Annotated in this window: 52 protein-coding genes and 1 pseudogene (2 of these 53 only partly in view); 40 read left to right on the forward strand and 13 right to left on the reverse strand. The window is 61.0% G+C overall.

Annotated features, from left to right (window positions below; translation table 11 throughout):
• Nucleotides 1–220, reverse strand: partial view of a DUF2934 domain-containing protein gene (locus ACA062_RS11685; protein WP_497456495.1) — the 5' portion only. The gene continues 50 nt to the left of window position 1, outside the view; 220 of the gene's 270 nt are visible here — the first part of the coding sequence; its start codon is at nt 218–220; its stop codon lies beyond the left edge, outside the window.
• Between the two features lie 216 nt (nt 221–436).
• Complete coding sequence (locus ACA062_RS11690; RefSeq protein WP_497456496.1) at nt 437–1294, reverse strand: helix-turn-helix domain-containing protein; 858 nt, start codon at nt 1292–1294, stop codon at nt 437–439.
• A 158-nt stretch (nt 1295–1452) separates the two neighbouring features.
• Here ACA062_RS11690 and ACA062_RS11695 point away from each other — a divergent pair, with 158 nt between their 5' ends.
• On the forward strand, nt 1453–2850 hold the full coding sequence (locus ACA062_RS11695) for an NAD(P)/FAD-dependent oxidoreductase (protein ID WP_497456497.1): 1398 nt from the start codon (nt 1453–1455) through the stop codon (nt 2848–2850).
• Between the two features lie 18 nt (nt 2851–2868).
• Nucleotides 2869–3261: a cupin domain-containing protein gene (locus ACA062_RS11700; RefSeq protein WP_497456498.1), complete on the forward strand. Its 393-nt coding sequence runs from the start codon at nt 2869–2871 to the stop codon at nt 3259–3261.
• Here ACA062_RS11700 and ACA062_RS11705 read toward each other — a convergent pair.
• Both ACA062_RS11705 and ACA062_RS11710 read right to left on the reverse strand, forming a co-directional pair.
• Nucleotides 3239–4522, reverse strand: coding sequence for a nucleotide disphospho-sugar-binding domain-containing protein (locus tag ACA062_RS11705; RefSeq protein WP_497456499.1), 1284 nt, complete (start codon nt 4520–4522; stop codon nt 3239–3241). The genes ACA062_RS11700 and ACA062_RS11705 overlap by 23 nt on opposite strands.
• Before the next feature lie 96 nt (nt 4523–4618).
• Complete coding sequence (locus ACA062_RS11710; protein WP_497456500.1) at nt 4619–5551, reverse strand: GntR family transcriptional regulator; 933 nt, start codon at nt 5549–5551, stop codon at nt 4619–4621.
• A gap of 194 nt (nt 5552–5745) precedes the next feature.
• Between ACA062_RS11710 and ACA062_RS11715 the strand changes: the two genes are divergently transcribed.
• The 11 genes from ACA062_RS11715 to ACA062_RS11765 all read left to right on the forward strand — a co-directional run bounded on the left by ACA062_RS11715 (nt 5746) and on the right by ACA062_RS11765 (nt 16725).
• A complete protein-coding gene (locus tag ACA062_RS11715; RefSeq protein ID WP_497456501.1) occupies nt 5746–6801 on the forward strand; it encodes a polyamine ABC transporter substrate-binding protein in 1056 nt (351 codons plus the stop codon).
• A 97-nt stretch (nt 6802–6898) separates the two neighbouring features.
• Nucleotides 6899–7759: an ABC transporter permease gene (locus tag ACA062_RS11720; RefSeq protein WP_008145697.1), complete on the forward strand. Its 861-nt coding sequence runs from the start codon at nt 6899–6901 to the stop codon at nt 7757–7759.
• On the forward strand, nt 7756–8562 hold the full coding sequence (locus tag ACA062_RS11725; RefSeq protein ID WP_497456502.1) for an ABC transporter permease: 807 nt from the start codon (nt 7756–7758) through the stop codon (nt 8560–8562). Before ACA062_RS11720 ends, ACA062_RS11725 begins: the two co-directional genes overlap by 4 nt.
• A complete protein-coding gene (locus ACA062_RS11730; protein ID WP_497456503.1) occupies nt 8555–9634 on the forward strand; it encodes an ABC transporter ATP-binding protein in 1080 nt (359 codons plus the stop codon). The genes ACA062_RS11725 and ACA062_RS11730 overlap by 8 nt, the downstream gene beginning before the upstream one ends.
• Before the next feature lie 34 nt (nt 9635–9668).
• Complete coding sequence (locus ACA062_RS11735; protein ID WP_497456504.1) at nt 9669–10952, forward strand: nucleotide disphospho-sugar-binding domain-containing protein; 1284 nt, start codon at nt 9669–9671, stop codon at nt 10950–10952.
• Nucleotides 10945–11313 (forward strand): cupin domain-containing protein, encoded by a 369-nt coding sequence (locus ACA062_RS11740; RefSeq protein ID WP_497456505.1) that lies wholly within the window; start codon nt 10945–10947, stop codon nt 11311–11313. Before ACA062_RS11735 ends, ACA062_RS11740 begins: the two co-directional genes overlap by 8 nt.
• Before the next feature lie 25 nt (nt 11314–11338).
• The gene (locus ACA062_RS11745) at nt 11339–11683 is read left to right on the forward strand and encodes a cupin domain-containing protein (RefSeq protein ID WP_140679520.1); all 345 of its coding nucleotides are present in this window, start codon (nt 11339–11341) and stop codon (nt 11681–11683) included.
• 5 nt (nt 11684–11688) lie between these two features.
• Nucleotides 11689–12756: an aminoglycoside phosphotransferase family protein gene (locus ACA062_RS11750; RefSeq protein WP_497456506.1), complete on the forward strand. Its 1068-nt coding sequence runs from the start codon at nt 11689–11691 to the stop codon at nt 12754–12756.
• Nucleotides 12743–14251, forward strand: coding sequence for an aldehyde dehydrogenase family protein (locus tag ACA062_RS11755; protein WP_497456507.1), 1509 nt, complete (start codon nt 12743–12745; stop codon nt 14249–14251). The genes ACA062_RS11750 and ACA062_RS11755 overlap by 14 nt, the downstream gene beginning before the upstream one ends.
• Before the next feature lie 25 nt (nt 14252–14276).
• Nucleotides 14277–15254, forward strand: a complete 978-nt coding sequence (locus tag ACA062_RS11760) for an NTP transferase domain-containing protein (protein ID WP_497456508.1) — start codon at nt 14277–14279, stop codon at nt 15252–15254.
• Nucleotides 15247–16725, forward strand: coding sequence for an aldehyde dehydrogenase family protein (locus ACA062_RS11765; RefSeq protein ID WP_497456509.1), 1479 nt, complete (start codon nt 15247–15249; stop codon nt 16723–16725). Before ACA062_RS11760 ends, ACA062_RS11765 begins: the two co-directional genes overlap by 8 nt.
• Nucleotides 16726–16952: 227 nt before the next feature.
• Here ACA062_RS11765 and ACA062_RS11770 read toward each other — a convergent pair.
• Nucleotides 16953–17102, reverse strand: a pseudogene (locus ACA062_RS11770) (dienelactone hydrolase family protein); the annotation flags it as partial.
• 107 nt (nt 17103–17209) lie between these two features.
• On the opposite strand from ACA062_RS11770, the gene ACA062_RS11775 reads away from it, so the two are divergent.
• From ACA062_RS11775 to ACA062_RS11790, 4 genes are all read left to right on the forward strand, one after another.
• A complete protein-coding gene (locus ACA062_RS11775) occupies nt 17210–17932 on the forward strand; it encodes a GntR family transcriptional regulator (protein ID WP_497456510.1) in 723 nt (240 codons plus the stop codon).
• A complete protein-coding gene (locus ACA062_RS11780) occupies nt 17929–18717 on the forward strand; it encodes an SDR family oxidoreductase (RefSeq protein WP_497457403.1) in 789 nt (262 codons plus the stop codon). Before ACA062_RS11775 ends, ACA062_RS11780 begins: the two co-directional genes overlap by 4 nt.
• Before the next feature lie 93 nt (nt 18718–18810).
• Nucleotides 18811–19743 carry a 3,5-dioxohexanoate:acetyl-CoA acetone transferase gene (gene kce / locus ACA062_RS11785; protein ID WP_497456511.1) on the forward strand — a complete coding sequence of 311 codons (933 nt, stop codon included), beginning with the start codon at nt 18811–18813 and terminating at the stop codon, nt 19741–19743.
• 158 nt (nt 19744–19901) lie between these two features.
• Nucleotides 19902–21242, forward strand: coding sequence for an MFS transporter (locus tag ACA062_RS11790; RefSeq protein WP_497456512.1), 1341 nt, complete (start codon nt 19902–19904; stop codon nt 21240–21242).
• A 377-nt stretch (nt 21243–21619) separates the two neighbouring features.
• On the opposite strand, the gene ACA062_RS11795 is transcribed toward ACA062_RS11790, so the two are convergent.
• Nucleotides 21620–21979, reverse strand: a complete 360-nt coding sequence (locus ACA062_RS11795) for a DUF6124 family protein (RefSeq protein ID WP_497456513.1) — start codon at nt 21977–21979, stop codon at nt 21620–21622.
• Between the two features lie 414 nt (nt 21980–22393).
• On the opposite strand from ACA062_RS11795, the gene ACA062_RS11800 reads away from it, so the two are divergent.
• Both ACA062_RS11800 and ACA062_RS11805 read left to right on the forward strand, forming a co-directional pair.
• Nucleotides 22394–22960, forward strand: coding sequence for a P-loop NTPase family protein (locus ACA062_RS11800; RefSeq protein ID WP_497456514.1), 567 nt, complete (start codon nt 22394–22396; stop codon nt 22958–22960).
• A gap of 111 nt (nt 22961–23071) precedes the next feature.
• Nucleotides 23072–23260: a type II toxin-antitoxin system HicB family antitoxin gene (locus ACA062_RS11805; protein ID WP_497456515.1), complete on the forward strand. Its 189-nt coding sequence runs from the start codon at nt 23072–23074 to the stop codon at nt 23258–23260.
• Between the two features lie 55 nt (nt 23261–23315).
• Here ACA062_RS11805 and ACA062_RS11810 read toward each other — a convergent pair whose 3' ends face one another.
• Nucleotides 23316–23912, reverse strand: a complete 597-nt coding sequence (locus ACA062_RS11810) for a cupin domain-containing protein (RefSeq protein WP_497457404.1) — start codon at nt 23910–23912, stop codon at nt 23316–23318.
• Between the two features lie 118 nt (nt 23913–24030).
• Complete coding sequence (locus ACA062_RS11815; protein WP_497456516.1) at nt 24031–25992, reverse strand: oxidoreductase; 1962 nt, start codon at nt 25990–25992, stop codon at nt 24031–24033.
• Between the two features lie 177 nt (nt 25993–26169).
• Here ACA062_RS11815 and ACA062_RS11820 point away from each other — a divergent pair, with 177 nt between their 5' ends.
• The 12 genes from ACA062_RS11820 to ACA062_RS11875 all read left to right on the forward strand — a co-directional run bounded on the left by ACA062_RS11820 (nt 26170) and on the right by ACA062_RS11875 (nt 42105).
• Nucleotides 26170–26994, forward strand: a complete 825-nt coding sequence (locus ACA062_RS11820; protein ID WP_497456517.1) for a class II aldolase/adducin family protein — start codon at nt 26170–26172, stop codon at nt 26992–26994.
• Nucleotides 26995–27233: 239 nt separating this feature from the next.
• Nucleotides 27234–27881 carry a TetR family transcriptional regulator C-terminal domain-containing protein gene (locus ACA062_RS11825; protein ID WP_497456518.1) on the forward strand — a complete coding sequence of 216 codons (648 nt, stop codon included), beginning with the start codon at nt 27234–27236 and terminating at the stop codon, nt 27879–27881.
• A gap of 93 nt (nt 27882–27974) precedes the next feature.
• Nucleotides 27975–28688: a response regulator gene (locus ACA062_RS11830; protein ID WP_138965632.1), complete on the forward strand. Its 714-nt coding sequence runs from the start codon at nt 27975–27977 to the stop codon at nt 28686–28688.
• Between the two features lie 5 nt (nt 28689–28693).
• Nucleotides 28694–29464: a substrate-binding periplasmic protein gene (locus ACA062_RS11835; RefSeq protein WP_497456519.1), complete on the forward strand. Its 771-nt coding sequence runs from the start codon at nt 28694–28696 to the stop codon at nt 29462–29464.
• Nucleotides 29461–31737 carry an ATP-binding protein gene (locus ACA062_RS11840; RefSeq protein ID WP_497456520.1) on the forward strand — a complete coding sequence of 759 codons (2277 nt, stop codon included), beginning with the start codon at nt 29461–29463 and terminating at the stop codon, nt 31735–31737. The genes ACA062_RS11835 and ACA062_RS11840 overlap by 4 nt, the downstream gene beginning before the upstream one ends.
• Nucleotides 31738–31948: 211 nt before the next feature.
• Nucleotides 31949–33361, forward strand: coding sequence for an amino acid permease (locus ACA062_RS11845; RefSeq protein ID WP_497456521.1), 1413 nt, complete (start codon nt 31949–31951; stop codon nt 33359–33361).
• 364 nt (nt 33362–33725) lie between these two features.
• Nucleotides 33726–34517, forward strand: coding sequence for an enoyl-CoA hydratase/isomerase family protein (locus ACA062_RS11850; protein WP_497456522.1), 792 nt, complete (start codon nt 33726–33728; stop codon nt 34515–34517).
• Between the two features lie 64 nt (nt 34518–34581).
• Nucleotides 34582–35742, forward strand: a complete 1161-nt coding sequence (locus tag ACA062_RS11855; RefSeq protein WP_497456523.1) for an acyl-CoA dehydrogenase family protein — start codon at nt 34582–34584, stop codon at nt 35740–35742.
• Nucleotides 35743–35760: 18 nt separating this feature from the next.
• Nucleotides 35761–37860: an acetate--CoA ligase family protein gene (locus ACA062_RS11860; protein WP_497456524.1), complete on the forward strand. Its 2100-nt coding sequence runs from the start codon at nt 35761–35763 to the stop codon at nt 37858–37860.
• Nucleotides 37861–37870: 10 nt separating this feature from the next.
• Nucleotides 37871–39484 (forward strand): 5-guanidino-2-oxopentanoate decarboxylase, encoded by a 1614-nt coding sequence (locus tag ACA062_RS11865; RefSeq protein WP_497456525.1) that lies wholly within the window; start codon nt 37871–37873, stop codon nt 39482–39484.
• A gap of 22 nt (nt 39485–39506) precedes the next feature.
• Nucleotides 39507–40697 carry a pyridoxal phosphate-dependent aminotransferase gene (locus ACA062_RS11870; protein WP_138965645.1) on the forward strand — a complete coding sequence of 397 codons (1191 nt, stop codon included), beginning with the start codon at nt 39507–39509 and terminating at the stop codon, nt 40695–40697.
• Entirely contained in the window at nt 40690–42105 is a 1416-nt protein-coding gene (locus ACA062_RS11875) for an aldehyde dehydrogenase family protein (protein WP_497456526.1), read from the forward strand. Before ACA062_RS11870 ends, ACA062_RS11875 begins: the two co-directional genes overlap by 8 nt.
• A 278-nt stretch (nt 42106–42383) precedes the next feature.
• Here the strand turns inward: ACA062_RS11875 and ACA062_RS11880 are convergent, their stop codons facing one another.
• Nucleotides 42384–42824 carry an Rrf2 family transcriptional regulator gene (locus ACA062_RS11880; RefSeq protein WP_497456527.1) on the reverse strand — a complete coding sequence of 147 codons (441 nt, stop codon included), beginning with the start codon at nt 42822–42824 and terminating at the stop codon, nt 42384–42386.
• Between the two features lie 175 nt (nt 42825–42999).
• Between ACA062_RS11880 and ACA062_RS11885 the strand changes: the two genes are divergently transcribed.
• The 6 genes from ACA062_RS11885 (at nt 43000) to ACA062_RS11910 (ending at nt 49968) form a co-directional block, all read left to right on the forward strand.
• On the forward strand, nt 43000–44601 hold the full coding sequence (locus ACA062_RS11885; RefSeq protein ID WP_497456528.1) for an ABC transporter substrate-binding protein: 1602 nt from the start codon (nt 43000–43002) through the stop codon (nt 44599–44601).
• A 68-nt stretch (nt 44602–44669) separates the two neighbouring features.
• The gene (locus ACA062_RS11890) at nt 44670–45629 is read left to right on the forward strand and encodes an ABC transporter permease (RefSeq protein ID WP_497456529.1); all 960 of its coding nucleotides are present in this window, start codon (nt 44670–44672) and stop codon (nt 45627–45629) included.
• A 3-nt stretch (nt 45630–45632) separates the two neighbouring features.
• Nucleotides 45633–46460 carry an ABC transporter permease gene (locus ACA062_RS11895; RefSeq protein WP_128871506.1) on the forward strand — a complete coding sequence of 276 codons (828 nt, stop codon included), beginning with the start codon at nt 45633–45635 and terminating at the stop codon, nt 46458–46460.
• A 2-nt stretch (nt 46461–46462) separates the two neighbouring features.
• A complete protein-coding gene (locus ACA062_RS11900) occupies nt 46463–48124 on the forward strand; it encodes an ABC transporter ATP-binding protein (RefSeq protein WP_497456530.1) in 1662 nt (553 codons plus the stop codon).
• Nucleotides 48125–48133: 9 nt separating this feature from the next.
• The gene (locus ACA062_RS11905) at nt 48134–48853 is read left to right on the forward strand and encodes an NAD(P)H-dependent oxidoreductase (protein WP_497456531.1); all 720 of its coding nucleotides are present in this window, start codon (nt 48134–48136) and stop codon (nt 48851–48853) included.
• A 182-nt stretch (nt 48854–49035) separates the two neighbouring features.
• The gene (locus tag ACA062_RS11910) at nt 49036–49968 is read left to right on the forward strand and encodes a LysR family transcriptional regulator (RefSeq protein ID WP_497456532.1); all 933 of its coding nucleotides are present in this window, start codon (nt 49036–49038) and stop codon (nt 49966–49968) included.
• On the opposite strand, the gene ACA062_RS11915 is transcribed toward ACA062_RS11910, so the two are convergent.
• From ACA062_RS11915 to ACA062_RS11930, 4 genes are all read right to left on the reverse strand, one after another.
• The gene (locus ACA062_RS11915) at nt 49926–50297 is read right to left on the reverse strand and encodes a DUF485 domain-containing protein (RefSeq protein ID WP_497456533.1); all 372 of its coding nucleotides are present in this window, start codon (nt 50295–50297) and stop codon (nt 49926–49928) included. The two genes, ACA062_RS11910 and ACA062_RS11915, sit on opposite strands and share 43 nt — an antisense overlap.
• Nucleotides 50298–50324: 27 nt before the next feature.
• Nucleotides 50325–51980, reverse strand: coding sequence for a sodium:solute symporter family transporter (locus ACA062_RS11920; RefSeq protein ID WP_497456534.1), 1656 nt, complete (start codon nt 51978–51980; stop codon nt 50325–50327).
• Between the two features lie 14 nt (nt 51981–51994).
• Complete coding sequence (locus ACA062_RS11925; protein WP_497456535.1) at nt 51995–53173, reverse strand: M20 aminoacylase family protein; 1179 nt, start codon at nt 53171–53173, stop codon at nt 51995–51997.
• A 341-nt stretch (nt 53174–53514) separates the two neighbouring features.
• Nucleotides 53515–54753 (reverse strand): acyl-CoA dehydrogenase family protein, encoded by a 1239-nt coding sequence (locus tag ACA062_RS11930; protein ID WP_497456536.1) that lies wholly within the window; start codon nt 54751–54753, stop codon nt 53515–53517.
• Between the two features lie 391 nt (nt 54754–55144).
• On the opposite strand from ACA062_RS11930, the gene msuE reads away from it, so the two are divergent.
• The 3 genes in view from msuE to ACA062_RS11945 are tightly spaced (at most 47 nt apart) and all read left to right on the forward strand, a layout consistent with a single transcriptional unit that may run on beyond the window.
• Nucleotides 55145–55708, forward strand: a complete 564-nt coding sequence (gene msuE / locus ACA062_RS11935; protein ID WP_497456537.1) for an FMN reductase — start codon at nt 55145–55147, stop codon at nt 55706–55708.
• A 47-nt stretch (nt 55709–55755) separates the two neighbouring features.
• Nucleotides 55756–56856: a dimethylsulfone monooxygenase SfnG gene (sfnG, locus tag ACA062_RS11940; RefSeq protein ID WP_497456538.1), complete on the forward strand. Its 1101-nt coding sequence runs from the start codon at nt 55756–55758 to the stop codon at nt 56854–56856.
• 16 nt (nt 56857–56872) lie between these two features.
• Nucleotides 56873–57508 carry the 5' portion of an AMP-binding protein gene (locus ACA062_RS11945; protein WP_497456539.1) on the forward strand. Its footprint extends 522 nt past the window's final position, so 636 of the gene's 1158 nt are visible here — the first part of the coding sequence; it begins with the start codon at nt 56873–56875; the stop codon falls past the right edge of the window.

A 57508-nucleotide genomic window follows, 5' to 3' on the forward strand; every position in this document is an offset into this window, starting at 1 on the left:
CGTTAGCTTTTTCGCCACCTTCAGCCTGCTGCGTGGGTTCATCTGAGCCGCTTTCCCATTGGCCAGAGGCGGGTTCAAAAGTGTCGGCAGCAGACGGCTGCCTTTCTTTCTCAAGCTGTTCTTGAGCGAGCCGCCAATAATATTCTTCAGCGCCATCAGGACGAGCATCCCTTTCCCACAATTCATAAGCTCTTTGCCGGATTTTCGATTCGTCAATCATGGTCATTCCTCCTGTGATCGAGCGTTTCTATTTCTCAGAATGCGTGGCAATGTTCCAATAGCTTAGGGGCTACGCCAGGTCGTAAAGGTTCAACCTGATTTAAGCAGATGCGTTGAGGATGAGGCGATAAGACCTGGTAGATGTGGTCAGAATCCATCGTCAAAACCATATAATTCAATGGGTTACGAGATTTTATTTCGCGATCCCTTTTTATTTTCAGTCGTTTTTACCCCTGCGGAGTTGTCCCGTAGGCTTTGCTCCCAGCTTAATAAGCTGCTGCAAATAAGCCTTCGGCGAGCACCCTGTTTTTTGCTTGAAGCAACGGTAGAACGTGGACAGCGAGTTAAAGCCCGAGGCGCTGGCAATCTCGTCAATGCGCGAGGCGTGGCGTTGCGCATTCAAACGTGAAAGGGCTTCATCCAGGCGCAGCTGGTTGAGCAGCGTATAAAACGTTTGCCCCCGAACCTGATTGAGAAAGAACGAGATCTGGTTGCGTGTGTAGCCAGTCGATGCCGCGACATGAGACAGGTCCAGCCGTGGATCGAGGTAGGGCTTGGTCTGTTCGAAGTACTGCTGCAAATCATTGGCAAGCGCCCCGACCTGACGGGCTGATAATCCCAAACGACTGACCGCCTCAGCGCTATAGGCCGGGCGGGTTAACGTTGGGGCGTGGCTGACCAGCATCGCGTGCTCGTTGACTTTAATGATCAGCCCATCCCGTACCGACAGTGCTTCAACAGTGCGGAATGAAACAAGACCCTCGCTGCCATTGAGCGTCACCCGGTACTGCAGGAACGCGGTGTCACCATCGATGCGCAAGCGATCGGTGTATACCTGAAACTCCTCTGATCCCACCGGCATGCTTGCCGCGAGATAGTCACGCAATTGCGAGTACTCGATGGTCCGGTTCTGGAAAAAATCGTTGTACTCGATGGCCGGGTGATAGAGCGCCATCACGGCGTCCAGGTCACGCCGCTTCCATGCCTCGTGATAACGCACCGCAACTTCATGAGTCTGTGTGCTCGAAGGATCCGCCAGGAAGGTTGGGGTGGTGGGTAAATCAGGTACTTCCACGACGAGCTCCAGGGTGCAGATCAGGGCAAAGCCCAGAGTATTCCAGAAGCCGTACTTTTCCGCCCGTGTCCGCTGCGATGTTTGCCTGCCCGTTGTGCCTGTGAAAGCGTCGGTTATTGCTTTAGCGTCAGCCCAGGAATTTTACGGAGCATGAGCGCATGACACTTCCCATCGCGAACCAGTCCCTGGCTGACGCTCGGGCTTATCCTGTTTGGCAGGAATCACGAACGTCAGTGACCGCCGCGCCGAGGCTCACGGGTGAAGTGACGTGTGATATTGCGATTGTGGGCGGCGGATTTGTCGGGCTATGGACGGCGTTGATGGCGCGTCAGCGCTGGCCTGAAGCAACCATCGTAGTGCTTGAGGCCGGGCAGTGCGGTGGCGAGGCGAGTGGGCGCAATGGCGGGTTCTGTGCGCCGAGTATTTCCCACGGTGTTTCCAATGCGCTGAAACGTTGGCCCAAGGAAGCGGAGCAACTGGTGCGATTGGGTCGGGAGAACCTGGTGGCATTTGAGGAGGATCTGCAGCGCTATGGCATGGACGTAGCGTTTGAGCGCTCCGGAAAATTGAATGTCGCGAGTCAGTCCTGGCAGGTTGAAGGGCTAAGGTCGATGCAGCGTAACTACGAGCGCTTTGGCATCGCCTGCGAATTTCTGGATGGCGAGGCGCTCAAGTCGCACCTCGACTCACCGGCCTATGTCGCGGGCGTTTTTGAGCCCAATTATGCGTTGCTGAACCCAGTCAAGATGGTCGCGGAACTGCGGCGCGTGTGCCTTGCGCAAGGTGTGCAGCTGTTCGAGCATTCGCCGGTGACCGCACTGCATCAAGAGCGCAATCATCAGATGCTGGAAACCGGGCTGGGCTCTGTCAAAGCGGTCAAAGTCGCACTCGGCACCAACATCGCGCCGCCGTTGCTGGGGGAGCTGAAGTCCAAGGTCATTCCCATTTATGACTACGCATTAGCGACTCAGCCGCTCGACGATGCTCAGCTGCGCGCCATCGGTTGGGTCGGCCGCTACGGGATTGCCGACAGTGGCAATCAGTTTCATTACCTGCGCAAAACCGAAGACAACCGCATCCTCTGGGGCGGTTACGACGCCATCTATCACTTCGGGAGCCGGCGCGATGAGGCGTTGACGCAACGTCCGGAAAGCTTTGCGACATTGGCTCGGCAATTTCAATCGGCTTTCCCGGCGTTGGCGGACGTCACGTTCAGCCATGCCTGGGGCGGCATCATCGATACCTCCGCGCGCACCACCATGTTCTGCGGCACCTCGTCCAACGGGCGCATTGCCTACGCCCAAGGGTTCACGGGGCAGGGCGTGTCCGCCAGTCGTTTCGCGGCACTGACCATACTCGATTTGCTCGAGGGCAAATCTACCGAGCGCACGAAACTGGCAATGACCTCGACAGCCCCTTTTCCGTTTCCACCCGAGCCCCTGCGTTATGTGGGCGTTTCGCTGGCGCAGCGCTCACTGGCCCGCGAAGACCTTACCGGACACCGCGACTGGCTGCTCAAAGGGTTTGATGCGCTGGGTATCGGTTTTGATTCTTGAACTGGAGTGAGAATGACCATGAGTAAACCTGATCACATCATCGATTTTGCCAACCCTGATTTGCCCATCGTCGAGTTGGAAACCAGCGATCCCGAAGTGGTCGACACTCCGTATCGCAGTCGTAGCTGGCGGCACTTCGTGGCGCCGGAGAAAAAAGCGGTCGCAGGCATCTGGGAAGCGCCAGAGCACCTCGAGCGATGTGAATGCGACTACGACGAACTCTGTCATTTGCTCGAAGGGCACGTTCGCCTGACCGACAGCAATGGCGTCAGCCAGGAGTTCAAGGCCGGCGCCACGTTCGTGGTCGCCGCGGGCTTCAAAGGCACGTGGGAAAACCTGACACCGGTGCGCAAGGTGTTCATGATCCTCAGGGGTGGCGTCGAAACCGCTAGGCGTCAGGCAGCGCCATGATCGCTCGCGCCGCAATGTCCGTGCCGCGAGTAGCCTGCATACTTTCGCTGAACGTATTGAGGCGCTGTTTCATCGACTGATCGGCCAGCAGTTGTTCGAGGGCGGCGGGCAGCGCGGACAGTGGGTCGGCAAAACGCGGCAAGTAGCGGCCGACGCCGACTTCCTCGGCGCGTACGGCATTGTCGTGACCGTCCCAGCAGTAAGGAATGATCAGTGACGGCAAGCCGAAGTACAGCGCTTCGCAGAAACTGTTGTTGCCACCGTGGTGGATGAACAACTGGCACTCCTTGAGCACGGCCGGCTGTGGAAACCAGCTGTCCAGATACACGTTGTCCGGGACGGTGGTGTACATGTCCCGATAAGCGCCAACGTTGATGAGAAAGCGATAGGGCAGGGTTTCGACGGTCCCGATCAGGCGCTTCATCATGTCGGTGTCGGCGGCACCGAGGCTGCCGAAGCTGATGTAGATCAGTGGCGCGTCGTTGTGCCGTGGGAAGTCGGGAACGATGTAAGGCGCCTCGCGGCGTACGCAACCGTCGAGGTACACATAGCGCTGCGGGTCCAGCGGCGATTGGCGTTCATAACGTACCGGCGTCGGCGACAGCAACAGGTTGAGCCACGGTGAATCGTTGAGGAACTGGCCGGGTGGGCAGGGTACCGTGCCGTTGCTCGCGAGGAACTGCGAAAAGCGTTCATGCGCCGGTGCGACGGCTTTGCGGTAATGCTCGGCAAAACGTTCGCGGGCATCCGCGTCGTCCGCCAGGCAGCCCGACAAATACGGCGGTACGGCGGCATCCGGCAGTTCGGTTTCAGCGCAGGAGACCATCCGCACCCACGGGCATCCCGCGTTGGCGATGGCGGGGAACATGACCACGTTGTCGAGGACGATGACGTCCGGCTTAAGGCGCCCGAGCAGCTGTTGCAGCGGTTTTTCCGCTTCAATCGCGGTGTCGATAATGGCTTCCCAGGCCGGCGCTACATAACTGTCGATCTGTGCCAGCGGAGTCTGGTCGAAGTAGGGAATGTTGCGCTCGATAAAACGTTCCCAGTAATGCTGGTGTTCCGCTGCCGACAATGGATTGGCTTGTGGTATCGGGTACTCGTCGAAGCCGTATTCGGCGAAGAGTCCCTGAAAATGTTCGTGGCAGATGAAGACCGGTTTTGCTCCCAGCTCACGCAGCGATTGGGCGATGCCAATGCAGTTCAAGGCCGCGCCGAAACTGGCTTCCGGAAACAAGGCGATAAGTTTTTGTGTGTGCATGGCGAGGACGTCCAAGGCGGGTACAGCCCGCCGTGTTTGAAGAAGACTGGATGCTGTCTTATTTTATAAAAAAAATCATCATGTTTTTTGAGCTGTTCAGCGACGCCCGGACAACTGGCCCTGCGGGATGCCGCGGTTTGCGGTTTGCGGGCGCTGGGCGGCGCTCAGGCGCAGGTGCAGTCGCAGCAGGTCGGCGGCGATCTCCAGCTGTCCGCGCTCGATGTGCGCGATGATTTGCAGATGTTCGCGCAGGGCTTCCTGGAGGCGGTGCACGCTGACCGTCGGAAGCAGGTTCGGCAGGCGCCGAAGGCTCTGATGCTGGAGCAGGGCGTCACCGATAAAACGGTTGCCGCAGCTCTGGCCGAGCAGTTCGTGGAAGCTGATATCCAGTTCGCGAAATTGCTGGATATCGAAATGCTCTACGGGGCTCGAGAGCAAGGTTTGCATAGCGCTTCGCAGTAACGCCAAGCGTTGTGGGTCGGCGTTGAAGTTGGGGTTGAGCAGGGCCTCCGGCTCTAGAATCAAACGGAATTTGAGGCTTTCTTCGAGGGCTGCAAGGCTATTGAGCGACGGGCGAAACAGCCAGGACTGGCCGGGGCCGCGCTCGATGGCCTGGCTTTCACTCAGTTGTTGCAGGGCTTTTTGAGCGGCCGGCCGGCCGATGTCGTAACGACGCATCAATTCGCTGATGCTGATGCTGTCCCCGAGGCGTCCGGCCATGCGGTCGCGCAGCACCGAGGTCGCCAGCTCTTCTTCCTCGGCTTGTGGCAATGCGGCATTGAAGGCCTGGCCGGTCGGCGGTGCAATCAGTCGATAGCCTTTGCCGGCCTCATGACTCAGCAGGTTTTCTTCCAGCAGCACTTTAAGTGCGCCACGAATCAGTGTGCGTGACACCTGGAATGTTCGCGCCAGCGCTTGCTCGGCGACCGGATCGCCGGCCACCAGCCCGGTTTCCTGGGTGTGCTCCAGAATCCGGCGGGCGAGTTCCAGGTGGTTGGTGCGGGGTTTTTTCTCGGGTGTTGTGCTCAAGCGTCTGATCTCTTTTGGTCGCATCGACTCCGGTGCTCATCTTATGCCATGCATCGCAAAACCGTCAGGCGCAAAAAAAACCGTTGACATCCAATCGTGCTGGTCCTAATTTCTAAAAAAAAACATGTGCAATCGTTTCTCTTTACGCCGTACTGCCTTCGAACACAAAAATAATCAATCGTCGGGTGAGTATTATGAGAAAGCTGAAAGGCCTTATGTGTCTGGGATTGAGCGTTTCCCTGGCGATCGCTTCACAGGCTGCAAGTGCAAAAGACATGGTGATTTCGATCTGGGACGGCTACATGGCCCCGGATGCGCTGGACACGTTCAAAGTGGCCAGCGGCGTTGACGTCGACAAGGCGTTGCACGCGACCAACGAAGAAATCATGGGCAAGCTGATGGCGTCTGGCGGTGAAGGCTATGACGTTGTGTTTGTCTCCTCTCCCTTCGCCGAAGTCCTGCACAAGCAAGGTCTGCTGGCCGATATCGATCCCGTCAAAGTCCCCAACCTGAAAAACCTCTACCCCGAAGCGACCCAGCTGGAATATGACCCGGGCAACCATTTCTCGGTGCCATACACCTGGGGCACCACCGGGATCTGCTACCGCTCCGACAAGGTCACGCCGGCGCCGGTGAGCTGGAACGAACTGCTCAACCCGAGTGATGCGCTCAAAGGCAAAGTGACGATGCTCGCCACTGACCGCTGGATGCTCGGCGCCGGGTTCCTGGCCAAGGGCTGGTCGGTCAACGACAACGATCCCAAACAGATCGCCGCCGTCCGCGATCAGTTGATCGCTACCAAGAAACGCATCCTCGCGTTCGACGACACCACCTTCTACTCCAAGCTCGCTTCCGGCGAATCGCTGATGGCGCACGCGTGGGATGGATGGTGCAACTACGGCACCCAGGCCAATGCGGCCATCAAGTTTGTCGTGCCCAAGGAAGGTTCCGACCTTTGGGTGGACACCATGGTCGTGCTCAAAAGCTCGAAGCATCAGGATGAGGCGTTCAAGTTCGTCAACTTCATGCTCGCCAGGGAAAACCACGTCTGGGTGGCTGAAAACATCCTCTACAAAATCCCCAACCAGGCTGCAATGGCCGGTTTGTCCGCTGACCTGCTCAAGCAATACCCCAACTTGACGATCGCCCCGAGCGAGCTGTTGAAGATGGAGCAATTGCGCGATCTGGGCGGCACCACGCAAAAGGCCTACACCCGGGCCGTCACCGAAATCATGGCGGCGCAGAACTAAGCCTCACAAAACGTAAGTCGCACCGAACCGAGGCATGCCCCGCATGTCTCGCCACGCTCGCACGCCGCCTCCGTTCCGGGGCGGGAGGATATGAGTAATGAGTGCTTTGCATGCTGACAGGCGTCTGTCGGCCTGGCTTCTTGCGCCCGGCTTTGGCTGGCTGCTGACCTTTTTGGTGATTCCGTGCCTTCTGGTGCTGGTCTACAGCTTCGTCGAGCGCGGTGCTTATGGCGGTATCGACTGGCTATTTACCTGGGAAAACTACCAGCGCGCGTTCGATCCGCTGTACCTGGGCATCTTGCTCAAATCGGCAAAGATCGCCGGTCTGGCGACTGTGTTTGCGGTGCTGATCGGCTACCCGGCTGCCTACGCAATTGCTCGTGCTCCGCGGCGTCGGCAAGCAGTGTTCCTGTTTCTGGTGATGCTGCCGTTCTGGAGCAACTACCTGATCCGCACCTATGCCTGGATCGTCCTGCTTAATCGCGAAGGCTTGATCAACCGGATGCTGCAGATGTTCGGCTACAGCGGCGAACCGATCAGCTTGCTGTACACCGAAGCGTCGGTGGTGCTGGGGCTGGTCTACAACTACATCCCGTTTGTGATCCTGGCGATTTTCTCTTCGCTGTCACGGATCAACAACGAACTCTGGGACGCGTCGAAAGACCTTGGTGCCTCGGGCTGGATGACCTTTCGCCGAATCATCCTGCCGCTGAGCGTTCCCGGTGTTGCGGCCGGCGCCGTGTTTGTCTTCGTCTTGAGCATCGGCAACTTCATTACTGCCGACCTGTTGGGCGGCAAGCAGGTACAGATGGTCGGCAACCTGATTTACTCGCAATTCCTGACGGCGCGGGACTGGCCGTTCGGCGCTGCGCTGAGCTTCTTCCTGATCGCGATCATGCTGATCCTGTTGTTCGTTCAGGCACTGGTTGCCCGCCGTGCAGAAGGGGGCCGCGCATGAGTCAGTCACGTTCGTTTGGCGGCACGGTGCTCGGCACGCACCTGGGTTTGGTTTACGCCTTCCTTTATGTGCCGATCCTGGTATTGATCCTGCTGTCGTTCAACAAGTCCGGATTACCCACGGCGTGGGGTGGCGTATCGCTGAAGTGGTACGTGGCACTGGCGCATAACTCGGCCATTTTGTCGGCGGCCCTCAACACCTTGATCGTCGCGCTGTCGGCGACATTCATTGCCTGCATACTCGGGACGTTCCTGGCGCTGGGCATCGAATTGAGCCGTAAGGGCAATGACAAGGGGCAGGTGGTCGACACCTTGCTGATGGCGCCGATGATCATTCCCGACATCGTCCTGGCGATTGCACTGCTGAGCTTTTTCAACCTGCTCAAGGTTGGGCTGGGCCTGCACTCGATCATCATCAGCCACGCCGTATTCAACATCGCTTTCGTTTGCGCAGTGGTGCGCACGCGGCTCAAGCACTTCGACTACTCGATTCTCGAGGCCTCGATCGACCTGGGTGCGAACTGGTTCACCACCTTTCGCCGAGTGCTGTTGCCAGCAATTTTCCCCGGCGTGCTGGCGGGTGGATTGCTCTCGTTCACGCTGTCGGTGGACGAATTCATCATCGCCTTTTTCAACTCCGGTTCCGGCCAGGCTTCCACCACGTTGCCCATGCAGATCTACGCCATGATCCGATTTGGCGTCACCCCGGAAATCAACGCTCTGGCGACGCTGGTAATGCTGGTCAGCATCACCGCGCTGCTGGCTTCGCAGCGTCTCAACAAGGCTCCTCGCACTCATGAATAATTCATCTGCGGTACTGATCCTGGACAAGGTCAGCAAGTCTTATGGCAACGGTCTGGCGGTCGATGAGGTGTCGCTGAACATCCGCGAGAACGAGTTCTTTGCGCTGTTGGGTCCATCCGGCTGCGGCAAGACCACGCTGTTGCGCATGCTCGCCGGTTTCGAAACGCCCAGCGCCGGTTGCATTTATCTGGATGGCAAAGACATCTCGCCGCTGCCGGCCAACAAGCGTCCGTTGAACTTGATGTTCCAGTCTTACGCGCTGTTTCCCAACATGACCGTGCGCAAGAACATCGCCTACGGGTTGGAGATGGAGCGTCTGCCCGAGTCGGAGATCCGTCGCCGGGTCGATGAAGTGCTGAGCACCGCGCAGCTCGGTGAACTGGCGGACCGTAAACCGGATCAGCTCTCCGGTGGTCAACGTCAGCGTGTCGCACTGGCGCGGGCGCTGGTTAAACGGCCGCGGGTGTTGCTGCTCGATGAGCCGTTGGGCGCACTCGACAAAAAGCTTCGGGAAAAAATGCAGCTCGAACTCAAACGCCTGCAACTCGAGAGCGGCATCACTTTCATCATCGTCACCCATGATCAGGAAGAAGCGTTGGTGATGTCGGATCGCATGGCCGTGCTCGATGGCGGCAAGGTCTGCCAGTGCGGCAGCCCGACCGAACTCTACGAAAATCCCAACAGCCGGTTTGTCGCTAACTTCATCGGCGTCAGCAACCTGTTCGAAGGCGTGCGTTCGGGCGAGCGCACGGTGCGCGTCAATGGCCAGGAGCTGGCGGTCGAGACCGACACGCCGTTGATTCCTGGGCAAAAGGTTGCCGTCGTCGTTCGTCCGGAACGCTTACAGGTATTGACGGAACAGGACGGCGATTGTGCAAACCAGGTGACCGGCAACATCGTCGAAATCGCCTATCACGGCCTCGACACCAACGTACATGTGCAAACGGCGCTCAGCGACAAGGCCTTGATCGTCCGGGTGCCGTCCTCGCAATTCGAATTTGCTCATTTTGCTATCGGTATGAGCGTCCGGCTCGGCTGGCAGGCTCGCCACGCCCGTGTTCTGACGCGCTGAACAATAAAAAAAGACCAGGCAGGAGTACCGCTCGATGAAACAGAAAGTGATCGCCTTCTTTCCGGAAGCCGCTTATGGCCCGGCGCTGAACTCAGTCGGTATCGCCCAGGCGTGCGAAGCCCTCGGCCACAAAGCTGTATTCCTCACCGATCCCGGCATGAGTGGCGTGTATGCCGGTTATGGTTTTGAAGAACACATGGTCAACATGTCGGCGCCAATGCCGGCCGAAGAAATGGCCCGTTACTGGGTCGATTTCATCAATGGCCACATTCCCAACTTCCGCAAATCCCCGCTGGATCAAATCGACAACTACGTGAAGGAATGCTGGGCCGCCATCGTCGACACCGCGAAGTGGGCGCAAAAGGATCTGCCGGCGGTGCTGGACAAGGTCAAACCGGACCTGATCTGCGTCGACAACGTGATCCTGTTCCCGGCGATCAAGCAATACGGCAAGCCTTGGGTGCGGATCATTTCCTGCTCGGAAAACGAAATCGAAGACCCGGATATCCCGCCGCACCTGTCAGGCATGAGCATCGACGACAAGGCCGGTCATGCACAGTTTCGGCAGCGCTTTGAAGACGTGATCGGGCCGATCCACGAAGACTTCAACCAGTTCCTGCAAGCCCATGGCGAGCAGCCGTATCCGCTCGGCACGTTCTTCGAAGCCTCGCCTTACATGAATCTGTTGCTGTACCCGGACGCGGTCAAGTTCGAGCGCCGCCATCCGTTGCCGGCGGAGCGCTTCCACTACCTGCAAGGGTGCGTGCGTCACGATACGACGTACGAGATTCCCGAGTTCCGCGCCAACAACGACAAACCATTGCTCTACGTCAGTTTTGGCAGCCTCGGTTCCGGCGATGTCGATTTGCTCCAGCGTCTGATCAGTGCCGTCGGCAAGCTGCCTTACCGCGCGTTGTTCAACGTCGGTGAGCACCTCGATGAATACCCGGACCTGCCGGACAACGTGCTGATCTCCAACTGGTTCCCGCAACCGTCGGTGATTGCCCAGGTCGATGCGGTGATCCACCACGGTGGCAACAACAGCTTCACCGAATGCCTGTTTTTCGGTAAACCGGCGATCGTCATGTCCTACGTCTGGGACGGTCACGACAACGCCATGCGTGCCGAAGAAAGCGGTCACGGTTTCAAGCTCGATCGCTACGACTGGAGCGAAGCGCAGTTGGCGGAAAAACTCGCCGCCTGCCTCAACGACGAAGCGATGCGCCAACGTTTGCAGCACACCAGCGTGCAAATGCAATCACGCAAAGGGCCAGCAGACGCGGCCGCCATTCTCGACAAGGTGCTTAACAATGCCTGATCAAAACACGACGGCGGGTTTTACGCCGTACCTCGAAGCCGTCAGCAGTCGCACCGATCTGGTGGACTGGGGCGTGCAGAGCGACGCCGTCGAAGGCGTCTCGCACTCCAGCGGCCGACTGTTGTTCAAAGGCCCGAACAACAGTCCCGAAACCGGGCTTTGGGTCTGCACGCCCGGTCGCTGGCGGCTGTCGATTCCCCGTGACGAGCTGTGCCATTTCATCGCAGGCAATGCCACTTACCGCAATGACGACGGTGAAGTGATCGAAGTTCGTCCCAACACACTGGTGTTGTTCCCGGCTGGCTGGACCGGCGAATGCCACGTCCGGGAAACCCTGCGCAACGTTTACATGCTGGCTTGAGCCTGAATTTTTTTGGAGAGCAACAATGACGACCCCGTTTCTGTACGACCCGCTGAGCATCACTGACGTCAAGGATTGGGGCGTGATCCCGACCATGCTCGAAGGTGAGTCCCATGTCTCTGGCGTGGTGCTGCACAAAGGCCCCGAAGGCCAGTCCGAGTGCGGTGTGTGGATCTGCACGCCGGGCAAATGGTTTTGCCATGTCACCAGCGACGAGTTCTGCCATTTCCTCGAAGGCCGCTGCACTTACGTCCATGAGTCCGGCGAAGTGATCGAGATCAAACCCGACACGGCCGCCTTTTTCCGCAAGGACTGGAAAGGCGTATGCACCGTCCATGAGACGGTGAAAAAGGTCTACATGATCCGGTGAATGCCATGACTGAAACACGTGCGTTATCGCCAACTCGTGAGGACCAGCGCGCAGCCTTTCTGGCGCGTGCCGGCTTCGCCGAGACGCAGCTGGTTGCGTTGCCGGCGGATGCCTCGACCCGGCGCTATTTTCGTTTAAGCGGTGAAGGTTTGCTGCTGATGGACTCGCCACCGCCCAGCGAACCGATCGGTCCGTTTGTCCAGGTTGCCCGTTACTTGCAGGGGTTGGGGCTTTCCGCGCCGGCCCTGGTGCAGGTTGACGAAGAGGCGGGTTTGGCGCTGATCGAAGATTTCGGTCACGACACGTACACTCGGTTGCTCGCGGCCGGGCATCCCGAAGCGGCGCTGTATCGCTTGGCAGTCGATGCGCTGGTGGCGTTGCATCGTGCACCACTGGCGGCAGAAATGGCGCCTTACGATGCCCGACAACTGAATGACGAGTGTGCGCTGCTGATCGACTGGTACATCCCGCTGTTGATTGGCAAGGACGCGGCGCTGGACCTGCGCGAGTCGTTTCTGACGCTATTCGCCGAGGCTTGCGGCGATGTCGCGCAACGTCGCGAAGCCTTGGTGTTGCGTGACTTTCACGTCGACAACCTGATGCTGCTGGAAGGCCGCGAAGGCGTCGCCGCCTGCGGACTGCTGGATTTTCAGGATGCACTGATCGGTGCGGCGGCGTACGACTTGATGTCGTTGCTCGAAGACGCTCGCCGCGACGTGCCGGAAGCATTGCGCGTGGCGCTGCTGACGCACTACCTGATGCAACGTCCGGAGCTCAATGCGCCGCGTTTTCTCGAGGATTACCGGCGGCTGGCCGCCCAGCGTCACGCCAAGGTGCTGGGGATTTTTGTGCGCCTGGCGGGCCGTGATGGCAAGCACGGTTACCTGGCGCACCTGCCGCGTACCCTCGGTTTGTTTGTTCGAGCGCTGGACGCTGAGGCCTTTGCTCCGCTGCGCGATTGGCTCAACCGGCACGTACCGGGTTGGCGCGAGGATCTATCGCCCACGACCTTGGCGACGTTGCGCGAAACCCCTTATCGATTGGTTCAAGGATCATCCCATGGTCACGTTTAACACTGACACTGCCCTGCGTTTCATCAACTCCGAGTACCTGCCCCTGACGAATACCCGCGCCCGCGAAGTGCTTGACCCGGCGACGCTGCAACCTGTCGGGCAGGTCGGCCTATGTGGCGAAGCCGACGTGCAAGCCGCCGTCGATGCCGCCACCACCGCGCAAAAACAATGGCGGTTGATCGACGCCAAAAGCCGTGCGGCGCGCTTGCATCAGTTGGCCAATGCCATTGAGCAAAACGTCGCGTGCAACCGCGAAGTCGCACGGTTGATGACCCTGGAAATGGGCAAGCCGTTTCCCGAAGCCATGGGCGAATTGGCCAACTGCGCGCCGATCTTTCGCTACTACGCGGAAATGGCGCGGGACGATGCGGGCAAGGTCGCCGGCACCACGCAGATCGGCTCGTTCCAGCATGTGCGTTATGAGCCGTATGGCGTCAGCGTGCACATCATGCCGTTCAACTTTCCGATCCTGTTGATGTGCTGGACGGTCGCTGCATCGCTGGCGGCGGGTAACGCCTGCATCGTCAAGCCGGCCGAAGCCACAACCCTTTGCACGCTCAAGTTCATGGAGCATTTCACCTCGCTGTTGCCGGGTCTGATGTCTTGCGTACCGGGCGATGCGGTGACTGCACAGCTGCTGGTGAAGTCGACCGGGACTCACGCCGTGGCTTTTACCGGCAGCGTCGCGGCGGGCAAAGCGGTGGCGGTAGCCTGCGCAGAACAAATGAAACCGTGCGTCATCGAGGCCGGCGGCAGCGATCCACTGATCATCTCCAGGCACGCACCACTGGACGTCGCGGCGGCGGGAGCGGTGACCGCTGCGTTCCACCTGAGCGGGCAGATTTGCACCTCGGCAGAACGCTTCTACGTGGTCGATGAGATCCACGATGAGTTCGTCGAGAAGTTCGCCGAACGTACACGCTCCTTGCGCATTGGCCATGGTCTGGAGCGTACCGAAATCGGGCCGATGGTCAGTGAGGCCGCACGCAACAAGGTCATGCGTCTGGTCGACGACGCCTTGTCCAAGGGCGCGACACTGGTGTGCGGCGGGCGGATTCCACCACAGCACACGGTGGGCTGGTTCTACGAGCCGACCATTCTCACCGGCGTGACTCGCGACATGGCGATTCTCCAGGAAGAGTGCTTCGGCCCCGTCGCGGCGATTTGCCGTGTCAGCGATTTCGACGAAGCGGTGCGTCTGGCCAATGACTCGCCGTTCGGTCTCGGCGCATCGCTGTTCACAACCGATCTTGCCGAAGCTATGGAGGCCGCCGAGCGTCTCGAAGCCGGGATGGTCTGGGTGAACAACCCACTGATCGACAACGACGCGCTGCCGTTTGGTGGCTGGAAGATGTCGGGTCTGGGACGCGAACTCGGGCGTCAGGGCCTTGAAGCGTTCCGTCGCTCGAAAATGGTCATCATCGATCACCAGCCGAAGATTCAGGACTGGTGGTATCCGTATGCCGACGACGTGTTCTATCGCGATCAGGTTTAACGCAGCGGTACTCGGGAGGATCGCAATGAGCGACAACATTTCCTGGTCAACCCTGGCGGTGATTCTCGCGGCCGGGCAGGGCACTCGCATGCGTTCGCAGCTGCCGAAAGTCATGCACCCGGTGGGTAATCGACCGCTGCTTGGCCATGTGCTGGCGGCGGTCGAGGCGGCGGGCATCGAGCAAGTGGCGGTGGTGCTGGGGGCTGGCAGTCGACCGGTTGCCGATTACTTGCAACGGGCTGCGCCCACGGCGCAGCTGTTTACCCAGCACGAACAATTGGGCACGGCGCACGCGTTGCTCGCCGCTCGCGCCGCGTTACAGGCTCATGAGCAGGCCTATGAGCAAGGCTGCGTGTTGGTGCTGTTTGGCGATTCACCATTGATCAGTCCGCAGACATTGTTGCAGCTACGTCAGACGCTGATCGACGGTGCAGCGGTTGCGGTTGCCGGGTTTCACACTGAAAGACCAGGGCCTTATGGGCGACTGCTGGTGGAAGAGGGCCGCTTGCTGGCGATCCGCGAAGCCAAGGACGCCAGCCCGCAAGAATTGGAAGTCAGCTTCTGTAATGGCGGTGTCATGGGCTTGCGTGCCGACACCTGTCTCTGGTTACTGGAACGCATCGGCAACCAAAACGCGCAAGGCGAGTACTACCTCACCGACGCGGTGGCCGTGGCCAACAGCGCCGGGCTGCAAGTGACGGCGGTGGAGGTCGATGAAGACGACGTGCTTGGGGTTAATGATCGCGAGCAATTGCATGCTGCCGAACAGCTTTTCCAGCAGCGTCGACGCCAAGCGGCCATGCAGTCGGGCGTCAGCCTGATGGCGGCGGATACGGTGTTCTTCAGTGCTGATACGCAGCTGGCCAGGGACGTATGCATCGAACCTTGCGTGGTGTTTGGACCGGGGGTGAGCGTGGGCAGCGGGGTGCGGGTCGACGCGTTCATTCGTCTGGAAAATATTCGGCTGGAGCAGCCGCTGAATGAAGGAGTTTGCCATGCGTGATTATCAACGGCTGTACATCGGCGGCGAATGGATCGCGCCGGTACAGCGTGGCGTTTTCGAGACCGTTGACCCAAGCGATGAATCGGTTCTGGCGCAGGTCGCCGCCGCCACGTCGGAAGATATCGACCTGGCTGTCAGCGCCGCACGCAAGGCATTCGACGAAGGAGACTGGCCACGCTGGACAGGCGCGCAGCGGGCACACGTACTGCGGCGAATCGCCGATGGCATCCGGGCGCGTCAGGACGAATTGGCCGCCATCGAAGTACGCGACAACGGCAAGCCTCTGCCGGAAGCGCTGTGGGACATCGCCGACACGGCCGGTTGTTTCGACTTCTATGCAGGCCTCGCCGAAGGTTCGGATCAACACAGCGAGCAGTCAATCGGTTTGACGGATGAACGCTTCAGTTCGTCGGTGATCAAGGAGCCGGTGGGCGTGGTCGCGGCGATCATTCCGTGGAATTTCCCGATGCTGATGGCGTCGTGGAAAGTCGCTCCAGCACTGGCGGCTGGCTGCACCGTGGTGCTCAAGCCTTCGGAACTCACACCGCTGACCGCCCTTGAGCTGGCGGGCATTGCCGATCAGGCAGGCTTGCCGGCCGGGGTATTGAATGTTGTCACTGGACTGGGGCGTGAGGCTGGCGCACCGCTGGCCGAACACCCGGATGTGGACAAGATCGCCTTCACCGGCAGCGTGCCGACCGGGCGCAAGATCATGCAAGCGGCAGCGGCCGAGATCAAAAACATCAGTCTGGAGCTGGGCGGTAAATCACCCTTCGTGATCTTCGCCGACAGTGATCTCGACGCTGCGGTGGAATGGATTCTGTTCGGGATATTCTGGAATCAGGGCCAGGTCTGTTCGGCCACTTCGCGAGTATTGGTGGAGCGCGCGTTATACCCGGCGCTGCTGGAGCGTTTGATCGCTGCCACCGAGCAGATCCAGATAGGCCAAGGCTTTACCGACGGTGTGAAACTCGGGCCGCTGGTCAGCCAGGGGCAACTGGACAAAGTCCTTGAATCTATTGCGGCCGGTCAGCAAGAGGGGGCGCGACTGGTTTCGGGCGGCACTCGTCCGGCCCATCTACATAAGGGTTACTACCTGACCCCGGCGATTTTCGCCGATGTGCCGGAACAGAGTTCGGTGTGGCGCGAGGAGATTTTCGGCCCTGTGGTGTGCCTGCGCGCATTCGACACGGAAGCCGAAGCGATACGCCTGGCCAATGACTCGCCCTTTGGCCTGGCAGCGGCAGTCATGTCGCGTGATATTCCACGCTGCGAACGGGTAGCCCGACGCTTTCGCGCCGGTATCGTCTGGGTCAATTGCTCGCAACCGACCTTCGTGGAAGCACCTTGGGGCGGCTACAAGCAGAGCGGTATTGGCCGCGAGCTGGGTGAGTGGGGCTACAACAACTACCTCGAACCCAAGCAGATCACCCGATACAACGGCGGGGCCTGGGGCTGGTATTTAAGCTGAAGCTGGTGCGCCGTGGCTCATTCCATTCCTTCCACGCCGCGCGTTACTGGCGCGAGCAGACCAAGGCGCGGTGCGCGGCGCTGGATTGCGCGGATCATCGGGACAAAAGGGCCCTTGGGCGTTGTTCGCTACCGTAAATCGGCGGTTGTTCAAACGCTCGCTGATTTGAGAAAACGGGGTTTCCATAAGTATCGCGTCCTTGTTAGTCGAGATGTTCCATTCAGATTGTCTGCGCTGTCCGCCCATTTGCCCATGAGGGTGTTGGACGGTCGTTGTTCGTCGAGCAGTTTTTTTGCCGTTTCGATACCGGCCACAGGCAGACCGGAGGGGTCGAGCAGGCCGATCTGCACCCGAACGCTGGCCGGGTCCCAGTAGATCGGTCCAGTCATGTTGGGTGTCGAGGCTCCTCTCGAAAATAATTTGACATATATGATTTGTGATCACATATTGGACCCATAAGAACGTCCAATGTGAGCCGTTACTCATGACAGATCGCCCCATCCTCCTGCCCACCATGCGTCAGGTTTCCCGCGATACCCTGCAGGATCAGGTCTACCGGCAGATCCGTGAAGCGCTGATGAGCGGTCGCTTCCAGCCAGGCCAGAAACTGACCATCCGCGGTCTTGCCGAGGCGCTGGGTTCCAGCCCGATGCCCGTGCGCGAAGCGCTCAATCGACTCAGCGCAGAGAACGCCTTCGAAGTCACCGAGACCTCCCGTCTGCGTGTGCGCATGATGACCCCCGAACGACTGCGCGAGATCCGCGACGCCCGGGTGGCGCTCGAAGGTCTGTTGGCCGAGAAGGCCGTCATCCTGCTCAACGACGCCGACCTCAAAGACATCAGCCACCTGTGCGACCAGATGCAGCAAGCCGCCGACAGTGTCGATGTGGCCCGTTACCTGTGGACCAACTTTGCCTTCCACCGGCGCATCTATGCGGTGGCCAAAGCTGAGCTGACCATCGCCGCCGTGGAGAATTTCTGGCTGCACATGGGCCCCTGCTTTGCGCTTGTCGCACCGGACAAAGCGCACCTGCAGCGCTCGATGGAAGCGCACAACCGCATCGTCGAGGCCCTGGCCGCGCGTGATGGGGCTGCGGCCCGGGCGGCAGTCACCGACGACATCATGCAGGCGGCCGACTCCCTGGCATGCCTGATCGTCAAGGGCGACCGTTCAAGGTCGCCGGTTTCTGGAGTAAAGAAAGCATGAGCGTACTCAATCGACTGATTCCCTACACCGGCCTGCGGGTGCTGATCTCTGGCGGCGCAGCCGGGATCGGTGAAGTACTGGCAGCGGCTTATATGGAAGCAGGGGCCAAGGTGCATGTGTGTGACGTCAGCGAAGCCGCCATTGCAGCATTCCGCGACCGTTACCCGGACAGCGTTGCCACCCGTGCGGACGTGGGTGACCCGGCGCAGATCGAAGCGGTATTCAAGGTTCAGCGCGAGCAGTTCGGTGGTCTCGATGTCCTGGTCAATAACGCCGGAATCGCCGGGCCGACTGCCGGGATCGATGCGGTCACCGACGAGGAATGGCAGCGCACCATCGACATCAACCTCACTGCGCAATACCGCTTTGCCCATCACGCGGTGCCGCTGCTTAAAGCGTCACCCAATGCGCATCTGATCCACATCGCGTCGGTGGCCGGCCGCCTGGGTTACGCCTGGCGCACGCCGTATGCCGCCACCAAGTGGGCCATCGTCGGCTTGATGAAATCCCTGGCGTCCGAGCTGGGTGAAAGCGACATCCGCGTCAACGCCTTGCTGCCCGGTATCGTCGAAGGCCCGCGCATGGACGGGGTGATTCGTGCCCGCGCCGAGCAGATGAACGTGCCTGAAGCCGAGATGCGTGAGGAGTACCTGAAAAAGATTTCGCTCAAACGCATGGTCACCGCCGAGGACGTGGCCGCCATGGCGCTGTTCCTGTGTTCGCCCGCCGCACGCAACGTGACCGGCCAGGCCATCAGTGTGGATGGCAACGTCGAGTACCTCTAAGCGTCTCGACTTTAGTTACAACAACGGCCGGACATAATCCGCGTCGAGTGACCCCAATAACTTTCTCGCCAAGAACAAGAACGGAGAACACTCATGTCCAAAAAACGCCCGATCATCATCACTTGCGCCGTCACTGGCGCCATCCATACGCCGTCGATGTCGCCGCACTTGCCGATCACGCCGCAGGAAATTGCCGACGCCGCGATCGGCGCCGCCGAGGCCGGCGCATCGATTGTGCACCTGCATGCCCGCGATCCAATCGATGGGCGGCCCAGTCAGGATGTCGACCTGTTCCGTCAGTTCCTGCCGCAAATCAAGGCCAAGAGTGACGTGGTGATCAACATCACCACCGGCGGCGCGCCGACCATGGGTGTGGAAGAACGCTTGCAGCCTGTGGCGCAGCTCAAGCCGGAGCTGGCGTCGTTGAACATGGGATCGATGAACTTCGGGCTGTACGAAATGCTCGATCGTTTCACCGAATTCAAGCACGACTGGGAGCGGCCATACCTGGCCGAGAGTGACGACCGGATCTTCCGCAATACCTTCCGCGACATCGCCCACATTCTCAACGCCTGTGCCGAGAACCGTACCCGCTTTGAAATTGAATGCTACGACATCGGCCATCTGTACACCGCCGCGCACTTCCTGCAGCGCGGGTTGCTCAAGGCGCCGATTTTCATTCAGTCGGTGTTCGGTCTGCGCGGAGGCATCGGTGGGCATCCCGAGGACCTGGCGCACATGCGCCGTACGGCCGACCGTCTGTTCGGCGACGCTTACCAATGGTCGATTCTCGGCGCCGGCCGCAATCAGATTCCGCTGGGCACCATGGGCCTGTCGATGGGCAGCCATGTACGCGTCGGCCTTGAGGACTCATTGTGGGACGGGCCGGGCAAGCTGGCCGCGTCCAATGCCGATCAGGTCAAGCGCATTCGCACGGTGATCGAAGCCTTGGGCGCGCGGGTGGCGACCCCGGATGAGGCGCGAGAAATGCTCGATCTCAAGGGCAAGGACCAGGTCGATTTCTAATAGCGTTTGCATGAGGGCGCAGGCCTGGGTGGTCGGCGCCTGCTGTTGACGGCGAAACGTGTCCTCTCCATAAAAACAGTCAGCTCGGCTTTTTTTTGCTCACGGCAGCCAGCGTTGCCGATACTTCTCAAAAGCTGCAGCTGCAAGAGGTTTGCGCGATGACAATAACAAGAACCATCGAAACACCTGATACCCCCCGAGACTCGGCGACGCTGAACAAGTTGATGTTCGTCAAGCTGATGCCGTTGCTGATTGCGGCCTACGTGCTGAGCTTTCTTGACCGGACCAACATCGCGTTGGCCAAGCATCAACTGGATATCGATCTGGGCATTTCCGCTGCCGCCTACGGGCTGGGAGCCGGGTTGTTCTTTCTCACCTACGCACTGTCGGAAGTGCCCAGCAACCTGATCATGCACAAGGTCGGCGCGCGGTTCTGGATTGCGCGAATCATGGTCACCTGGGGCTTGATCTCTGCGGCGATGGCGTTTGTCCAGGGCGAAACGTCGTTTTACGTATTGCGCCTGCTGCTGGGCATCGCCGAAGCGGGTCTGTTTCCTGGCGTCATGCTGTACCTGACGTACTGGTTCGGCCGCGAACAACGGGCGCGGGCTACCGGTTATTTTCTGTTGGGTGTGTGTTTTGCCAACATCATCGGCGGGCCACTGGGTGCCGCGCTCATGCAACTGGACGGTGTGTGGGGCTGGCGTGGCTGGCAGTGGATGTTCATGCTCGAGGGCCTGCCTGCGGTGTTCTTCGCCATGGTGGTCTGGAAAAAATTGCCCGACCGTCCAAGCAAGGCGCCTTGGCTGAGCGCCGCTGAAGCCGAGCAGATCGAGCGGCAGTTGGCCGCGGAATCGGAGGAGGGCGCGGGCCCTGGCGGTCACTCGTTCAAACAATGCCTGACCCCGCAGATTCTGTTGGCGATCCTGGTCTACTTCTGCCACCAGATCACGATCTACACGGTGATCTTTTTCCTGCCCGGCATCATCGGCAAATACGGCGACCTGAGTACCTTGCAGATCGGCTTGCTCACATCACTGCCTTGGCTGGCAGCGGCGGCGGGCGCTATTGCACTGCCCCGATTTGCCACCACGCCGGCGCGTGCCCGGCAAATGCTGGTCGCGGGTTTACTGACCATGGCCGCAGGCCTGGGAATCGCCTCGCTGGCGGGACCGGTGATCAGTCTGCTGGGCTTCTGCATATCGGCGGTGATGTTCTTTGTCGTGCAATCGATCATTTTTCTCTACCCCGCTTCGCGACTCAAGGGCGCAGCACTCGCAGGAGGGTTGGGATTCGTCAACTCGTGCGGCCTGCTGGGCGGTTTCGTCGGCCCCTCCGTGATGGGGTTGATCGAGCAAAGTACCGGCAATGCCATGAACGGCATGAAAATCGTGGCGATTATCCTGGTGCTCGCGGCGATAGCGGCATTGCGATTGCGTCAGGGCCATGAGCACAAGGTGGATAAACAACGGCTGCAAGGTCGGCGACAGCCTGTGTGAGTGCGCGCTGACAACAACGCTGCGGGTCAGGGGTGGGAGTGGTCGTGGTATCTGCGACATTTCTACCCCGGTTTCCCATCGGACTGGGCACTGTTGAATTTGCGTTATGCCCCGGTCCTGCCATTTGAGACTCGACCCAAAACCGTGATTGGTTTGTTTTTTGTTCTTAAGGCACCCTTATGGGTGCTTTTTTCTTGTTTTTTTAAACCAGTTTGGGGTCGGTGAATGATGTTCGGGAATGAGTTCCAACTGCGAACCGTGCCGAGTATCTGGCCAGACGAATCAGCCTTGGTGCAGCTTGGCCGAAACGCGGTCCCGAAAATAGAGACCGCAGCACAGACCGCAGGGCTTACTCATTCGGCCTCAGTCAACCCCACCTACTCGCGCGGATCGACCTGATCCAGCACCCGGTTCGCTGTAATTTCGGCGAGCATGATGCTGTTGGAAATGCCCAACAAGGCGTGACGCGAGCCGCCGTCCAGATGATCCACCAGGTGATGAACCATCACATCGACCGAGGCCAGCGTTTCGACCAGATAAACCATGAGGGTTTCGGTTGTGGCCTTTGGGTCGACGGTAAACAGGGTGCTTGGTGCGCGCGGGGTGGCTTTGATGTCGGCAGTCGAGGGGAAGTGGACGTCGAGCGCCTGTTCGGCGGTCTCGTTGAATTTGTTTAAATCAGATTCGTAAGGGAAGATTGGATCAGTGTCTGGCGGATTTGGTGACGGCTTCTTCATGTTCTGAGTTTTCCTAATGGTTGCCAATCCTCCTGCTGCTAAACGAAGAGGGTGGCAGCTGCACGCAGGTTAGCAGACCGGGGAACTCAGAAAACCGGCGCGCCCGAGGGCGCCCTACGTACAGCTACCATCAAGTACAGGCGTTCAACTACCTGCATGACAGATGCACGCACAACCGAGTTAACGCGGGCTGCTAAACCCGATCACTGATGGGCAGTGACACGAATCAAGTTACCGGGCGACCCCAAGGCGTACAAGCCGGCGGATTCTGGCGTACCCGTAGGCAACGGCGCAAGGTGTTGTAGCTTTCAGGAGGTAAGCAGTAGGACGCTTAAACACGCGCCTTGCGCGGATGTTTAATTTGCGAGCGAACATGACGGCACGCCTTATTTTCGCAAGACAGGAGACCAAGCGGTGATCCAACGGATTTATATCAGCGGAGCTTCAGGGGCAGGAGTGAGCACGCTAGGAGCCGCATTGGCTGAAAGGCTTCACATGCCTCATGTTGATGTCGATGATTACTATTGGTACCCGACGGATCCGCCCTTTGAAAAATCACGTCCGCCTGAAGAAAGACTTGTTCTGTTAAAACGAGCGCTAGCTGATCTCCCTTGGGCATTGTCCGGATCATTGGATAGCTGGGGGAGCGAGGTGATTCAAAGCGCTGATCTGGTGGTATTCGTTGATACTCCGACACCGCTCCGTATGGAGCGCTTGAGGTCACGCGAATCGCAACGGTATGGCCAGCGCATTTTGCCTGGCGGCGATATGTATGCGAACCACCAAAAATTTCTTACATGGGCGCAAAGCTATGAAGCGGGTAGTCGAGCGGGCCGTAGTAGACCTAGACATGAGCTGTGGCTCAAGCACTTGACTAAACCAGCCCTCAGATTGAACGGAGAGATCGCGATCGCAGAAATGGTGATGACTGTAGTCGCGGCGATTTCAGATTTGACTCACCAGGAATCAACAAGCGACTGAATCGCTCTGGTCCCGAAATAGATCAGTCCCATCGACCGGTCCCAGGAAAGAAGCCAGGATGTATCAAGTAGAAGAGGCTCGCGAGTTTCTTCAGCGAGCAGGAGTTGAGCTATGAATAGCATGACCTATAAAGGCTATGCGGCCCGAGTCGAGTTTGATGAGCGGGACGACATCTTCGTCGGCCGAGTGTTGGGAGTGCGTGAGATCATCAGCTTTCACGCCGATTCAGTGGCCGAGCTGCGTGCCGGGTTTGCTGCCGCTGTTGAGGATTATTTGGCAGACTGTGGCCCGCCGCCTTGACTGAAGTTCACTGTCCGGAACAAGCGTTCCGGCAGCGTTCTTGTTGTTTTACCCTTCAAAACGTCGGTGGGGTAATCACCCAGATCACCACCGCGTCGACCTCGCCGGGGTTGCCGTAGCGATGGGGTTCCTGGCTGGAAAAACTGAAACTGTCGCCTTCATTGAGCTGGAAATGGCGTTCGCCAACCCATAACTCGAAACTGCCGCTGAGCAGGTAGCCGGCTTCCTCGCCTTCATGGCTATAGCTTTGCTGGCTGTAAGTGCCAGGGGGAAAGCGCGAATGCAGGATCTCCAGCTGGCGATTGGGTTGCGGGGTCAGCAATTGGTCCACGATGCCGTCTTCGTAATGCACGCTCATCCGGCTGTGCTTGCGGACCACATAACCACTGTCTTCGGGGGCCGTGCTGGCTTCGCTGGCGAAGAACCACTGGATGGTCACGCCCAGGCTACGGGCGATGTTGAACAACGCCGGAATCGACGGGTAAGCCAGGTTGCGTTCCAGCTGGCTGATGTAGCCCGCTGTCAGCTCGCTCATGTCTGCCAGCGCGGCCAGGGTCATGCCCCGGCGTTTACGCAGGCCGCGAATGCGCGTGCCGAGGAAGTGCGGCCCTGCGGCAGCGGACTGACTGGCGGGCGCGCTGGCAGGCGGCAGGTTGCTGCTGTTGCTCATTGCGTGCTCCGAAACGGACGGTGCCCGAGCGGGTTGAAACCCTCGAGCTTGATGGCCGGTCAGCCTGGAGGCTGACAAAGGCCGGGAGTATAGAGCAGCCTCAGAGGTCCCACGCAACCCTCAAGCCGTCATAAATCGCTTCTTCGGCGGTGCGCGGTGCCAGGCAGTCGCCGATCCGCCGGAACTCCACCAGCCCTTGCAGTTCCGCGCCGAGGGTATCCACCGGCTGATGACCCTGGCACAGCACCAGCGTGTCGATGTCTTCGAAAATGATCGGCTCGGCGCTGGCGGTATGCTGCATGTACACGGTGCTGTCATCGCAGCCGTATAGGCGGGCGTAAGGTGTGATGGGGATGCCCGACTTGTGCAGTTCGCCGGCCAATTGGTCGCGCACGTACAGTGGCAGGTTTTCTCCACAATGGGTGCCGTTGACTGCCAGCTGCACCTGATGGCCGGCACGCACCAGGCGTTCGGCGATGCCAGGTCCAATCCAGTCGCACCGCCAGTCGACGACCAGCACCGAACGTCCTGGCTTGACCTCGTCGCGCAGTACCTGCCAGGCATCCACCACGTGCAGTTCGCCACCCCGTTCGAAGGCCGGCCAGTAGGGTTCGGCGCCGGTTGCAACAATCACCAGGTCCGGCCGTTCGCGTTCGACCAGCGCCCGGTCGACGCGGGTGTTGCACACCACGCGTACGCCTGCCAGTTGCATTTCCCGCTGCAGGTTGGTGCTGGCGCCGCCGAATTCGCTGCGCCGCGGCAGCAGTTGCGCCAGCAGGACTTGCCCGCCGAGCTGTGCACCGGCTTCGTAGAGTGTGACCTCATGCCCGCGTGCGGCGGCGACGGCGGCCGCCTTCATCCCGGCCGGGCCACCGCCGGCGATCATGATGCGCTTGCGGCTGGTCGTCGCTTGCAGCTTGCCGAAAATCAGCTCACGCCCGGTTTCCGGATGCTGGATGCAGGAAATCGGCAAGCCTTTGTGGAAGTGCCCGATGCACGCCTGATTGCAGGCGATACAGGCTCGTACATCCTCGCTGCGCCCGGCATCGGTCTTGTTCGGCATTTGCGGGTCGCAGATCAGTGCGCGGGTCATGCCGCAGACATCGGCCTGACCCCGGGCAATGATCAGCTCGGCTTCTTGCGGCTGATTGATGCGACCGGTGACGAACAGCGGAATCGACAGGCTGGCCTTGAACGTCCCGGCTTCCTTGGCCAGGTAGGCCGCTTCGATGGCCATCGGCGGCACGATATGCACGGCACCGCCCAACGATGCCGAAGTGCCGGCGACGATGTGCACGTAATCCAGCTGCTGTTGCAATGACTTGACCGCCGCCAGCGACTCGTCTTCGGTCAGGCCTTCGGGGTCGCGCTCATCGGCACTGATGCGCAAGCCGATGATGAATTGCTCATCGGTGTTGGCGCGGACCACCGCAATGACTTCGCGCAAAAACCGCAGGCGCTGTTGCAGGTCGCCGTTGTAGCCGTCGGTGCGCCGGTTGACCCGCGGGTTGATGAATTGCGCGGGCAGGTAACCATGGCTGGCGACCACTTCCACGCCGTCCAGCCCGGCCTGGTATAAACGCCGGGCCGCCGCGCCATAACCGGCGACGATCTCATCGATCATGGCTTGATCCAGCGCGCGCGGCATGACCCGAAAACGTTCGTTGGGCACCGCCGACGGCGAGTAGGCGACGGCCAGCAGGCCATCGCTGGACTCCATGATTTCCCGCCCCGGATGGAAAATCTGCGAGAGCACCACCGTGCCATGGGCATGACAGGTGTCGGCCAGCTGTCGATAACCGTCGATGCAGGCGTCATCGGTGGCCATCAGCACATGGGAGGTGTAGCGCGCACTGTCATGCACCCCGGCAACCTGCAGCACGATCAGCCCGACGCCGCCTTCGGCACGCGCCCGGTGATAGGCGATCAATTGCTCGTTGACCAGGTTGTCGGTCGGCATCGAAGTGTCATGTCCGCTGGACATGATGCGGTTCTTGAGGCGCTTGCCACGGATCTGCAGCGGTTCGAACAGGCGCGCGAACGCTGGGGTGGAAGTCGGCATGGTGCGATACTCCAGGCGAGCCGAAGCTGGAAAAACAGAGGGTTCGGCGTTTTTATTATTTTGCTATAGAAATTTACCCTCAGTAAAAAATCAACTTGTTTTTTTAATGGCCGATAAATAGATTGCGACGTCGAGTCCTATTCTTCGCGCAGACGATCAGCCCAGAGAGCAGAAACAATGAATGAAATTGCACACCCGGCGGCTGCCGCTGCCGAGCAGGTTTCGAGCGAGCAACTTCTTACAGAGCGACGTCTTACCGAAGAACGCCTGCGCCGGGAGCTGGCTGCCTGTTATCGGTTGATCGCGCACTTTCGCATGAGTGACCTGATTTTCACCCACATCTCGGTGCGTCTGCCGGGGCCTGAACATCACTTCCTGATCAACCCCTATGGGCTGATGTTCGACGAAATCACCGCCTCCAGCCTGGTCAAGATCGACCTCGATGGCCGTGCGGTGGAGTCGTCGCCGTATCCGGTCAACCCGGCGGGCTTCGTGATTCACAGCGCCATCCACGGTGCCCGCGAAGATGCGCAGTGCGTGCTGCATACCCACACCCGGGCCGGTTGCGCGGTGGCGGCGTTGAAGTGCGGGTTGTTGCCGGTGAATCAGATCTCCATGGAGTTCTACGAACGGGTTGCTTACCACGACTATGAGGGCGTGGCGCTGGATCTGGGCGAGCAGCAGCGACTGGTGCATGACCTGGGTGACAAGACGGTGTTGATGCTGCGCAACCACGGTTTGTTGACCGTCGGTGCAAGCGTCGGCCAGGCCTTCCTGCGCATGTACTACCTGGAAAAAGCCTGCGAGATCCAATTGGCGGCACAGGCCTGCGGCGAACTGGTGCTGCCACCGGCGGCCGTTTGCGAGCACACCGAGCGCCAGTTCAACGAGCCGGGTCGGCCATTGGCGGAAGGCGAGCTGAATGATCCGGATGCCATGCAGTTGGCATGGTCGGCGTTGTTGCGGTTGGCGGATCGAGTGGCGCCGGGTTATCGGGATTGAGCGCAATGCCCTGAGGCGGGGGGCTTGCTCCAATGCCAGTCAGTTAAGAGAAAGGTGTGCCCCCTGTAGGAGCGAGCTTGCTCGCGATGGACGTTAACGATAACGCGTGTTTTCTGAACAAACGCGCCGCTCTTGAGTCCATCGCGAGCAAGCTCGCTCCTACAGAGATGCTGTACAGTTGTTCAGCTAAGTGACTGCAAAAGACCCGCCCAACGACTGTTCCAAGGAGATCGATGCCCATGACCCAGGAAGCCCGCTTTTCCCGAATGGAGCCGGAGTTGCGCAAGGCCAACCTGATCGAGGCGACGCTGGTGTGCCTCAAGCGCCATGGCTTCCAGGGGGCTTCGATCCGCAAGATCTCGGCTGAAGCGGGGGTATCGGTCGGGTTGATCAGCCATCACTACTCCGGCAAGGATGAGCTGGTGGCCGAAGCCTATCGGGCGGTCACCGGGCGAGTCATGAGCCTGTTACGCGACGCCATGGAGCAAGCCGCACCGAATGCCCGCGAGCGTCTGTCAGCGTTTTTTCGCGCCTCGTTCTCCGCCGAACTGCTGGACCCGCAACTGCTGGATGCCTGGCTGGCGTTCTGGGGCGCGGTCAAGACCGCCGAAGCGATCAATCTCGCCCATGAGCATTCCTATGGCGAATACCGCAGCGAGTTGCGCAAGGTGCTCAACGATCTGGCCCGGCAGGAGGGCTGGGAGGCTTTCGATGCCGACCTTGCCGCCATCAGCCTGAGCGCGCTGCTCGATGGCTTGTGGCTGGAGTCGGGACTCAACCCCGGCACCTTCACCCCGAGCCAGGGCGTGCAGATTTGCGAAGCCTGGGTCGACGGTTTGCAGGCCGGCGGTCGCCAGCGTTTCAGTTTGCAGACAGAGGGCTGTTGATCGATCGTTCAGCAATAGCTACTCTCTGCCGCTCAAGCGGGACTCATTCTAATAAGAAACATGCCCTTCGGGCTTATGCAGGAACACCAAGCGATGACTCCTCGGGTACTGATCGTCGACGACGATTTGCTGATTCGCGAACTCCTTCACGCCTATCTTTCGCAAGAAGGTTACGACGTGCACTGCGCCGCGACGGCGGAACTGGCCGAAACTTTTCTGGCGACCAACACGGTCGACCTGGTGATGCTGGACATCCGCCTTCCGGGTAAGGATGGCCTGACCCTGACCCGCGAGCTGCGGGTGCGCTCGGAAGTCGGTATCATCCTGATTACCGGGCGCAATGACGAAATCGACCGCATCGTCGGCCTCGAATGCGGCGCTGACGATTACGTGATCAAACCCCTCAATCCACGTGAACTGGTGTCGCGGGCGAAGAACCTGGTGCGCCGGGTGCGCCATGCCCAGTTGCAGCAGCCGGCGCCGGCGTTGCGCCAGGTCAAACAGTTCGCTGCCTGGGGATTGGACACCGATCGCCGACGCCTGATCGATGATGCCGGTGGCGAAACCCTGCTGACCCAGGGTGAATTCCAGTTGCTCAGTGTCTTCCTGCGCAACAGCGGGCATACCTTGAGCCGCGATCAGTTGATGGATCAGATCCGCAACCGTGAATGGGTACCCAACGACCGCTCCATCGACGTGCTGGTCGGGCGCTTGCGGCGCAAGTTGCATGACGATCCTGCCGAGCCGCAACTGATCATTACCATCCATGGCGCCGGTTATCTGTTCACCGCCAGCGTGGCTGCCTGAACCTTATGTGGCGACTGCTCGGGTTACTGCTGGCACTGACGGGCACCTCGGCTGCGGCCGAGACCATTCGTTACTGCGATTATCCGGTCTACCCGCCGATTTCCTGGAGCGACGGCAAACAGGTGCGCGGCCTGGCGCCCAGTGTGGTGAAGACCTTATTAGGCAACCTGGGGTACGAGGTCGAGATCGTCGTGCTGGGCAACTGGAAGCGCTGCCTGCTGGACGCCGCCGAAGGCCGGGTCGACGTGGTCCTGGCCTACAGCACGGCGCAGCGTGAACAGAGCATGCGCTTCTCGACGGTGCCGGTGTTGCGTGAAGAGGTCGCGGTGTTCTTCAACCGCCAACACCCGGTGAAGTTCGAACGGCTTGAAGACCTCGGCAATTACCGCGGCGGCCTGCTGTTTGGTGAAAGCTATGGCCTGGACTTCGATCGCTTCGTCGCCCGGCACGGCAATATCGAATGGGTCTCCGACAGTCGACAGAACTTCGGCAAGCTGATTCGCGGCAGAATCGATTTCATCACCCATGAGCGGCGCACCGGGCAGCTGTTCGTGGAAAACCTGCCGGGTGCCGCCGACATCCAGGCGTTGCCCCAGTCATTGAGCGTCGACTATTTGCGGGTCGCCGTATCGCGCCGTTCCACCCTGGCCGAGCGCATGCCCGCGATCGACGCCGAACTGCAGCGGATGGTTGACGCGGGCGAGATCGAACGCTGGTTGAACGAGAGTGAAGCCACCTATCGCGACATGATCAAGCTGCCGGCGGACGCGCCATGAGCCGCGCCAGTCCCGGCGGCCTGTTGCGCCGTCTGCTGCTGTTCATCCTGCTGTTCAGCCTGTGCTTCACCATACTCGCCAGCACCGTGCAGCTGTATTTCGAGTACCGCCGTGAAATGCGCGATATCGATTCGCGCATGGAGCTGATCCGTGCCGGCTACCTGGCAAGCCTGGAACGCAGCCTCTGGGATCTCAATCAGGAGCAGTTGAATGTGCAACTGCGCGGCCTGGTGGATTTTTCCGATGTGGCCCGGGTGCATTTGCGCAGTCCCGATTTCGACCTGCTGCAAGGTAGCGCCGCGCCGGCCGGCCCCTTGCGCATCGAGCGTTTCCAGCTCAATTATCAGCCGCCGTCCGGCCCGTCGCGACACCTGGGCGAGCTGGAAGTCAGTACCGACCTGGACGCGGTGTATCGCCGGCTGTACGCCACCGGCCTGACCAGCCTGTTATGGATGAGCGTGTTCCTCTGCGGTCTGGCGGTGGCGCTGTCGGGGTTGTTCTACCGGCTGGTGACTCGGCATTTGCAGGTCATGGCCGATTTTGCCCGGCGCATTGCCGCCGGTGACTGGCATGAACCTTTGCGCCTGGACAAAAGCAGCACCGGCAGCGAAGACGAAATCGATACCGTGGCGCACGCCCTGGATGACATGCGCCGGGCGATTCTCAGCGATATCCACCGCCGCGAAGTCGACCGCCTGGCGCTGCAGGACAAGCGCGACGAACTGCAGAAAATGGTCGAGCGGCGCACGGCCAGTCTGCTGCGCGCCAAGGATGAGGCCGAAGCGGCCAACCTCGCCAAGTCGCGCTTCCTCGCCACCATGAGCCATGAACTGCGCACGCCACTCAATGGCATTCTCGGCATGGCCCAATTGCTGCGCGGCGCCAGCCTCGACGAGCGCGACGGCAAACGCCTGGAAGCACTGTACAAAGCCGGCGAAGGTCTGCTGACGATTCTCAACGAAGTGCTGTATTTCGCCCGGCTGGAGGAGGGCGAAAGCCATCCGGAGCAGGTCGACTTCTCGCTCAGGCAGCTGCTCGATGAGGTACTGACGCTGCTTGAACCGCGGGGGCTGAGCAATGGCACGCAACTGCAGTGTCGGGTTGATCCGCAGGTCGACGATCGGTGTCGTGGCGCCGAGCAGTTTTTACGTCAGGTGTTGAGTAACCTGTTGGCCAACGCCATCAAGTTCACCGAGGCCGGGCACATTAGCGTCGAAGTCGCGCTGCTGACGGCGGGCGACCCGTCCACAGGGCAACGCCTGCGGTTCAGCGTGACCGACAATGGCATCGGCATCGCGGCGTCCGTGCAGGAAAAGATCTTCGAGCGCTTCACCCAGGCCAACGAAGACGTGGCCCAGCGTTATGGCGGTACCGGGCTGGGACTCGCCATCAGTAAACACCTGGTGCAATTGCTCGGCGGGCGCATCGGTGTCGACAGCCAGGAAGGGCAGGGCAGTTGCTTCTGGTTCGAGCTGACGCTGCAACCGGCCTTGGCCGCGGCGCCTGTCACGCGTACCCCTTCACCGGTTCAGCCTCTGAGCATTCTGGTGGTCGAAGACGTGGCGCTGAACCGCGAGGTGGTCAGCGGCCTGCTGGAACGCGACGGGCACTGGGTCAGCCTCGCGGAAGATGCCGAGCAAGCCTTGGAACTTTGCCGCCGGCAGTCCTTCGAGTTGATTCTGCTCGATGTGCATCTGCCGGGCTTGAGTGGCGTCGAACTGTGCAAACTGATCCGCAGCACACCGGGGCCCAATCAACACAGCCGGATCTTCGCCCTGACTGCCAGTGTGCAGCCGGCGCTGGTTCGCGGTTATCTGGATGCCGGCATGCAAGGCATTCTCGCCAAGCCGCTGAAGCTCGACAACCTGCGCCAGGCACTGGCCGGTGAACGGCCGATGCCCGAGCCGGCAGCGGACACTCATCCGCTGGGCTGGCAACTGATGGACTGGCAATTGCTGCACACCCATCGCAGCTTGCTCGGCGAGCAGAAACTTCAGGGTTTGCTGGGGGTGCTGCGCGACTCGATTGCCCAGCACCGCGTGGCGCTGATCGAAGCCATTGAAGCCGGTGACTGTACCGAGGTTGCGCACCTGGCCCACCGTTTGGCCGGGAGCAGTGACTCACTGGGCTTTTGCGCCTTGGCCGAGGTCTTGCGCGCCCTGGAACAGGCGGCACTGAGCAACGACACGGCGGCAGTGCAAGCGTTGGTGCCGAGGTTTCATGGGGTGTTGCAGGGTTCGCAAGAGGTACTGGCGGACGTGTTGAACGCCTGACGTACAAAATCGTTACGACTTTTTACAACTTTGATCTTCAGCTTCAACGCGAACTTACATGGCTTTCCAATAATCGGCACAACCGCGCCGGACGCGGTCTTCGAAGCTTATTGGAGATAATAATAATGAACTGCCGTAAAGCTGATCTTTCCCCGCGCGATGACCTCCTGTCATCCACCCCGCACCTCGCCCAGTCCTGAGAGGTGCTGCCATGAGCGAATCTATCGAACGTAAAGGCATACAACTGACCCGAGCCTTGAAAAGCCGGCACATTTTCATGCTGTCGCTGGGCGGGGTGATTGGCACCGGGTTGTTCATGGGCTCGGGCGTCACCATCAACCAGGGCGGTCCGATGGGGGCGATCCTGGCTTACCTGGTGGCCGGCTTCCTGATGTACCTGGTGATGGTCTGCCTCGGCGAGCTGTCGGTGCAGATGCCGGTGTCCGGCTCGTTCCAGACCCATGCCACAAAGTACATCGGGCCCGCCACCGGGTTCATGATCGGCTGGGTGTACTGGATGAGCTGGGCGACCACGGTCGGCCTGGAGTTCACCGCGGCGGGCATGTTGATGGTGCGCTGGTTTCCGAGCATCCCTATCTGGTATTGGTCGGCGCTGTTTGTGGTGGTGCTGTTCGGGTTGAACGCCCTGGCCACTCGCGCCTTCGGTGAAGCGGAATACTGGTTCTCCGGGATCAAGGTGGCGGCGATCCTCGGTTTTATCATCGTGGGGGTCCTGGTGATTTTCGGCGCGATACCGCTGACCAGCGGCGCCCCGGCGCCGATGATGAGCAACCTGATCGGCGACTCGCTGTTCCCCAACGGTCTGTCGGCGGTGTTCGCGGTGATGATGACGGTGGTCTATGCCTTTCAGGGCTGTGAAATCATGGGCGTTGCCGCTGGCGAAACCGACCAGCCGGAGAAGAGCATCCCCAAGGCGGTGCGCAACGTGGTGTTCCGGGTGCTGATCTTCTATGTGCTGGCCATCGTGGTGCTCTCCGCCATCGTCCCATGGCAGCAGGCCGGGTTGATGGAAAGTCCGTTCGTGCAGGTGTTCGACATGGTCGGCATTCCTTACGCCGCCGACTTGATGAACTTCGTGATCCTCACCGCGATTCTCTCGGTGGGTAACTCCGGCCTGTATGCCTCGACGCGGATCCTCTGGACCATGTCGAAAACCGGCATGGCCCCGAAAAGCCTCGCGCCCTTGAGTTCCCGCGGCGTGCCATTGCGGGCGCTGAGCATCACCCTGTGCTTTGCCCTGGTGTCGCTGCTGACCAGCTTCATTGCCGCCGACACCCTGTTTATGGTGTTGATGGCCGTCAGCGGCATGGCCGGTACTGTGACCTGGATCGTGATTGCGCTGGCGCAGTATAAATTCCGTCGCGCCTTCATCCGGGAAGGCGGCAAGCTCAGCGATCTGAAATACCGTGCACCCTGGTTCCCGTTCCTGCCGCTGCTGTGCATCGCCTTGTGCTGTTCGCTGTTCGTATTCCTGGCGCTGGACGAGACGCAGCGTCCGTCGCTGTATTGGGGTTTTGGTTTTATTGCCCTCTGCTATGGCGCTTACTTCCTGACCAACCGCAAGCGCCAGGCGGCTATTGCTCAGACGCTGCCGACGGTCTAAGCCGGCAAATAAAAAACACTGTAGGAGCAGCCGGTCGCCCCCCCTGTAGGAGCTGGCTTGCCAGCGAAGACGGTCTATCAGCCGATACATGTGTCGACTGACACGCCGCCTTCGCTGGCAAGCCAGCTCCTACAGGGATCTCCTCGACCTCAAGACCCCCGTAGTCAGTTGTTCGAAGATGTAACAACTTTCTCGGCGGGTATCCGAATACTCTAGTTATTCCTTTTTAAAACAATAAGTTAGATAGATTTTACGACAGTTACAAACACCCAGGCCACAGGATTGCCGCCTTACTGAACACTCGTTTAGTATGGTCGCCATAGCGCTCCCCCCTCATGCCAAACACAACAATTCGAGGACTCGTATGACTACTCAATCTTCTCTGCTCAGTCAGGTCGAAGCGGGTGTTGCCTGGATCACGCTCAACCGTGCCGCGCAACGCAACGCGCTGGACATTCCGACGCTGAAAAGCCTTCACGCCTTGCTCGACCAATTCAACGTCGATCCGGCGGTGCGAGTGATCGTGCTGACCGGAACCGGCCGCAGTTTCTGCGCCGGTGCCGACCTCGCCGAATGGGCCGAAGCCGAGGCCCGCGGGGCGCTGGAAAGCTACGGCTGGACAGAAACCGCCCACGCCATGATGAGCCGCCTGTACAGCCTCGATAAACCGACCATTGCCGCGATCAACGGCACCGCCGTCGGCGCCGGGATGGATTTGACCCTGTGCTGCGACTTGCGGGTTGCCGCGCAGTCCGCCCGGTTCAAGGCCGGTTACACCAGCATGGCCTACTCGCCGGACGCCGGTGCCAGCTGGCATCTGCCACGTCTGATCGGCACCGAGCAGGCCAAGCGCCTGCTGTTCCTCGATGAACTCTGGAGTGCCGACCGCGCCTTGACGGCCGGCCTGGTCAGCGAAGTCTGCGCCGATGAACAACTGCCGGGCGTGGTAGGCGAACTGGCCGCGCGCCTGGCCAGCGGCCCGACCTTCGCGTTTGCCCAGACCAAGCAACTGATGCGTGAAGGCGCCCGGCGCAGCCTGCCGGAACAACTGAGCGCGGAACTCGCCGCCGGTCTGCTCTGTGGTCGCAGTGTCGATGGCGCAGAGGCCTTGCGCGCGGCCATGGAAAAACGTCCGCCTGCCTTTGTAGGTAAATAAGGTTGGCCAATAAAAGCGGCATCGCAGCCACGAATAAAACGATTATCGAAGAACAGGTAGCGTTATGAATTTCCAGCTGACCCAAGAACAAGACATGTTGGTGGACGCGGTACGCAGTTTTGTCGCCAAGGAACTGCTGCCCCATGAAGAAGCGGTGGATCGCGCCGATGAAGTGTCGCCGGAACTCGCCGCACAGATTCGCGGCAAGGCAGTGGCGGCGGGTTTCTATGCCTTCAACATGCCTGAAGAAGTAGGCGGAGGCGGGCTCGACTACCTCTCCCAGGCATTGATCGAACGCGAACTGTCCAAGGTGTCGTGGGCGATGCATGTGTTCGTCGCACGCCCGTCGAAAATCCTCATGGCCTGCACCGGCCAGCAGATCCAGGACTATTTGCTGCCGTGCATCCAGGGCGAAAAGATCGACTGCTTCGCCCTCACCGAACCGGGGGCCGGCTCTGACGCCAATGCGATCAAGACCCGTGCCGTGCGCGACGGTGACGACTTTGTGTTGAACGGCAGCAAGCACTTCATCAGCCATGCCGGGCACGCCGATTTCGCGATTGTCTTCGCCGTGACCGACACCTACGAACACAACGGTCGCCAGCGCAACGCCGTGACCTCGTTCCTGGTCGACCGGGGCACGCCAGGCATGACGATCCGCCGCGGGCCCAAGTGCGTCAGCAACCGCGGTTATCACACCTATGAAATGTTCTTCGACGATTGCCGCGTCCCGGCTGCCAAAGTGCTCGGCGAAGTCGGCAAGGGCTGGGAAGTGGCCAACGCCTGGCTAACCGCCGGGCGGGTAATGGTCGCCGCCAACTGCGTCGGCCAGGCCCAGCGGGCGCTGGACGTTTCGCTGCAATGGGCGGCGGACCGCAAGCAGTTCGGCCAACCCATCGGCACCTATCAAGGGGTGTCGTTCAAGCTGGCCGACATGGCCACGCAAATCCGCGCTGCCGAACTCTTGACCTTGCACACCGCCTGGAAAATGGATCAGGGCAGCATGACCGACGGCGAAGCCGGGATGGCCAAGTTGTTCGCCAGTGAAGTGCTCGGTCGCGTGGCCGACGAAGCGGTGCAGATTTTCGGCGGCATGGGCTTGATGGACGAAGGTCCGGTCGAGCGCATCTGGCGCAATGCCCGGATCGAGCGAATCTGGGAAGGCACCTCGGAGATCCAGCGTCACATTATTTCCCGCGAATTACTGCGGCCGCTGCTGCGCTGATCAGGTCGGAGAACGGACATGTCCCAACAGATTCGCGACAACCTCAAACGCCTGCTCGCGCCGCGCCACCTGGCATTCATTGGCGGCCGGAGCATGGCCCGTGCGCTCAAGCGCTGTGCCGAGGGCGGTTATCAAGGCCAGATGTGGCTGGTCAACCCGCAGCACGACAGCCTCGAAGGCGTGCCCTGTGTACGTAGCGTGGCAGAACTGCCGTGTGGCCCGGACGCGGTGTTCATCGCCACCAACCGCGAGCTGACCTTGACCTGTGTCGCCGAACTGGCGGCCAGGGGCGCGGGCGGGGCGATTTGCTACGCCTCGGGTTTCGCCGAGACCGGCGCGCAAGGCCAGGCCCTGCAAGACCAGTTGCTCAAGGCGGCCGGCGACATGGCCTTGCTCGGCCCCAACTGCTACGGCTTGCTCGATTACCTGCACAGCTCGGCCCTGTGGCCGGTCGCCCATGGCGCCAAGACAGTCGAGAAGGGCGTGGCAGTGCTGACCCAGAGCGGCAACTTTGCCTACAACCTGTCCATGAGTGACCGCTCGTTGCCGGTGGCCTATATGGCTTCAGTCGGCAACCAGGCGCAACTGGGCATCGCCGAGCTGATGGATGTGCTGCTCGACGAGCCGCGCGTCACCGCGATCGGCCTGCATCTGGAAGGCCTGAAAAACGTTCCAGGCTTTGCTCGAGCGGCACACAAGGCGCTGGAAAAAGGGATTCCGATCATCGCGCTGAAAACCGGGGTGTCGCAGATCGGCGCCGAATTGGCCCTCAGCCACACCAGCTCGCTGGCCGGTTCCGATGTGTTGTACGACAGCCTGTTCGAGCGCCTCGGAGTGATTCGCGTCAGTGGTCCGGTGAGTTTTGTCGAAACCCTGAAAGCCGCTGCCTGCGGCAATCTGCCGGCGGGCAACAGCCTGATCGCCCTGGCCTGTTCCGGTGGCGATGCCGGGTTGATTGCCGACTATGCCGAACGCAATGACTTGCGCCTGCCCAAGCTCGATGAAAGCCAGCGGGTCGAACTCGATCAGGTGCTGCCGAGCTACGCCAATCTGGTCAACCCGCTGGATTTCACCACGGCGATCTGGGGTGACCGCGAAGCGCTGGACAAGATGCTCGACAGCGCCCTGCGCACCGAAGCCGACGCCGCCATCCTGGTGCTCGATTACCCCTCGGAGGCCACCGGTGAACGCAAGGAATGTGACCTGCTGCTGGAGCTGTATTGCGACGCGTTGAGCCGTCACGGCAAGACCGGTTTCGTCACCTCGGCCTTTCCCGAACTGCTGCCGGCCAGTGCTCGCGAGCGACTGCATGCGCGCGGTGTGGCGGCATTGCAGGGCGTCGAGGATGGCTTGGCGGCGTGGGGGCGGATCGCCGGTTATCAGCGCAAACGCCTGGCGCTGCTTGCTCTCGGTGAGTCGGCGCTGGTGCCGCTCTGCCCGCAAGCGCTGGAAGGCGAGGGGCAACTGCTTGATGAATGGCAATCCAAGCAGGCCTTGCGCGCCTTTGGCCTGCCGATACCGCAAGGCGTGTTGAGCACGCCGGGCGAGGCGTTGAACGCGGCGAATTCGCTGGGTTATCCACTGGTGCTCAAGGCGGTCAGCGCCGAGCTGCCGCACAAGACCGAAGCCGGTGCCGTGGCACTGAACCTGCGCGATCCGCAGGCCTTGAGTGACGCCCTGGAACAGATGCGCGCGCGGATCGCCGACTACGCACCGGGGGTGGCCTTCGATCAGGTGCTGCTGGAGCGCATGGCCACCCCGCCCTTGGCCGAGCTGATCGTGGGGATCAAGCGCGAAACCGGGTTCGGCCTGGCGCTGGTCATCGGCGCCGGGGGGATTCTGGTGGAGCTGCTCAAGGACAGCCGCAGCCTGCTGCTGCCAACCACCGACGGGGCCATTCGCCACGCGTTGTCGAGCCTGCGCAGCGCCGCCTTGCTGCAAGGCTTTCGTGGTCGCGAAGCCGCGGATCTGGAAGCGCTGGTGGCCGCGATCCGCGCCGTGGCGGACTACGCCTGTGAGAACGCCGGGCAGTTGCTCGAACTCGATGTGAACCCATTGTTGGTCGGTGCCCATGGCACCACTGCGGTCGATGCGTTGATACGCCTCGGCCAAGCTTGAGGATCTGAGCATGCAAAGCAAAACCTTGACCGGCGGCCAGACCCTGGTGCGCCTGTTGGCCAATTACGGCGTCGACACCGTGTTCGGCATTCCTGGCGTGCACACCCTGGAGCTGTATCGCGGCTTGCCCGGCAGTGGCATTCGCCATGTGCTGACCCGGCACGAGCAAGGGGCCGGTTTCATGGCCGACGGCTATGCGCGGGTCAGCGGCAAGCCGGGGGTGTGCTTCATCATCACCGGCCCCGGCGTGACCAATGCCGCGACCGCGATCGGCCAGGCCTACGCCGACTCGATCCCGATGCTGGTGATTTCCAGCGTCAACCATACGGCCAGTCTTGGCAAAGGTTGGGGTTGCCTGCACGAAACCCAGGATCAGCGCGCCATGACCGCGCCGATCACCGCGTTTTCGGCGGTGGCCTTGAGTGCCGAGGATTTGCCCGAGCTGATCGCCCGCGCTTACGCGGTGTTCGACAGCGAACGGCCGCGTCCGGTGCATATTTCGGTGCCGCTGGATGTGCTGGCCGCGCCCGTAACGCGTGACTGGAGCAATGAAGTGGTGCGCCGTCCGGGACGCGGTCTGCCGGCTGCCGAGGCGCTGGATCAGGCGGTGGCGAAACTGCAGGCGGCACGCCGGCCGATGATCATCGCCGGCGGCGGTGCGCTGAATGCCGCCCAGGCGCTCGAGGCCTTGAGCACGCGACTGGCCGCGCCGTTTTTCAGCAGCGTCGCCGGCAAGGGCTTGTTGCCGCCGGATGCACCGTTGAATGCGGGGTCGACCCTGTGTGTGGAACCGGGCTGGGCGCTGATCGCCCAGGCCGATGTGGTGCTCGCAGTGGGCACCGAGATGGCCGACACCGATTACTGGCGTGAACGTCTGCCGCTGAATGCCGAGCTGCTGCGGGTGGATATCGACTCGCGCAAGTTCAACGACTTCTATCCGTGCACGGTGGCCTTGCAGGGCGATGCGCGGCAAACCGTCGTGGCCTTGCTGGAGCGCCTGCCCGAATCCGCACGGGATGCGAGCGCTGCCATCCAGGCCGTCGACACCTTGCGCAAAGCGGTCAAGAACGGGCACGGCACCTTGCAGTCGATCCATCAGGCGATCCTCGACCGGGTGTCGGCCGAACTGCCGGACAACGCCTTTATCAGCAGCGACATGACTCAACTGGCCTACACCGGCAACTACGCCTTCAGCAGCCAGGCGCCGCGCAGCTGGCTGCACCCGACCGGTTACGGCACCTTGGGTTATGGCTTGCCGGCGGGTATCGGCGCCAAGTTCGGCGCGCCGGACCGGCCCGGATTGGTGTTGGTCGGCGACGGCGGTTTTCTCTACACCGCGCAAGAACTGGCGACCGCCGTGGAAGAGCTGGACAGCCCGCTGGTGGTGCTGTTGTGGAACAACGAAGCCTTGGGGCAGATCCGCGACGACATGCTCGGCCTCGACATCGAACCGATTGGCGTGCTGCCGCGCAACCCGGATTTTGCCGCATTGGGCCGGGCCTTTGGTTGCACCGTGACGCAACCCCGGAGCCTCGACGAACTGCAAACCGACCTGCGTGCCGGCTTCCAACGAAACGGCGTGACCCTGATCGAACTCAAGCACGCCTGTGCGTTGGTCGGTTAAACCATCAACAAGGAACAAGCCCATGCGTTTTTCCGATCTGACCCAACGTGTCGCCGGTGACGGTGCCGCCGCCTGGGAGATTCATTACCGCGCCCTGGCGCTTCAGGAGCAGGGCCGGGACATTCTGTTGCTGTCGGTGGGCGACCCGGATTTCGATACCCCGGTGCCGATCGTGCAAGCGGCCATCGATAGCCTGCTGGCGGGCCATACCCATTACGCCGAAGTGCGCGGCAAGCGTGCCCTGCGTGAAAGCATCGCCAAACGCCATCGGCAACGCAGCGGCCAACCGGTCGATGCCGATCAGGTGGTGGTGCTGGCCGGCGCGCAATGTGCGCTGTTCAGCGTCGCCCAGTGCGTGCTCAATCCCGGCGATGAAGTGATAGTCGCCGAGCCGATGTACGTCACCTATGAAGCCGTGTTCGGTGCCTGCGGCGCGGTGGTGATTCCAGTACCGGTGCGCTCCGAGAACGGCTTCCGGGTGTTGCCGGAAGACGTCGCCGCACGCATTACCCCGCGTACTCGCGCGTTGGCGCTCAATAGCCCGCACAACCCGTCCGGCGCCAGCTTGCCGCGCACCACCTGGCAGGCGCTGGCCGAGCTGTGCATTGCCCATGACCTGTGGCTGATTTCCGACGAGGTCTACAGCGAGCTGTTGTTCGAAGGCGAGCACGTCAGCCCGGCCAGTCTGCCAGGCATGGCCGAGCGTACCGCGACCCTCAACAGCCTGTCGAAATCCCACGCCATGACCGGCTGGCGCGTCGGCTGGGTGGTCGCGCCACCGTCACTCGCCGGGCATCTGGAAAACCTCGCGCTGTGCATGCTCTACGGCTCCCCGGATTTTATTCAGGACGCCGCGGTCGTCGCGCTGGAGACCCAACTGCCGGAACTCGAGGCCATGCGCCAGGCCTATCGCCAGCGCCGGGACCTGGTCTGCGAATGCCTGGCTGACTGCCCTGGCGTGCGTGCCTTGAAGCCCGATGGCGGGATGTTCGTGATGGTCGACATCCGCGACACCGGGCTCAGCGCCCAGGCCTTCGCCGACCGCCTGCTGGATCGACACGGCGTCTCGGTGCTGGCCGGTGAAGCGTTCGGCCCGAGTGCCGCCGGGCATATTCGCCTGGGGCTGGTAGTGGGCACCGAACCCCTGCGCGATGCCTGCCAGCGGATTGTCCGCTGCGCCAATGAATTGATGGAGGGACGGGGCGATGCGTAATTACAGCAGGCTGTTTATCGATGGCGCCTGGCAGCGACCCTCCGGCCAGGGCCTGGCCGAGGTGATCAATCCGGCCACTGAACAGGTCGCAGGCTCCGTGCCGTTGGGCGACGAGCGTGACGTTGATCGCGCCGTGGCGGCGGCCCGACGGGCCTTTGGTTCATGGTCGCGAACCTCGTCCAGCGTCCGCGCGGCTTATATCCGCGCACTGGTCGAGCAGTTGCGAGCGCGGGCGGACGAAATGGCGCAGGTGATCACCGCCGAGCTCGGCATGCCGGTGCAGTGGTGTCGCTCGGTTCAGGTCGAGGGGCCGATCGCCGGGCTGGAACACTACGTCGAAATCGCCGGGTTGATGGATGAGGTGCGCGAGGTCGGCAACTCCCTGGTGATTCGCGAGCCGGTGGGTGTCTGTGCCTTCATCAATCCGTGGAATTACCCGCTGCACCAGTTGATCGGCAAACTCGCGCCGGCACTGGCGGCCGGTTGCACGGTGGTGGTCAAGCCGAGCCAGGAAACCCCGCTGCATGCCTTCCTGCTGGCGGAAATGATCGAGGCCATCGGGCTGCCGGCCGGGGTGTTCAACCTGGTCAGCGGGCCCGGTTCCAAGGTCGGTGAAGCCTTGGCCAGACACCCGGACGTCGACATGATCTCGTTCACCGGCTCCACCGGCGCTGGCGTTCGCGTGGCCCAGGCGGCAGCGCCTTCGGTCAAGCGGGTCTGCCTGGAACTGGGCGGCAAGTCGCCGCTGCTGATCGGCGAAGATGCCGATCTGGCGGCGGCGGTGCGTTACGGCGTGCAGGATGTGATGATCAACTCCGGACAGACCTGCACCGCCTTGACCCGCATGCTGCTGCCCGCCAGCCGTTATGCCGAGGCGCTGGAGCTGGCCCTGGCAGAGACCCGAAGCCTGCGCATGGGCGATCCGCTCGACCCGCAGAGTTTCCTGGGCCCGATGTGCTCGGCCGCGCAACGGCGGACCGTGCTTGACTACATTCAAGTCGGTCGGCAAGAGGGCGCGCGGCTGCTGTGTGGCGGTGAAACGGGCGACGAGTTCGAGCGCGGTTTTTACCTCAAGCCAACGCTGTTTGCCGACGTCGACAATCGGATGCGTATCGCCCAGGAAGAAATCTTCGGCCCGGTGCTGTGCCTGATTCCCTATGCGGATGAAGCCCAGGCCATACACATCGCCAACGACTCGCCGTTCGGCCTGTCCAGCGGGGTATGGGCCGGTAGCACCGAGCGTGGCCTCGGGCTGGCGCGGCAGATGCGCGCCGGGCAGTGCTTTATCAACGGCGCGGCGTTCAACTATCAGGCGCCGTTTGGCGGCTATAAACAGTCAGGCAATGGTCGCGAGTGGGGGGAAGAAGGGCTGGCCGAGTTTGTCGAAGTGAAAGCGATGCAGCTGTGATATCGCCATGAGCGCGGGCGGGCCGCAGGAATGCATGGCGTTATATCTGGCCACCTCGCTGCTGCAACGGTTGGTGGCGCGTGAACCACGGACACTCCTGCGTTGAAACACCAACCCCGTAGGAGCTGCCGCAGGCTGCGATCTTTTGATCTTGCTTGCGATCTTCATCGGTACTGCAAAGATCAAGATCAAAAGATCGCAGCCTTCGGCAGCTCCTACGCCGACCGCATGTACCTGCACTATCGTGGGTGTCCGCAATGCCTCCTACGGGGCCAATATCAAGCCCTATCGCGGTTTTCCAATGGGGGATCGAAGGCCACGAACAACTGGTCGGCGGTGATGCTTCCAAGATCCAGCCGCATGTTGTTTTCCAGCATGGCGAACAGCCGGGTGAACACGTCAAAGACCTTGCAATGGTCTTCCATGCCGGAAAACGGGTTGTCGATTTTCTCGGCGATTAGCGAGCTTTCCTGCACCGCGTCGTAGACCTCGCGCAGGGTGATTTCATTCGCAGGCCTGGCCAGGGTCAGCCCGCCCTTGGCGCCGCGATAGGACTTGAGAATGTCGGCCTTGACCATCTGCGACACCAGATTGCGCACCCGTGTCGGATGGGTCTTTACCCACTTGGCAATGGTTTCGGTGCGCAGCTTCTGCGGTGCGTTGGCGGCAACGAACGACAGGATGTAAGAAGCGGTGATCAATCGGGTCGACTGGCTCATGAGGCGAAAGGCTCCCTGTAAAAACCGGATTATTCCATCGATGAAAAATACCCGTCAGGGCATGGAATTTACGTTGTGAAGTCGTTAATGTATTTGTTACGGTAACAATTATTAATACTAGCAGCTTCGGTAGGACCTCCGAATCATTTTCTCTGCAACGATCAGGGGCAATGCAATGAGCGATAACAAAAACAAGATTACTCAGGCAATTCATGACTGCCATCTTCCTCGTCGGGATTTCCTCAAAGGCAGCGCCGCCGCCGGCCTGGTGGCCGCTGCGTTTTCCATGGGCCTGCCGTTCGGGGCCTTTGCCCAGGAAACCACACCCAAGCCGGGCGGCGTGCTGCGCCTTGGCCTGGCGGGTGGCAGCACCACCGATTCGCTGGATCCGGGCTCCTGGAGCGATACGTTCACCTTCGTCGGCTTCTCGGCGGTGTACAACACCCTGACCGAAATTGCCGTGGACGGCACCGCGATTCCCGAGCTCGCCGAGCGCTGGGAATCGTCGCCGGATGCGCGGATCTGGACCTTCAAACTGCGCCAGGGCGTGACCTTCCACAACGGCAAGAGCCTGACCGTCGAAGACGTGGTGGCGTCGATCAATCACCACCTGGGCGAGAAATCCACCTCGGCGGCCAAGACTGTCCTCGGGGATGTCGCCCAAGTGCGCGCACAGGGCACCGATACGGTGGTCTTCGAGTTGCATTCGGGCAACGCCGACTTCTCCTATGTGGTGGCCGATTACCACTTGGTGATCATGCCGAGCAAGGACGGCGTTGCCGACTGGCAAGCGGGGGCCGGCACCGGCGGTTATCGCCTCAAGGCATTCGATCCGGGCGTGCGCATGGCACTGGAACGCAGCCCCGATTACTGGAAACCCGGCCGGGCGCATTTCGCCAGCGCCGAGTTGCTCGGCATTGCCGACGGTGCGGCGCGGATCAATGCGCTGGTGACCGGGCAGGTCGATGTGATCAACAAGGTCGACCTCAAAACCGTGGCGCTGCTCAAGCGCAATCCGAACATGGTGATCGAAGAAACCAAGGGCGCGCAGCACTACACCTTCCCGATGCTGTGCGACAGCCAGGACTTCAAGAACAACGACATCCGCCTGGCGATGAAGTACGCCATCAACCGTGAAACCCTGTTGGCCTCGATACTGCACGGCTATGGTCTGGTCGGTAACGATCATCCGATCCAGCCCGGCAGCCGCTTCATCAATACGGCGCTGGAGCAGCGCAGCTATGACCCGGACAAGGCGCGATTCCACCTGCGCAAGGCCGGCGTCGAGTCGCTCAAGGTGCGCCTGCAAGCGTCCGACGCGGCTTATACCGGCGCGGTGGACGCCTCGGTGTTGTTCAAGGAGCAGGCGCGCCAGGCGGGGATCGATATCGATGTGGTGCGCGAGCCGGCGGACGGCTTCTTCTCCAACGTCTGGATGAAACAACCCTTCACCACCTCGTTCTGGTACAGCAGCCTGACCGCCGACCGCATGTTCAGCATCGGTTACGCCAAAGGCGCTGCCTGGAACGAAACCCACTGGGACAACGGGCGCTTCAACCAGTTGCTGAACGCCGCGCGCGGCGAGATGAACGACCCGCTGCGCCGCGAGATGTACAACGAAATGCAGGCGCTGTGCCGCGACGAGGGCGGGGCGATTGTGCCGTTGTTCGCCAGCTCCGTGGCCGCCCGCTCGAAACGCGTCAGTCATGGCGAACTCACCGCACCGTACGGCGAACTGGATGGTCTGCGGGTCATCGAGCGCTGGTGGCAAGCCTGAGCACCTGATCGTTGATGGCCGACTTGCGCGCAGGTCGGCCACCCTGTGCCATCCCGGAGGATTCTGCGGTGAATAGTATTTTCAAGTTGCTGTTGCAGCGCCTGGCCCTGGGCCTGTTGTCGCTGTTTGCAGTGTCGGTGATTATTTTTCTGGCGGTCGGCATGCTGCCCGGCGATATCGCCCAGGCCATGCTCGGGCAGTCAGCGACGGCCGAAACCGTGGCGGCCTTCCGTGCCCAACTGGGGCTGGACTTGCCGCCGTTGACCCGCTTCGTGCAGTGGATCTGGCAGCTGCTGCAAGGCGACCTCGGGGTCTCGCTGGCGAACCAGCGGCCGATCGCCGAGCTGATCGGCACGCGGTTGGGCAATACCCTCAGCCTGGCGGCATTGGCGGCATTGGTCTCGGTACCCTTGGCGCTGGTGCTGGGGATGCTCGCGGCCTTGTATCGTAATAGCTGGTTCGACCGCCTGCTCAACACCTCGGCACTGAGTGCGGTGTCGTTCCCGGAGTTCTTCGTCGCCTACCTGTTGATCCTGCTGTTTTCGGTGAAGCTCGGCTGGTTCCCGAGCATCTCCAACCTGGCGCCGGATGCGTCCTTCGCCGCGGTGCTGGAACGCTCGGTGTTGCCGGTGGCGACCCTGAGCCTGGTGGTGATCGCGCAGATGATGCGCATGACGCGTGCGTCCCTGATCAACCTGCTGGCCAGCCCCTATATCGAAATGGCCCGGCTCAAGGGCATCAGTCAGTCACGGATTATCTTCCGGCATGCCTTGCCCAACGCCCTGGCACCGATCGTCAACGTGGTGGCCTTGAACCTCGCGTACCTGGTGGTTGGCGTGGTGGTGGTCGAGGTGGTGTTCGTCTACCCGGGTCTTGGCCAGTTGCTGGTGGACTCGGTGGCCAAACGCGACATTCCGGTGGTCCAGGCCTGCAGCCTGATCTTTGCCGCGACCTACATCCTGCTCAATACCACGGCCGATGTGCTGTCCATCGCCAGCAATCCACGCCTGATGCATCCGAAGGGGTAGAACATGAGCCTGCTTAAAGAACTGGCCCGGGCACCGCTGAGTGCGAAGTTCGGGATTCTGGTCATCGTTGTGTACATCCTGGTGGCGCTGTGCGCTCCGGCACTGGCGCCCTATGGCGAAACCGAAGTGGTCGGCGAGGGCTTTGCGCCCTGGAGCGGGCAGTTCCTGCTGGGCACCGACAACCTCGGTCGCGACATGTTCAGCCGGCTGGTGTATGGCGCCCGTAACACCCTGGGCATCGCCTTTCTCACCACGGTGCTGGCGTTCCTGCTCGGTGGCTTTTGCGGTTTGATCGCGGCGATCAAGGGCGGTTGGGTCGATCAAGGCCTGTCGCGAGTCGTCGACATCCTGATGGCCATTCCGCAACTGATCTTCGCCTTGCTGATTCTCAGTGTGGTCGGCACCACGGCCACCTCCCTGGTGTTGGTGATCGCGCTGCTGGATGCCACCCGGGTGTTTCGTCTGTCACGGGCGGTGGCGATGAACGTGGTGGTTCAAGACTTCGTCGAGGCGGCGCGGCTGCGGGGCGAGGGCCTGTGGTGGCTGGTGACCCGCGAAGTGTTGCCCAACGCCGCCGCGCCGCTGATTGCCGAATTCGGCCTGCGTTTCTGTTTCGTCTTTCTGTTTATCAGTGCGCTGTCATTCCTCGGCCTGGGCATTCAGCCACCGACTGCCGACTGGGGCAGCATGGTCCGGGACAACGCGGTGCTGATCACCTTTGGCGACATCAGCCCGCTGCTGCCGGCTCTGGCGGTGGCGTTGATCACGGTAAGCGTCAACTTCGTCGTCGACTGGATGCTGCACAAATCCAGCGGCCTCAAGGAGTGCTGAACATGCACCAACCCTCTTGCAACAACGACCAGCCGCTGCTGGAAATCCGTGACCTGCATATCGAAGGGCATTACGAAGACGCCTGGCATCCGCTGATCAAAGGCATCGACCTGACCCTGCAACGCGGCGAGGTGCTGGGCCTGATCGGCGAGTCAGGTGCCGGCAAGTCGACCCTGGGCCTGGCAGCCATGGGCTATGCCCGCGACGGATGCAAGATTACGGGCGGCTCGGTGCGCTTCGACGGCATGGAACTGTTGCAGGCCAAGCCCGAGACCCTGCGCAAACTGCGTGGCCTGCGCATCGCCTACGTGGCGCAAAGTGCCGCGGCATCGTTCAACCCGGCACATCGGTTGATCGATCAACACGTGGAAACGGCGGTCAACAATGGTGGCATCAGCCGCGCTCAGGCCGAAGCCGAAGCGGTGCAGCTGTACCGGGTGTTGCGCCTGCCGAATCCCGAGCAGATCGGTCAGCGTTATCCGCATCAGGTGTCGGGCGGGCAACTGCAACGGGTGATGACCGCCATGGCCATGGCCTGCCATCCGGACCTGATCATCTTCGACGAACCGACCACGGCCCTCGACGTCACCACCCAGATCGAAGTGCTGGCGGCGATTCGCGACGCGGTGGCGCAATTCGGCAGTGCGGCGATCTATATCAGCCATGACCTGGCCGTCGTCGCGCAAATGGCCGACCGCATCATGGTGCTGCGCCACGGCAAGCTGGTGGAGGAAGCCGAGACCCGCACCATGCTCCGCGACCCGCAGGAGGACTACACCAAGTCATTGTGGGCGGTGCGCAGCTTTCGCACCGAACCCAAGCCGTGCCCGCAACAGGAAGTGCCGTTGCTGGAACTGCGCCAGGCCTGCGCCAGCTACGGTCATCAGCCGGTGCTGCACGATGTTTCGCTGAGCCTGTATCGCGGCCAGACGCTGGCAGTGATTGGTGAGTCCGGCAGTGGCAAGAGTTCGACGGCGCGGTTGATTACCGGCCTGCTGCCACCGACTTCCGGCCAGGTGCTGTATGGCGGCGAACCCCTGCCGGCGGACTTCCGTCAGCGCAGCAAGGAACAGTTGCGACGGGTGCAGATGATCTACCAGATCCCGGACACCGCCTTGAATCCCCGGCAGCGGATCGTCGACATCATCGGTCGACCGCTGACGTTTTACCTCGGCCTGAAGGGCAAGGCCCTGCGCGCCCGGGTCGCCGAGTTGCTGGAAATGATCGAGCTGGATCCGGCGACGTTCATGGAGCGTCAGCCCCGTGAATTGTCCGGCGGGCAGAAGCAACGCATCTGCATTGCCCGGGCACTGGCGGCCGATCCGCAGTTGATCATTTGCGACGAAGTGACCTCGGCACTCGATCAACTGGTGGCCGAGGGGGTGCTGAAGCTGCTCAATCGTATCCAGCAGCAACTCGGCGTCGCTTATCTGTTCATTACCCACGATGTCGCCACCGTGCGAGCGATTGCCGATGAAGTGGTGGTGATGCAGCGCGGAAGGGTGGTCGACCACGGCTCTCGCAGCGCGATCTTCACCCCGCCGCATCAGGACTACACCGGCCTGCTGTTTTCATCCGAACCGGAAATGGACCCGGACTGGCTGGATCACCTGCTCGCCCAGCGCGCTGGCCAACCCGCGCCTTCCACGCTTGAAATCGTCTAAGGAATTACCATGAACGTACTGATTGTCCACGCCCATCCCGAACCCAACTCTTTCACCGCCGCCCTGCGCGACCAAGCGGTAGACACCTTGAAGGCCCAAGGGCATGCAGTGCAGGTCAGCGACCTGTATGCGATGAACTGGAACCCGGTGGCCAGCGCCGAGGACTTCTCCTCACGGGAGAACCCGGACTATCTGGTCTATGCCCTGGAGCAGCGTCTGGGCGTTAAAAGCCAGTCGCTGGCGGCGGATATCCAGCAAGAACTGGACAAGCTGCTGTGGGCCGACCTGCTGATCCTCAACTTCCCGATTTTCTGGTTCTCGACGCCGGCGATACTCAAGGGCTGGATCGACCGCGTACTGGTATCGGGCGTGTGCTACGGCGGCAAGCGCTTCTACGACCAGGGTGGGCTCAGCGGCAAGAAAGCGCTGGTGACGGTGACCCTGGGCGGACGCGAGCACATGTTTGGCGAGGGCGCGATTCATGGCCCGCTGGAAGACATGCTGCGGCCGATCCTGCGCGGCACCCTGGCGTATGTCGGATTCGAGGTGCTGGAGCCGTTCGTGGCCTGGCATGTGCCGTACATCAGCGACGACGCGCGCAAGGACTTCCTGCGTGGCTATCAGCAACGCCTGGAAAACATCGCCGACGACCAACCCATCGAGTTTCCGCGCTTGTCGCAGTTCGATGAGGCGCTTTACCCGTTGCCTGGCCAGCGGGTGGCCGGCTGAGTCGCTCAGTCGGGGAGTCGTCGGCAATCAACCCGCGTTGCACAGCAGGTTGACCAATACCTTGCACAGACGCCTCCCTGGCGATCACCTCCGCGGCAATGTCAGATCGATGGACTCGAGTTGACTTTTGTAGGATCGTCCTTGGTTATATCTAGCAGATCCGCTCGTCAAGAAAGAGAAAAATGGATACCAGGAAACTGCGTCACGTTCTGGGGCTGGTAGAGCACCTGACATTCACCCGAGCCAGTATCGAGGTCAACCTGAGTCAGCCGGCCCTGTCTCGAAGCATTCAGTCGATCGAGGCCGAACTTGGGGTTCAGTTGTTCGATCGCGGGCCTACTGGTGTTGAGCTGACCCCCTATGGGGAGGTGTTTACCGAGCGGGCACGCAAGGTACTGGCCGAACTCAATGAGTTGCGTCGGGACATCGAGTTGGTGCGGCGCGGCGAGTATGGCGAGATTGCCCTGGGTTTCGGGCCGACGGCGGCCACCTTGCTCAAGGCCCCACTGCTGGAGCATTTTGCCCTTAATGCACCGCAGGTACGACTGACCGTCAAGGGCGGCACCTATGAAGAGTTGTTGAGGTTGCTGCTGGAGGAAAAAATCGACATTTTTTTCGGCGATGTGGCGCTGTTGTCCTATCGACAGGATTTGCAGGTCGATACGTTGCCCAATTGGCGCAGCGGTTTCTTTTGCGCCGCCCACCACCCTCTTGCGCAGAAAAAACAAGTAGCACCGGCCGAGTTGCTGGATTACCCCTTGGGTTGCATCAAGTTGTCAGCCTGGGCCATGGCTGACCTGGATGTGTATTTCGAGGGATCCATTGAGACGGCCATTCACTTTCAGACAGATGTGCTTGCAGACCTTGAAGCTCTGGCTTTGGCCGGAAACGCAGTGATTTTTGGCAGCCGTCCGGCTTTTTGGCAGGCACTGGACAGTGGTCGGTTACAGGAAGTTGCTTTGAGTCCGGCGCTGCAGCGCAGCGCGCGTTTCGGCTCGGTCAGCCTTGCGGGACGTACCCTGGCCCCCTCTGTGAAGGGGGCCAAAAAATTGGCTCATAAAATATTCGCAAGTTACGCCGAACTGCTGGCCATGGCGCCGGAAACTGACGGTTGATCAACCTGAGGTCGCCCGTCTTGTGCGTTGTTCGAGCGCTGCATTTGATCCAGCAACGGATCGATGCGGCGGTTGGCGTACCAGGTGTAAAAGCCGGTGACCACCACACAGAACCAGTACAGACCCATCCCCGCCACGATGCCGGTGGTGAGCCGCGACTCTGTCGACAGCGGCAGGGTAAGCCAATGGGGAACAAAGGCCACCAGCAGGATAAAGCCGAAGTAGCTGCCCAAGGTCAGTAGGGTCAGCCCCAGGATTAACTTGAGGCGGATCTTTTTCAGTCGGGCCAGAGACGTGTCGCTTTCGGGGGCAATGAACGGGGTTGGCATGTCAGGTACCTCGTTTGCAATTAGGGGTCAATGAGCCACGGCGTTACAGGCATTTATGCCGGTCAGAGAACGGTAGTGCTGGGCATCGAACCTGGCGCGCTCGGCTTGGGCCGATGGGCTGCGGTCGGTGACCGAGGCGACCCAGGCAGCAATAAAGGCCAGGCTCATGGAGAACAGCGCAGGGTTGGAGTAAGGGAAGATCGCCGTATCGTGTCCCAGCACACTGACCCAGATCGTTGGCCCCAGTACCAGCAGGCCCACCGAGGAGACAAGACCGCACAGACAGGCGGCGATGACCCCTCGGGTGGTCAGTCCGCGCCAGTATATCGACAGGATCAGCATCGGAAAGTTGGTGCTTGCGGCAACCGCGAATACCAGGCCAGCGAGGAAGCTGATGTTCAGGTTCTGCACCAGTTGCGAGAGCAGCAGGGCGACGACGATCAGAGTGATGCAAGCCCCCCGGAATATTTTCAGTTCTCGCTTGGGGTCATTTTCTTTCTGGTGGAACAGGTGGGTGTAGATATCGTGGCCGACCGCCGACGCGCCGGAGATGGTCAGGCCGGCGACAACCGCGAGGATGGTGGCGAAGGCAACAGCGGACATCACCCCCAGGAACAGTTCGCCGCCGAAGAAGGTACCCAGGTGCATAGCGGCCATGTTGTTGCCGCCGATCAGGGTTTGGCTACCGGGATCAAGGAACTGTGGGTTACCTATGACGAAAATCGCCGCGCCCGCGCCGATCACCACCAGCAGGGTGTAGAAGTAAGCAATGATGCAAGTAGCGTAGAACGCCGACTGGCGGGCAGCGGCACCGTTCTTCACGGTGAAGAAACGGATCAGGATATGTGGCAGACCGGCCATGCCGAAAATCAGAGAAACGCCCAGGGAAATAGCATCGATCGGGTTGGCGATCAGTTTACTGGGGGCCAACACAGCCAAGCCCAGAGGATTGGCCTGGATCACTCTGTCGAGCAACTGGTTGCTACTGAAACCGACACTTTTGAGCACCATGTAACAGAGGAAACTGCCGATTGCCAAAATCATCACGGCCTTTGTTATTTGCACCCAAGTGGTGGCCAGCATGCCGCCGAAAAGCACATAGAACAACACCAGAATGCCGACCATGCCCACCGAGAACAGATAAGGCGTACCAAACAGCAATTGAATCAGCTTGCCGGCGCCAACCATCTGCACCACTAGATAGAGCAGCACGATGACCAGAGAGTTGGCGGCAGTCAGCAGGTGTACCGGGCGTTTTTGCAGGCGGAATGAAACGACATCCGACAGGGTGTAATGACCAAGATTACGCAAGGGTTCGGCCACCAGAAACAGCAGGATAGGCCAGCCGATCAAGGTGCCAACCCCATAGATCAAACTGTCATAGCCGTACAGGGCCTGCATGGCCACGGCGCCAAGAAAAGTCGACGCTGACATATAGTCGCCCGCCAGGGCAAAGCCGTTTTGCAAGGGTGTGATGCTGCCTCCGGCGGTGTAATAGTCAGCGGTACTGCGGTTGCGACTGCTGGCCCAACGGGTGATGGCGAGCGTCAGGGTGACCAGTAGGAAAAACGGTACCAAGGTGTGCCAGTTGGCAGCGTAAGTGCTGCCAGTGGCCGCATTGGCGGGGTTTGAAATCAGCAGGAACAGCAGCGAAAGACAAACTGTCAGGGTTTTGGGTTTCATGCCGGGCTCCTTGCTTAGTTGTTGTTGTCGTCGCGTCCCAAACCCAGGCGTAAGTGGATCAGCTGTTCAAACATCGCAACCCCGGTACTCGCTACATCATCGTTGAAATCGTAGTGCGGGTGGTGACACATAGGGCCATCCTGACCCAGAAGGAAATGGCAGCCAGGACGCTCCTGGAGAAAGACCGCAACGTCATCACCGGCCATGATCGGTGCGACGTTGTCGACCAGGTTATGGCTTCCGACCACACGCTTCGCGGCGCGGATCACATGCCGGGTATGCTCCGCACTGTTGACCACCGGCGGGGTGCTATTGGACAGCGTCATGTCGATTTGACAATGATGACTGAGTGCCAGCCCCTGGCAGACCTCACGCATGCGCTCGATGACCTGTTGGCGAACAGCAATGGACAGGGTGCGCAGCGTACCCGCGAGCAGGGCGAACTCCGGGATCACATTGTTGGTCTCTCCAGACTGGAAGCTGCAGACACTGATGACTGCGTTTTCTATCGGGTCGACGTTGCGGCTCACAATGCTTTGCAGTGCTGCGACCAGACTTGAGCCGATAACGATCGGGTCGACGCTCAAGTGCGGCATGCCGCCGTGACTGCCTACGCCTGTGATGCGGATCGAGAAGAAGTCCACGGATGCCATCAGGGCACCGGTGCGTACGCCAATGGTACCTGCCGCCAGGGAAGGGTGGTTGTGCAGGGAGTACACTTCGTCGAAAGGGAAGCGCTGCAGCAAGCCATCCTCCAGCATGGCCCGACTACCCTGAACGATCTCCTCGGCGGGTTGGAATATCAGCACCACTCTACCGATAAAGTTGCGCTTTTTAGCCAAGAGACGGGCCGTGCCCAAGAGGATGCTCGTATGACCATCGTGCCCGCAGCCGTGGAATATTCCATGATTGCGGGAGCGATAAGAGGGCTGACCTTCTTCGACGATTGGCAAGGCATCCATGTCGGCGCGAAAGGCGATACCAGGCCCAGCGCCAAGGCTGCCGTGGATTACCCCGATGACACCCGTCTGGCCAATACCGGTGTGGGTTTCGATATCCCAGGAACGCAGTAGTTCGGCGACGAAGTTAGCGGTCTTGAGTTCCTTGAAGGCGATTTCAGGCTGGCTATGAATCTGTTGGCGCCAGATGCGCATATCGGTGGCCAGGGCTTGGACTTCAGGACAAATAGCCATGTGCATGGATCCTATGACGTAGAGGGGAGAGGGCGAGCGTGCCAACGCTTGCCCCGCATCTTGCAGGAGTGGAAATGCCGTGGGCCAATGCATACTCAGGACGTAGCTATGCGCTCTTTGCATAGCCGGATCGGCAGTAATATCGGGGGGCAGCTACCACGTCGAGGCGCGGGTTGCCTTGCTTTGAAGGTTTAGAGTCCTGCCAGGGTTACAAGCTGCCGACCAAGAGGGGGCAGCTTGGAAAGGAGTCCTCGGTGAAAAAGTTAACCGGAGGTCGGCGCGGATCTCACCGCGTCGCAATGTGCAGTTGCTGGGGTATCTGGCACCCGCGTGATGTCGGCTTACTTCGATCCTCCACCGATCTGCCAGACATAGGGCGGTTCAGTGCCGTTGATTTCCCAGTCGCCGATGATGCGTTCCTTGTAGATCAGCGGGTTGTGTGAAGCCGCGGTGCGCGCGTTGCGCCAGTGCCGATCGAGGGCTTTGCCGGTGCTGGTGGCCGAGGCGCTGAGGGCGTTGAACAGGTCACTGGTGGCGCGCAGCACCAGGTCGGCGATCACCACCTGGGCCTGGGCCGATTCCAGTTCGGCGGCGATGTTGGCCTCGCGTTCGGCGGCTTCGTCATGGGCGAAGCGGCTTTCGTACGCCACCTGCAAGGCGGTCGCCGCGCGCAGGGTGGTGGCGTGTGCGGCGTAGACCTGCGCCGATGCCTTGCCCACCACTTGCTGCACCTGGACGTCTTGGCTGACGTGGCTGGCATTGCCGGTGCTGAAGATGCGAGTGCGCTTGCGCACTTCTTCGGTGATGTCGTTTACCGCCGCACGGCCGGCACCGGTCTGAACCGCCAACAGCACCAGTTGATAGAAGGCCGTCTGGTACTTGAAGCGGGTGGCGAAGTCCAGCAGGTTCTCGGGTTCCACCACCGCGTTCTCGAACACTGAAGTGCCACTGCCGGTGGTGCGCTGGCCAAAGCCATCCCAATCGTCGCTCTGGGTGATGCCCGGTTGCTGCACGCGAACGGCGGCAATCACGTCGGCGCCGGTGTCGTCGCGCTGGGCATAGAGGTCGATCCAGTCGGCGAAGATGCTGCCGGTGCTGTAGTACTTGGTGCCGTTGACCACCCAGTGTTCACCCAGGCGCGAGACGCGGGTACCGACCTGGCCGATCTTCACGCTGCCGACTTCGGTCCAGGCGTTGCCCACCAGGTCACCCTCGACAAACCGCTTGAACCAGGTGTCTTGCGGTGCTTCGGCCTGCGCATTGAGGCGGTCTTCGACAAAGGCAAAGTGACCGCGCAACGCCTGCGGCAGGTTGGAATCTGCGGCGGCCAATTCGATCAGCAATACAAACAACTGGGGCAGGGAAGCGCCGGCGCCCCCGTACTGCACCGGCACGCGCACGGCGCCAAAGCCGGCTTCCTTCAGCCACTTCACTTGTTCAAAGGGCAGGCTGCGGTTTTGCTCGCGCTCCAGTGCGCCGGCGGCGATGCGTGCAAAGATCGGCCGGAAGCGCGCGGCCAGGGCCTGGTAGTCGGTACCGCTGGAGAGGGGGTGTGGCAGGTGCTGTTGCTGGACAGTCATGTGCAGCTCCTTATTAAGGCAAGAGAAAGCAACAGAGCAGTCGATCTGTTGCGTATGGCTGTCAGTGCACAGGTCGTGCCTGACGCTGCAAAAGCCGTGTTACCGGGCGCGCGGGGGTGTCGACAACGCTCGCGCCTGTCGCCTGCCGGGCAACTTGTTGAAGCATTGACCGCCTGGCAACAGTGGCCGAGGCGCGCTGTGTTGGGTGGACCTGGAGGCAACTGTTGTGCGCGCAACAGTTGATCAACAGCCTGTCCGGCAGGCGACACTGCGCAAGTCCGAAAAAAGTTAATAACTAGTTGATTAATATCAATTTATTGAAGTGGCACGGTTGCTGCTCTAGTCCCTTGTGCAGGTGCCGCGGTGGCCTCTGCCAGCACGAGGACAGGCAATGAGCAACACACTGAAAGTGGTCGCGGTATCCGGGAGCGTGCAGCGGCCTACGCGCACCCTGGTATTGCTCAAGGCGCTGGTCGCCGGCCTTGCGCAACAGCTGCCGATCGAGCTGCACCTGATCGAGTTGTCCGAGGTTGGCCCGCAGTTCGCCGGGGTGCTGCGCCGTGAAGACTTGCCCGCTGCGGTCGAGGCCGATCTGCGTGCCATAGAAACGGCCGACCTGCTGATCGCGGCTACCCCGGTGTACCGCGCCTCGTACACCGGACTGTTCAAGCACCTGTTCGACTTCGTCCATCACCAGGCGTTGAACAACGTGCCGGTGTTGCTGGCCGCCACCGGTGGCTCGGACCGCCACGCCCTGATCATCGATCACCAGTTGCGCCCGCTGTTCGGCTTTTTTCAGGCCCTGAGCTTGCCCATCGGTGTGTATGCCGCCGAAGCCGATTTCACCGATTACCGGATCACCAGCCCGCAGTTGCTCGAACGCATCGAGCGCGCTGTCGAGTCGGCGGTCCTGAGCCTCAATCCGACTGCCCAACCGGACGCCAGTGCAGCCTGACGTCCCCGGTCGACCCTCACCTCAACGAATCAACGGAGTACACGCAAATGAGCCAGGACAACATCAAGTTTGCCTACTGGGTGCCCAACGTCAGCGGCGGCCTTGTGATCAGCAAGATCGAACAGCGCACCAGCTGGGACATCGATTACAACCGCAAGCTGGCGCAAATCGCCGAAAAGGCCGGCTTCGAATACGCCTTGTCGCAGATCCGCTTCACCGCCGGTTATGGCGCCGAAAACCAGCACGAATCGGTGACCATCAGCCACGCACTGCTGGCTGCCACCGAGAAGCTCAAGGTGATCGCCGCCATCCTGCCTGGGCCCTGGAGCCCGGTGCTGGCGGCCAAACAGCTGGCCAGCATCGACCAGTTCACCAACGGGCGGGTCGCGGTGAATATCGTGTCGGGCTGGTTCAAGGGCGAATTCCGGGCCATTGGCGAGCCATGGCTGGACCACGATGAGCGCTATCGTCGCTCGGAAGAATTCATCCAGGCGCTCAAGGGCATCTGGACCCAGGACAATTTCAGTTTCCATGGCGATTTCTACCGCTTCCATGACTACACCCTCAAACCCAAGCCCCTGCAGCAACCGCACCCGGAAATCTTCCAGGGTGGCAGCTCGCGCGCGGCGCGGGACATGGCTTCGCGAGTGTCCGATTGGTATTTCACCAACGGCAACACCGTCGAAGGCATCAAGGCCCAGGTCGACGAGATCCGGGCCAAGGCCGCGATCAATGGCCACTCGGTGAAAGTCGGGGTGAACGCCTTTGTCATCGCCCGGGAAACCGAGGCCGAGGCCCGCGCGGTATTGCAGGAGATTATCGCCAAGGCCGACCCGGAAGCCGTCAACGGTTTCGGCAGCGAAGTGAAGAACGCCGGCGCCGCAAGCCCTGAAGGCGAAGGCAACTGGGCCAAGTCCACCTTCGAAGACCTGGTGCAGTACAACGATGGCTTCAAGACCAACCTGATCGGTACGCCGCAGCAGATTGCCGAACGCATCGTCGCCCTCAAGGCGGTGGGTGTGGACCTGGTGCTCGGTGGCTTCCTGCACTTTCACGAAGAAGTGGAGTACTTCGGCCGCAACGTGTTGCCGCTGGTGCGTGAGCTGGAGCGCGAGGCGGTCGCGGCCAAGGTTGCGGCACTCGCCTGAAGGAAGGGAAAAGGCCATGGCGACATTCACCGATAACCCGCAACCCGGCACCTTGCCGCAGTGGCTGCAACAACAGGCACGTCAGCAAGGGACGGGCATCGCCCTGCGCCATAAACGCCTGGGGGTGTGGCAGGTGCGCACCTGGCGCCAACTGGCCGCGGAGGTTGAACAGCTGGCAACGGCCTTGCAAGTGCGTGGTTTTGTGCCTGGCGCGAGCTTGGTGATTGTCAGCCGCCCGCGGCCGGAGGCGTTGATTGCGGCCCTGGCGGCACAGTGGGCGGGTGGCGTGGCCACGCTGCTGGATCCGCTGGAGGCTGCGGCCGCGCAGGTGCCGCTGTTGCGTGAGCTGCACACTGAATGGGTGTTCGCCGAAGGTCATGAGGAGATTCAGCGCCTGCGCGCCACCGGACTGGCGCCCAGACTGCTGATTTACGCCGACGGCCGCGGCCTGGCCGGGGAGAGCCAGGCCGGCGATACCCTGGCGTTCGCGCAACTGCAGCAGCAGGGCAGCGATCATAGGCTGGAACCCCAGGCCCGCGCCGAGCGCACAGCGTTTGCCTTCTACCGCTTGGGCACGGGGCAGCGCATCGAGCAGCAGCGTATCAGCCACGCCGAATTGCTCCAGGAAGGCCGGCGCCTGGTGCACAGCGAG

This window comes from Pseudomonas sp. LBUM1679 (assembly GCF_059695565.1).

Coding starts and splice junctions, on each gene's coding strand:
- ACA062_RS11695 (WP_497456497.1), top strand. CDS start 1,453: ATGACACTTCCCATCGCGAACCAGTCCCTGGCTGACGCTCGGGCTTAT.
- ACA062_RS11700 (WP_497456498.1), top strand. CDS start 2,869: ATGAGTAAACCTGATCACATCATCGATTTTGCCAACCCTGATTTGCCC.
- ACA062_RS11705 (WP_497456499.1), bottom strand. CDS start 4,522: ATGCACACACAAAAACTTATCGCCTTGTTTCCGGAAGCCAGTTTCGGC.
- ACA062_RS11715 (WP_497456501.1), top strand. CDS start 5,746: ATGAGAAAGCTGAAAGGCCTTATGTGTCTGGGATTGAGCGTTTCCCTG.
- ACA062_RS11720 (WP_008145697.1), top strand. CDS start 6,899: ATGAGTGCTTTGCATGCTGACAGGCGTCTGTCGGCCTGGCTTCTTGCG.
- ACA062_RS11725 (WP_497456502.1), top strand. CDS start 7,756: ATGAGTCAGTCACGTTCGTTTGGCGGCACGGTGCTCGGCACGCACCTG.
- ACA062_RS11730 (WP_497456503.1), top strand. CDS start 8,555: ATGAATAATTCATCTGCGGTACTGATCCTGGACAAGGTCAGCAAGTCT.
- ACA062_RS11735 (WP_497456504.1), top strand. CDS start 9,669: ATGAAACAGAAAGTGATCGCCTTCTTTCCGGAAGCCGCTTATGGCCCG.
- ACA062_RS11740 (WP_497456505.1), top strand. CDS start 10,945: ATGCCTGATCAAAACACGACGGCGGGTTTTACGCCGTACCTCGAAGCC.
- ACA062_RS11745 (WP_140679520.1), top strand. CDS start 11,339: ATGACGACCCCGTTTCTGTACGACCCGCTGAGCATCACTGACGTCAAG.
- ACA062_RS11750 (WP_497456506.1), top strand. CDS start 11,689: ATGACTGAAACACGTGCGTTATCGCCAACTCGTGAGGACCAGCGCGCA.
- ACA062_RS11755 (WP_497456507.1), top strand. CDS start 12,743: ATGGTCACGTTTAACACTGACACTGCCCTGCGTTTCATCAACTCCGAG.
- ACA062_RS11760 (WP_497456508.1), top strand. CDS start 14,277: ATGAGCGACAACATTTCCTGGTCAACCCTGGCGGTGATTCTCGCGGCC.
- ACA062_RS11765 (WP_497456509.1), top strand. CDS start 15,247: ATGCGTGATTATCAACGGCTGTACATCGGCGGCGAATGGATCGCGCCG.
- ACA062_RS11775 (WP_497456510.1), top strand. CDS start 17,210: ATGACAGATCGCCCCATCCTCCTGCCCACCATGCGTCAGGTTTCCCGC.
- ACA062_RS11780 (WP_497457403.1), top strand. CDS start 17,929: ATGAGCGTACTCAATCGACTGATTCCCTACACCGGCCTGCGGGTGCTG.
- kce (WP_497456511.1), top strand. CDS start 18,811: ATGTCCAAAAAACGCCCGATCATCATCACTTGCGCCGTCACTGGCGCC.
- ACA062_RS11790 (WP_497456512.1), top strand. CDS start 19,902: ATGACAATAACAAGAACCATCGAAACACCTGATACCCCCCGAGACTCG.
- ACA062_RS11795 (WP_497456513.1), bottom strand. CDS start 21,979: ATGAAGAAGCCGTCACCAAATCCGCCAGACACTGATCCAATCTTCCCT.
- ACA062_RS11805 (WP_497456515.1), top strand. CDS start 23,072: ATGAATAGCATGACCTATAAAGGCTATGCGGCCCGAGTCGAGTTTGAT.
- ACA062_RS11815 (WP_497456516.1), bottom strand. CDS start 25,992: ATGCCGACTTCCACCCCAGCGTTCGCGCGCCTGTTCGAACCGCTGCAG.
- ACA062_RS11820 (WP_497456517.1), top strand. CDS start 26,170: ATGAATGAAATTGCACACCCGGCGGCTGCCGCTGCCGAGCAGGTTTCG.
- ACA062_RS11825 (WP_497456518.1), top strand. CDS start 27,234: ATGACCCAGGAAGCCCGCTTTTCCCGAATGGAGCCGGAGTTGCGCAAG.
- ACA062_RS11830 (WP_138965632.1), top strand. CDS start 27,975: ATGACTCCTCGGGTACTGATCGTCGACGACGATTTGCTGATTCGCGAA.
- ACA062_RS11835 (WP_497456519.1), top strand. CDS start 28,694: ATGTGGCGACTGCTCGGGTTACTGCTGGCACTGACGGGCACCTCGGCT.
- ACA062_RS11840 (WP_497456520.1), top strand. CDS start 29,461: ATGAGCCGCGCCAGTCCCGGCGGCCTGTTGCGCCGTCTGCTGCTGTTC.
- ACA062_RS11845 (WP_497456521.1), top strand. CDS start 31,949: ATGAGCGAATCTATCGAACGTAAAGGCATACAACTGACCCGAGCCTTG.
- ACA062_RS11850 (WP_497456522.1), top strand. CDS start 33,726: ATGACTACTCAATCTTCTCTGCTCAGTCAGGTCGAAGCGGGTGTTGCC.
- ACA062_RS11855 (WP_497456523.1), top strand. CDS start 34,582: ATGAATTTCCAGCTGACCCAAGAACAAGACATGTTGGTGGACGCGGTA.
- ACA062_RS11860 (WP_497456524.1), top strand. CDS start 35,761: ATGTCCCAACAGATTCGCGACAACCTCAAACGCCTGCTCGCGCCGCGC.
- ACA062_RS11865 (WP_497456525.1), top strand. CDS start 37,871: ATGCAAAGCAAAACCTTGACCGGCGGCCAGACCCTGGTGCGCCTGTTG.
- ACA062_RS11870 (WP_138965645.1), top strand. CDS start 39,507: ATGCGTTTTTCCGATCTGACCCAACGTGTCGCCGGTGACGGTGCCGCC.
- ACA062_RS11875 (WP_497456526.1), top strand. CDS start 40,690: ATGCGTAATTACAGCAGGCTGTTTATCGATGGCGCCTGGCAGCGACCC.
- ACA062_RS11880 (WP_497456527.1), bottom strand. CDS start 42,824: ATGAGCCAGTCGACCCGATTGATCACCGCTTCTTACATCCTGTCGTTC.
- ACA062_RS11885 (WP_497456528.1), top strand. CDS start 43,000: ATGAGCGATAACAAAAACAAGATTACTCAGGCAATTCATGACTGCCAT.
- ACA062_RS11895 (WP_128871506.1), top strand. CDS start 45,633: ATGAGCCTGCTTAAAGAACTGGCCCGGGCACCGCTGAGTGCGAAGTTC.
- ACA062_RS11900 (WP_497456530.1), top strand. CDS start 46,463: ATGCACCAACCCTCTTGCAACAACGACCAGCCGCTGCTGGAAATCCGT.
- ACA062_RS11905 (WP_497456531.1), top strand. CDS start 48,134: ATGAACGTACTGATTGTCCACGCCCATCCCGAACCCAACTCTTTCACC.
- ACA062_RS11910 (WP_497456532.1), top strand. CDS start 49,036: ATGGATACCAGGAAACTGCGTCACGTTCTGGGGCTGGTAGAGCACCTG.
- ACA062_RS11915 (WP_497456533.1), bottom strand. CDS start 50,297: ATGCCAACCCCGTTCATTGCCCCCGAAAGCGACACGTCTCTGGCCCGA.
- ACA062_RS11920 (WP_497456534.1), bottom strand. CDS start 51,980: ATGAAACCCAAAACCCTGACAGTTTGTCTTTCGCTGCTGTTCCTGCTG.
- ACA062_RS11925 (WP_497456535.1), bottom strand. CDS start 53,173: ATGGCTATTTGTCCTGAAGTCCAAGCCCTGGCCACCGATATGCGCATC.
- ACA062_RS11930 (WP_497456536.1), bottom strand. CDS start 54,753: ATGACTGTCCAGCAACAGCACCTGCCACACCCCCTCTCCAGCGGTACC.
- msuE (WP_497456537.1), top strand. CDS start 55,145: ATGAGCAACACACTGAAAGTGGTCGCGGTATCCGGGAGCGTGCAGCGG.
- sfnG (WP_497456538.1), top strand. CDS start 55,756: ATGAGCCAGGACAACATCAAGTTTGCCTACTGGGTGCCCAACGTCAGC.